This window comes from Microbacterium sp. NPDC055521 (genome assembly GCF_053619695.1).
On sequence record NZ_JBSHJX010000005.1, the window covers coordinates 1 to 57,671 of the forward strand.

Below are 57,671 nucleotides of genomic sequence, written 5' to 3' on the forward strand. Positions count from 1 at the left end.
CCCCACCCACAAATACACTTATAATTTGGCGGGCTGCTTATTTTTTTTATATGCGCCCGGGGGGGCGGTGGTCGCGGGCCCGGCGGTGGTGGGGGCGGACGCCGCGGCATCCGCCCCCGTGATCAACGCGGTCACTGAACCGCCACGGCCCACTTCTCGCCGAGCAGCGTGCCGGCGTCCGTCGACTGCTTCTCAGCAGGGACGACCGTCTCGGCGGGGACCTCGGGCAGCGCGGCCGCGAGCTTCTCGTCGATCGTGCCCGCTGCGGTCATGGCCTCCATGCGGGCCGGACGCGCGCCGCCCTTCAGCCACAGGTTCTGCACGTCGTCGCTGTAGAGGAACTCCTGCCACAGGCGCGCCGCAGCCGGGTGCGGGGCATCCTTGTTGATGGCCTGGTTGTAGTACGAGGCATAGCCGACGCCGTCGAGCACGACGACCTCCCAGTCGGGGTTGTCCTTGCCCGCCGCGGCGTTCAGGTAGTCCCAGTCGAAGACGACCGGGGTCTCGCCGCTGGTGATGGTCGCGGGGGTCACATCGACCTTGAGGAAGTTGCCCGCCTTCTGCAGCTCCCCGAAGAACTCGATTCCGGGCGTGTAGTCGTCCAGGTCCCCGCCGGACTGCACGGTGGCGAGGCCCACGGCGCCGAAGGCGGAGCCGGCCTGGGTCGGGTCGCCGTTGATGGCGACGGCGCCCCTGAAGTCTGCGCCCTTGAGGTCGTCGAGCGAGGTGGGCTCGGAGAACTTCGAGGAGTCGAAGCCGATCGACATGTACCCGCCGTAGTCGCCGACGAACAGCCCGGTGGGCTCCTTCAGTGCGTCGGGGATCTCGTCGAAGTTCTCGACCTTGTACGGCGCGAAGATGTCTGTGCTCTGCAGCGCGACGGCAAGTCCGAGGTCGAACACGTCGGGGGCGGTGTCCAGACCCTTGTTGGTCTCTGCGGCCTGGATCTCCTCGGCGCTGGAGACGTCGGGCGACGCCTCGTTGATGGTGATCTCGGGGTAGCGCTCGGCGAACAGGTCGAGGATCTCGCCGTAGTTGGCCCAGTCGCGCGGCAGCGCGATCACGTTCAGGGCGCCCTCGGCCTTGGCCGCCGCCTCGAGATCTTCGAGGGTGCCGAAGTCGGCAAGCGACGTTGCGGTCGCCGCGTCGACGGACGAGCCGCCGTCGCTGTCGCCCGCGCTGCTGTCGGCGGCGCAGGAGGTCAGGGCCAGGGCGGCCGTGGCCACGAGGGCGATGCCGGCGACGAGGCGCGCACGGCGGGTGATGCTGGTCATCAGGGTTTCCTCTCGGATTTCCCGCGCTCGCGCGCAGGAGTCGGGTTACGAGAGGAAGCTACGGAGCGCGAGTTACGGGGTGGCGGGAGTCCGGTGAACGCGAGGTGTCCTGAGGGCGAATCGGTGAGAGTCCGGCTGGCCCTGCTCTTACGTCGAGGCCCCCGGCTGCAGAGATCAGCAGCCGGGGGTCTCGACGGTAGGCGGGGCCTCGGTGTCAGGCATCCTCGGGTTCGGCGTCGACGCCGGCCTCGGCCCGCTGCTCGGGCGTGATCGGCGCGGGCGCCTCGGTCAGCGGGTCGAAGCCGCCCCCTGACTTCGGGAAGGCGATGACCTCGCGGATCGACTCCGTCTTCGTCAGGTGCTGCATGACGCGGTCCATGCCCAGCGCGATGCCGCCGTGCGGAGGAGCGCCGAACTTGAACGCTTCGAGCAGGAAGCCGAACTTCTCCTCAGCCTCATCCTCGGTGATCCCCATCACGCCGAAGACGCGCTTCTGCACGTCTTCGCGGTGGATGCGGATCGATCCGCCGCCGAGTTCCGACCCGTTGCAGACGATGTCGTACGCGTACGCGAGTGCGGATGCCGGGTCGGTGTCGAACGTCGCCTCGAACTCGGGCTTCGGCCCGGTGAACGCGTGGTGCACCGCCGTCCAGGCGCCGGAGCCGACGGCGACGTCGCCGGATGCCACGGCGTCGCCTGCGGGCTCGAACATCGGCGCGTCGACGACCCACGTGAACGCGAACACGTCCGGGTCGAGCAGCTCGAGGCGGCGGCCGATCTCGACGCGTGCGGCGCCGAGCAGCGCGCGGCTGGCCTTCGTCTCGCCCGCGGCGAAGAACGCGCAGTCGCCGGGCTTCGCTCCCACGAGCTCCGCGAGGCCCGCCTGCTCGGCCTCGGACAGGTTCTTGGCGACGGGGCCGCCCAGCGTTCCGTCCTCGTTGAAGAGCACGTAGGCGAGGCCGCGGGCACCGCGCTGCTTGGCCCAGTCCTGCCAGGCGTCCAGCGTCTTGCGGGGCTGCGACGCGCCGCCGGGCATCAGCACGGCGCCGACGTACTCCGACTGGAACACCCGGAACGGCGTGTTCACGAAGTAGTCGGTCGCCTCGACCAGCTCGAGTCCGAAGCGCAGGTCGGGCTTGTCGGAGCCGTACTTGGCCATCGCCTCGGCGTAGGTGATGCGCGGCAGCGGGGTCTGCACGTCGACATCGATGGTCTTCCACATCGCGACGATGAGCGACTCCATCATCTCGATGACGTCTTCCTGCTCGACGAAGCTCATCTCGATGTCGAGCTGGGTGAACTCCGGCTGCCGGTCGGCGCGGAAGTCCTCGTCGCGGTAGCAGCGCGCGATCTGGAAGTACTTCTCGACACCGCCGACCATCAGCAGCTGCTTGAAGAGCTGCGGCGACTGCGGCAGCGCGTACCAGCTGCCCGGGTGCAGGCGCGCCGGCACGAGGAAGTCGCGGGCGCCCTCGGGTGTCGAACGCGTCAGGGTCGGCGTCTCGACCTCGACGAAGTCGCGCATGTGCAGCTCGTCGCGGATCGCTTTGTAGACATCCGAGCGCAGGCGCATCGCGGCCGCGGGGCTCGGGCGACGCAGGTCGAGGTAGCGGTGCTTCAGACGCACCTCCTCGCCGATCGGGTCGGACTCGGCCAGGCCGCTCGAGACCTGAAAGGGGAGGGGGGCCGACTCGTTGAGCACGACCACGTCGCCCGCGATCAGCTCGATCTCGCCGGTCGGCAGGTTCGGGTTCTCGTTGCCCTCGGGGCGGCGCGAGACCTCGCCGGTCACCTGCAGCACGAACTCCGAGCGCAGCGGGTGCGCCACCTCTTCGTCGCGGATGACGACCTGCGCAATGCCCGACGCATCGCGAAGATCGATGAACGCGACGCCTCCGTGATCGCGGCGACGATCGACCCAGCCCGAGAGGGTGACGGTCTGACCGATGTGCTCGGCTCTCAATGAGCCTGCCGTGTGTGTGCGAAGCACGGAGATTCCTTCTGATCGGGGAAATACGAACCCGCCCAGTCTACGTGGCGGGTCGCGACGGCCGATCCGGCGGGCTGCCCGCCCGCGATACGGTGGGCGGGTGACGGCACGACGACTCCACCTGGTGCGCCATGGCGAAGTGCACAACCCCAAGCGGGTGCTCTACGGGCGCCTCCCCGACTATCACCTGAGCAAGGCCGGGCGTGCGATGGCGCGTGATGCGGCCGAGCATCTGGCATCCACAGGCCGACCCGTGAGCGAGCTGCGCTGCTCGCCGCTCGAGCGCACCCAGGAATCCGCCGAGCCGTTCGCCGAGCTGTTCGGCCTCGACGCGACGCACGACGCGCGCATCATCGAACCCGCGAACGTGTTCGAAGGGCAGCGGATGTCGCGCGCCCTGCGCAACCCGTTCAACTGGCGCCACCTGCGCCGCCCGTCGGTGCCCAGCTGGGGCGAGCCGTACACGTCGATCGCGACGCGCATGCGCGCGGCGATGGATGAGGCGTGGGATGCCGCCGAGCGGGCCACCGCGACACATGACGGCGACATCGTGTTCGTCTCGCACCAGGCGCCGATCTGGATCACGCACCTCTCGGTCGCCGGCATCACCCTGCAGCACGATCCGCGCACTCGGCGCTGCGCGCTGTCGAGCGTCACCTCGTTCGAGCGCGTCGGCGACGTGTGGCGCGAGGTCGCCTACGCCGAGCCTGCGGCCGAGGGCGTCGACCTCGGCGCGGTCTGAGGCCGCCACCGCACGAGATTCCCCCGTCCGGGCCACGATCGCGCGTCCGCTTGGTCACCCCATCGCGAGCTCCTGCACGATTCCGATTGCCGCCAGCTGACCGGCCGCCGCGGCGAGGGTGACCGCCGCCATGATGCCGGGGAGGCTCGCCCTGTGCGCGAGGTCGCCTGCTGCCGAGACGCCGGCCAGCGACGTGCGACCGAACTCATCGATCTCGATGGCGCCGCTGGGGAGCATCCGCAGACCGAGCTGTTCCGCGAAGGGAGAGCGCTGCCGTGCGGTGGCGCTCGTCACGAAGAGTCCGTCGACCCGGACGGCATCGCCCGCGACGACCAGCACGCCGTGCTCATCCGCTGCGACGGACTCCACGGCAGCGCGGTGCACCCTGGCACCCAGCTCTTCGAGCGCCAAGAGCTGCCCATCGTCCATCTCGTCATCGAAGACGACGATGTCGGCGCCGATGGGACGCAGCATCCGCACGATGTGCTCTGCTCGGTTCCCGCCGAGCACGCCGACCGTACGGCCCGCGAACTCGTGACCATCGCAGAACGGGCAGTTGAACGCGTGCACGCCCCACAGTGCAGCCAGGCCGGGGATGCCGGGCAGATCGTCCGTCACGCCCGTCGCGAGCATGACCCGCGGTGCCTGCTCGACGGTGTCGTCATCGAACTGCACCTCGAATCCTGCCGCGACGCGCGACACCGCGGTGACCCTTTTCTCGCGAAGGTCGATGGTCTCGTACTCGTCGAGCTCCGACCGTGCGATCGCGCGAAACTCCGCTGGGGGAGTGCCGTCATTGGTCAGGACGTTGTGCATGTGCAGCACCGCGCCGTTGCGGTACTCGCCGGAATCGACGATGAGGGCCGAGCGGTGCATCCGACCCAGCGTCAGTGCCGCCTGCAGGCCGGCGGGGCCCGCTCCGATGATGATGACGTCGCGCATATGCGTCCTCCTGATGGGTCTCGGTCTTGCGATTCCTGTCAGTCTGTGACTTCATGTCAACATGAAGTCAAGCACCGAAGGGTCCTGGTCGGTGGGTGAGGTCGCTGCCCGCTTCTCCCTGCCGACGAACGTGCTGCGACACTGGGAGTCGGTCGGCCTTCTCTCTCCAGGGCGCGACACTGCAGGACGACGTCGCTACGGCCGCGACGACGCGGTGCGCGTTGCGGTCATCCTGCGCAGCAAGGCCGCCGGGATGAGCCTGGATCAGATCGAGCATCTGCTGAAGCGAGACATGGCGGGCAGGCACCGTGTGCTGCAGCAGCACATCGACGATCTCGACCGGCGCATGGCCGAGATGCGGCACTCCAAGGCGATGGCCGAGCATGCGCTGAGATGCTCGGCGCATGACATCTCCACATGCCCGCGCTTCCGCGCGGAGCTGTCCGATCTGATCGCCGAACTCCCTGAGCCGCGGTTCGGCTCAGAGCGCGCATAGGAACCGCGCGTACGATTCCCAGCGTGTCCGTGCCTGCTCGTTCCTTTCGCGGCGCCTGGCGCATCGGCGCCGCTGCGCTCGCCGCGACGCTCGCCATCGGTCTGAGCGCGTGCGCGCCCGACCCCATGGTCGAGGCGTACAAGAACGGCGATCAGAAGGCGTACACCTCCGCTGATTTCCGCGTCGAGTCGATCCCCGCAGCCGAGCGCAAGACGCCGGTCGATTTCGGCGGAGTCACCGAAGACGGCGAGAAGTTCTCGAGCGACGACATCCGCGGCGAGGTCGCCGTCGTCAACTTCTGGTACGCGGGATGCGGCCCGTGCCGCGTCGAAGCCGAAGACCTCGAGGCCACCTGGCAGAAGCACAAGGCCGACGGCGTGCAGTTCATCGGCGTGAACATCTACGACCAGGCCGACACCGCGAAGGCCTTCGCGAAGACCTACGGCGTGACCTACCCGAGCCTCATGGACGCCACCACCGGCGACGCCAAGCTCGCCTTCGCCCGGGTGACGCCGATCCAGGCGCCGCCCACCACACTCGTGCTCGACAGACAGGGCCGGGTCGCCGCGCGCATCATCGGGCCGATCGACGGCACCTCGATCCTGTCGACGCTCATCAAGGACGCCCTCGAGGAGAAGGCGTGACTCCGGATGCCGTGATCGGAGCCGGAGCGCTCTGGATCGCCATCCCGCTCGCCCTTCTCGCGGGACTCGTGTCGTTCCTGTCGCCGTGCATCCTGCCGCTCGTGCCGGGTTACCTCGGATTCCTCGGGGGAGCGGCGGGCGCCGCGTCCTCGGCACAGGTCACACCGCCCGCCGCTCAGCGCCGCCGGATGCTTCTCGGCGTCCTGCTCTTCATCGCGGGGTTCACGGTGGTGTTCGTCGCCTACACGGTGATCGGCGGCGCGGCATCCGTCTTCTTCCTCGAGTGGGGCGACCTGATCACCCGCGTCCTCGGCGGCGTGGTCGTGCTGATGGGACTGATCTTCCTCGGGCTGTTCGGCTTCGCGCAGCGTGAGTACAAGATGCAGGTCGACTCGACCGCTGGTCTCATCGGCGCGCCGCTGCTCGGCTTCACCCTCGCGATCGGCTGGGCGCCGTGCACCGGCCCGACGCTCGGTGCGATCATCAGCGTCGGCTGGACCCTGGGCGACCCGTGGCGTGCCGGGCTGCTCGGCGTCGCGTACTCGCTCGGCCTCGGCATCCCGTTCCTGCTCGTCGCGCTCGGCTTCGGCTGGGCGACCAGCGCGACCGCCTTCATGCGTCGCCACATCCGCATCGTCAACATCGTCGGCGGCGCGCTGCTGATCGTGCTCGGTCTGCTGATGGTCACCGGCGTGTGGTCCCAGATCATGTCTCGACTCACGGCGGTGATGAGCAGTGTCATCCTCCCCCTCTGATCGCTCCGAGGGCACGGCGGCGGCATCCGACCCGCTGCGTCCCTCCGATCACATCGACTCGGCAGCGGTCGACGACGAGATCACCCAGCCCAGGCTGGGTGCCGTCGGCTGGCTGCGGTGGGGCTGGCGCCAGCTGACGTCCATGCGCGTCGCGCTGGTGCTTCTGCTCCTGCTCGCCATCGCGGCGATCCCCGGATCGGTGTTCCCGCAGCGCACCGCCGACCCCAACGGCGTGGTGCAGTACAAGCAGAACAACCCCGAGATCTTCCCGGCGCTCGATGCCCTCAGCATGTTCGACGTGTACTCGTCGCCGTGGTTCTCGGCCATCTACCTGCTGCTGTTCATCTCGCTGATCGGCTGCATCATCCCGCGCATCAAGCACCACGCCAAGGCGCTGCGCGCTCTGCCGCCACGCACCCCGGCGCGGCTCGGCCGGCTCGAGCACCACCGGTCGGCGACGCGCGAGAACGGCGACGCGGCCGCCGCGATCGATGTCGCCGAGAAGCAGCTGAAGTCCCTCGGCTACCGCGTCGCACGCTACGACCGCGGCCGGACGTGGTCGGTCTCGGCCGAGCGCGGCTACTGGCGCGAGACCGGCAACCTGCTCTTCCACATCGCCCTCGTGGGCGTGCTCGTCACCGTCGGCCTCGGCGGCGGGTTCGCGTACACCGGTCAGCGCGTGGTCATCGAGGGCGCCAGCTACGTCAACACCCTGATCGACTACAACTCGATCAACCGGGGCCGTTTCGTCGCCGACGACTCGCTCCAGCCGTACGCGCTGACCCTCGACTCGTTCGACGTCACCTACGAGGACTTCGGCACGCCCGGTGCCGGTCAGGCCGGCAACTTCGCCGCCAACCTCTCGGTGCGAAACGTCGACGGCTCGACCAGCAAGGGCACCGTGCGCGTCAACCACCCGTTGCACGTGGGCGGCGACAGCATCTATCTGCTCGGAAACGGCTATGCGCCCACCATCACCGTGCGCAATGCCGAAGGCGAGAAGGTGTTCAGCGGCCCGGTGGAGTTCCTGCCGCAGGACAGTGCGATGACCTCGCTGGGCGTGGTCAAGATCACCGACGGCATGCCCGAGCAGCTCGGCATGATCGGGTTCCTGTACCCGACGCCGCTGAAGATGAAGAGCGGGGCGTACACCTCGGTGCACGGCGCACTGAACCTGCCGCTGCTGACTCTCGACGTCTACCAGGGAGACCTCGGCGTCGACGGCGGCAAGGCGGTCTCGGTGTTCGAGCTGAACACCGACGGCCTCGAGAAGCTCAACGGCCGCACCACCGACACGAAGTCGATCGAGCTGCAGCCCGGCGAGACGGCTGACCTGCCCGACGGTCTCGGTACGGTCACGTTCGAGAACATGTCGCCGGAGGGCGCGAAAGGCACCCTGCAGTCGGTCAAGCGCTATGTCTCGCTGCAGATCCATCACGACGCCTCGGCGCCGTGGGTGCTGGCGTTCGCGCTGCTCGCCCTCGGCGGCCTGGGGGTCGCCCTCTTCGTGCCGCGTCGGCGCATGTGGGTGAAGGCCACCGCCGCCGACGACGAAATCCACCTCGAGTACGCCGCGCTCGCGCGCGGTGACGATCCCACCCTCGCCGCCGCCGTGGACGACCTCGTCCGCGGACACGAGCGGCTTCTCGAAGCGGCCGTGCCCGAAGGCGCGACCCCCGCACAGGGAGACTGACACATGCCCGACCTCGATTCGATCTCGATCCTCACGCTGTGGACGGCCATCGCCGTCTACGCCGGCTCGTTCATCGCCTACGCCTTCGACCTCGCTCGTCGCTCCTCGGCGACGACCGCCGAGGTCGAGACGCCGGTGCTGGTCGCGGCCGGCGGAGCGGATGCCCGTGGCGCCGGCTCACCGGCATCCGGAACCGCCGCACGCGGCGCAGGGAAGAGCGGCGCGCCACGCTACATCTTCGCCCGCATCGGCACGGCGCTGGCCATCCTCGGCTGGCTGTTCCACCTCGTCTCGACGCTGACTCGCGGCTTCGCCGCCGGACGCGTGCCCTGGGCGAACCTGTACGAGTTCGCGATGGTCGGCACGCTGCTGATCATGGCCGTCTACCTGGTGGTGCTCACCCGCATCGACCTGCGCTACCTCGGCACATTCATCTCGGGCCTCGTCGTCGTGCTGCTCGGAGCCGCCGCCGCGAACTTCTACGTCTCGGTCACGCCGCTGGTCGACCCGCTGAAGTCGGTCTGGCTCGTGATCCATGTGTTCGTGGCCTCGCTGTCGACCGCGCTGTTCGCCCTCGCGTTCGCCCTGTCGGTCATGCAGCTCATGCAGTCGCGGCGCGAGCGTCGCATCGCCGAAGGAGTCGAGAGCGCCGGCCCGGGGTTCCTGCGCACGCTGCCGAACACGGTGCGCCTCGAGAACATGGCCTACCACTTCACCGTCGTCGGCTTCATCTTCTGGACCTTCACCCTGATCGCCGGCTCCATCTGGGCCCAGGACGCCTGGGGTCGCTACTGGGGCTTCGACGTCAAGGAGACCTGGACCTTCATCATCTGGGTGCTCTACGCCGGGTACATCCACGCCCGCGCGACGCGCGGCTGGCGCGGCAACCCCTCGGCCTGGCTGTCGATCACCGGCTTCACCGCCGTGATCTTCAACTTCGCGATCGTGAACGTCTTCTTCAAGGGCCTGCACGCGTACTCCGGCCTGAGCTGAGCTGAGCTGAGCTGAGCTGAGCACTTGGCCTGGGCCTTTGGCCCTTGCGCCGCGCGGAGGTAGGGGAACGCGCGGAGGTAGGAAGATATCCGCTGATTCGTCCTACCTGGGCGCGTTGGCCTACCTCGGGCGAGTGATCAGGTCGGGCAGTGAGCTTGTGCGGATGCTGGGGACCCGGGGTGCCCCGGCGGGCGGACCTTCCCCGGTCCGGTGCCTCGCTCGCGGCGGTGCCTCTTGCGCCCGCGCGGAGGTAGGGGAACGCGCGGAGGTAGGAAGATACCCGCTGATTCGTCCTACCTGGGCGCGTTGGCCTACCTCGGATGAGTGCGGCTCCGCGAACGGGCATTCCCACGAGGCGAGAGCCCGAGAGCGAGACCGCACGGACGCAGGCGAACAAGCGAGGGTAGGACGCGGATGGTCGGATCCGTCCTACCCTCGTGTGTTCGCCTGAGCCCGAAGAGTCAGGCGGCAGAACCCGGATGCTACGCGGCGGCCAGCACGGCCTTCGCGGAAGTCGTGCGCCGGGTCGCCACGGCGATGGTCGCCATACCGAGCGAGAGCACCGCCCAGACGACCAGGCCGGCGAAGGCGGCGCCGCTCGGCTCGATCAGTCCGCTCAGCGCGGGTGCCGTAGGCATCGCGGCTCCGAGACTCGCGAGCCAGTCGGGAACCGTCGAGATGAGACTTGTCGCGAATGCCAGCACGCCGACCAGCGCGCTGATCCAGCGACCGATGCCGCCGAGCACGGCGACGAGCGCCTGGTTGACCGCCGCGAACGCGATGCCGGCGACCACAGCGAAGCCCGCGAAGCCCCACCATGTTGCGGCGTCGTACTGCACGACGAGCTGCACCACCAGCGAGACCAGCAGACCCTGAGCCGCGCCGATCACCGCGGCAGGCCAGTAGCCGCGCAGCACCATGCCGGCCGACGAGCGGCGCGACGTGAGCGCGCGGCCCGGAACAGCCCGCAGCACGACGAACGACGCCAGCGCGCCGAACCACAGCACGACCGCCGACAGCAGGGGAATCGTCGCCGGTCCGAAGAAGTCGTTCGAGTCGGAACTCGAGGTGACCGGGTCGGCGATCACCGAGGCGAGCGACGTCGACTGCTCGTCGTCGAACGAGGGCAGCGAGGTCGAGGCGGTGTGCAGGCCCTCGGCGAGATCGCCGGTGCCGGATGCCAGCTGGTCGAGTCCGCCGCTGAGCTCACGAGCCCCGCCACCGAGGGCGGTGATGCCGTCCCCGAGCTGCGAGGCGCCCGAGGCGAGGCCGGATGCCCCGGTCGCCGACTGCCCGACGCCGTCGGCGAGCTGCCCGAGTCCGCCGCCGAGCTGGGATGCCGCCGTGCCGGCCGTCCGCAGCTGCCCGGCGATGGCCTTCGGTGCTTCGGCGCTCAGCTGTGTGAGTCCGTCCGCTGTTCCCGCGGCGGCCTGAGCGGCACCAGCCGCGCCGGCTTGCAGAGCAGGGAGACCCTCCTGCTGATCGGTTTGGAGCATCTGCAGCGCACCACAGACCTGGTCCCCGGAAGGGTCGACTCCGGGTGCCCGGGTCGAGCACAGCGCGACGAGGTCGTCGATGCCACCCGAGAGCTTCGCGACTCCGCTGTTCACCCCTGCGGTGGCCTGCTTCGCTCCGTTTGCGGCGTCCAGCAGCTGACCCGGCACCAGCCCACCGTTCTCCAGCTCCGCCGCACCCGAGATCAGACCCTGCCCGAGCTGCGTGGCACCCGAACCCGCCTCGCGTGCCTTGCCTGCGATCGTGTTCAGGCCACCGGCCAATTCACCCGCGCCGTCCGCGAGCTTGTTCGCCCCGTCGGCCAGCTGCGCCGCACCACCGGGGATCTCGGCGGCGCCGTCCGCTGCCGAACGTGCACCGTCGGCGAGCTGGTCGGCGCCGTCGGCGGCATCGCCGATCTGGTCGCCGATGGTCTTGAAGCCGATCAGCACGTTGCCGACCGTCGCCTCGCTCACCATCGTGCCGAGGGTCGACGCGGCGACGGAGGCGATCTGCTGGCTGATCAGCCCGTCAGCCACGCGGCCGTCGGGCGGTGTCGTCACGCTGATCTCGGCCTGCTCTGCCGAACCGTCGCCGTCCTGCAAGGCGACGCCCGCCGAGGTCGCGTCCTTCGAGAACGACTTCGGGATCGTCACGACCGCCTGATACCGGCCATCGGCCATGCCCTCGGCCGCGTCATCCTCGTTCGAGATGACCCACGTCAGGTTCGAGTCGAGCTCATCCGAGCCCTCCACGAGACCGGCGGCGAGCTGGCGGCCGAGCGGGGTGTACTGCCCGTCGATCGTGACCGGCTTGTCGAGGTTGACGACCGCGGCGGTCATCTCCTCGAGCCGGTCGGTCGGGTTGTGCAGGGCCGCTACGAGGATCCCGCCGATCATCGCGGGCAGCAGCAGCACGCCGATCAGGGTCAGCCAGGTGATCGGCCGGCGCGAGCGTGCGCGTTCGATGGGGAGAGTCATGCGGTCACCTCGGTCGAGTCGGAGGTCGGGATGTCTGTGCTCTCGCGCAGATCGGAGACGGATGCCACGGATCGGCCGGCATCGGCGAGGAGGCGCTGCGCGGCATCCGGGTCGGTCGTGGTGAAGATGACCGCGAGGTCGTCGCCGGCGTCGCGCAGCCGCGCGGTCAGCTGATCGCGATCGGATGCCGAGATGCGCTCGACTCCGTCGAGGACCACGAGGCCGGTCCGTCCGCGCAGCGCTTCGCCGAGCTGGGCGCGGGCGTCCTGCCCGTCGAGCAGGGCCACGCCGACGTGCGCGCGCACCCACGCCGAGCGGCCGGGCAGCAGATGCCCGGTGACGCGCAGCTTTCCGGCATCCGGCTTCACCCGTCCTGCCAGCACGAGAGCGAGGGTGCGCAGGGCGTGACGCGTCGTGCCGGTGACGACCAGCGCACCTCCCGGCGCAAGCCGCAGATGCGCGCCGTGGATGCCGGCGTCGTCGACGACCAGATCGTCGGCGGCGAGGATGCTGTCGTCACCCGGCCACGCGTCGAGCGCGCGCTCGCGCTCGACCGCCTCGCCCTCGATGTCGACGTGCGGCAGGATGCGCTGCATCCACCGCGGGATGCTCCATGCGCGGTCGCCGAGGATCGCCATCACCGCGGGAATCAGCGTCATGCGTACGACGAAGGCGTCGATCGCGATGCCCGCCGCGAGCCCCAGCGCGATCGGCTTGAGCGACGAGTCCCCCTCCGGCACGAACGCGACGAAGACAGCGAACATGATGAGTGCCGCGGCAGTCACGACTCGGGCCGTGCCCGAGAAGCCTGAGCGCACGGCCTCGACAGCCTGGGCGCGGCCCGAGCCCTTCGAGTGCACGAAGTCCTCGCGCATTCGCGAGACGAGGAACACCTGGTAGTCCATCGCCAGACCGAACAGCACGCCCATGAGCACGATCGGCATGAAGCTGATGATCGGGCCGGTTCGCGCCACGTGCAGGGCGTCGGCGAACCACCCCCACTCGAACACGGCGGCGACGACCCCGAAGGCGGCGAGGATCGAGAGCAGGTAGCCGATCGCGGCGGTGATCGGGACCCAGATCGAGCGGAACACGATGGCGAGCAGGATCAGCGACAGGCCGATCACGAAGACTCCGAACGGCAGCAGTGCGGCGCCGAGCTGGTCGGAGATGTCGATCGCGACGGCGGTGAACCCGGTGACCTTCAGGTCGATGCCGTACTCGTTGAGCCACTCGTCGTGGTGGGAGCGCAGCTCGCGCACGAGGTCGCTGGTCGCGGCGTCGTCCGGCGCCGTCTTGGGGATGATCTGCACGATGCCGGTGTCGGCCGTCTCGTTCGGCGTGGCGAGAGCGACCTCGCGCACACCGGGGAGCTTCTCGACCTCGTCGCCGAGCTCCTGCATGAGGTTCAGCGGGTCGGTGGAGGTGACGATCGTGCCGGTGAGGATCAGCGGGCCGTTGAAACCGGGACCGAACTCCTCGGCGGTGAGGTCGTAGCTGACCCGTGCCTCCGACCCCTTGGGCAGCACGCCGGCGTTGGGCAGGGCGAGATTGAGGCTGAGAGCCGGGATCGCCACGATGCCGAGGCCGACGATCACGGCCGAGGCGACGATGATCGGACGCTTCGTGATGGCATCCACCCAGCGGCGCGAGAAGGTGGGGCGCGGTGCGGCATCCGCCTTCCGGTGCGCACGACGCGGCCGACCCGCGACGCGGCCTTTCAGGAGCCCGAGCATCGCGGGTGTGAGCGTGACCGAGATCGCGACGGCGATCGCGACGGCGACGGAGGCGGCGATGCCCATCGTGGTCAGGAACGGGATGCCCGCGAAGCCGAGCCCGATCAGGGCGATGAGCACGGTGACGCCGGCGAACACGACGGCGGAGCCCGCCGTGCCCACGGCGCGGGCCGCCGACTCCTCCGGGTGGATGCCGTCGCGCACCTGGTCCTGGTGGCGCGCGACGATGAACAGCGCATAGTCGATTCCGACCGCGAGGCCGAGCATGAGCGCGAGCAGGGGAGTGGTCGACGAGACGGTCGCGAAGGCCGTGGCGGCGAAGATGCCGGCCATCGAGATGCCGACGCCGAGCACGGCGGTCAGCAGCGGCAGACCCGCGACGACGAACGAGCGGAAGGTGACGATCAGCACGAGCAGGGCGATGAGCAATCCGATCGCCTCGGTGATCGTCACGGTGGGGATCGACGAGGCGAACAGGTCGCCGCCGAGAGCCGTCTGCGATCCGTCCGGCAGCGCCGCGCCGAGGTCGTCGACCTGCTGCTGCAGCTCGTCTTTGACGCTGTCGGGCACATCGGTCGACTGCCCGTCGAACTGCAGGCGCACGATGGCGGCGGTCTTCTCGGCGTTGATCATGCCGGAGATGTTCTCGTCGTAGGGCGAGGTCACGGCGAGCACGCCGTCGATGCGCTCGAGATCCCGGACGGTGCTCTCGATGCCGTCGCGGTAGCCGGCATCGGTGATGTCATCGCCGTCCGCTGCCACCACGATGAACTGGGCGTTTGTGCCGCTCACCTGCGGGAAGGTGCGCTGCAGCTGCTCGAGTCCGGCCTGCGACTCGGTGCCGGGGATCGAGAACGTGTTGTCGGTGCCCGCGCCGAGCCCCAGGGCGCCGCCGCCGGCCACGCCGAGCACGATCAGCCAGGCGACGAGCACACGCCAGGGGTGGCGGAACGACCAGCGGCCGAGCGAGGAGAGAAGGGTGGACACGCGGCCTCCGCAGAATCTCGATACACAGATGTATTGAATACGTAGATGTATCGTAAGGGCATCGGGGTGCCGGATGCTGTGCGCCCGATGTGAAGGAGGAGTCGATGTCGACGACGCGGAGCCGTGAGAACACCCGCGCGCGCCTGCTCGAGGCGGCTGCGCAGGTGTTCGCCGAGGTCGGTCTCGAGGGTGCCACCGTCGAGGCGGTCTGCGAGCGGGCGGGCTTCACCCGCGGCGCGTTCTATTCGAACTTCGACTCGAAGGACGCCCTGTTCCTCGAGCTCGCCGCCTCGGTCGGTGAGGCCCGCCTGCAGGCCGTGCGCGAGCGCGTCTCGGCCCTCGTCGGCGAGAACGCCATCGACGACTGCGACCCGGCCGACCTCGTGCAGCAGATCATGGACTCCGGGGCCGACGACCGCATGGGCGTGATGATGATGAGCGAGATCCGCATCCGCGCGCTGCGCGACCCGTCGTTCGCCGCGGCCTACCTCGCGCAGGAGAACGAGATGATGCACAGCATCGTCGCGATCATCCAGGAGATCGTCGAGTCCGGGCAGATCGCCCTGCGCATCGACGCGGAGGAGGCGGCCCGGCTGCTGATGATCGTGTGGGAGGGGATGAGCGTGCGCAGCGCTATGAACGGCGACGATTCCCACCGCCTGCGCCGCGCGGGCAGCGAGGCCCTCGGCCGGATGGTCGAGCTGATCCGGGCCTAGTCGTCGCCGCGGGCATCCAGCACGGCGTGGCAGCGTTCCAGTCGCGCCAGCCACCACTCGCGCCGGTCGGTCGGCGCTTCCAGGCGCGCCAGCGCCGTGGCATCCGGAATCACCCGCGCGGCCGACACCGACCCGCCCACCGGGCGCGCGTCGGCGACGTCGTCGGCGAACAGCGACGCGGTGCCGAGTCCGCAGTCGAACTCGAGTGCCGGGAGGGATGCCGCCAGCGCCGCGCCCTGTGACAGACCGACCGCGGTGTCGAGCGCGCTCGAGACGACCGCCGGCAGGCCGGCGTGGGCGACGATGTCGAGCGCGCGCCGGATGCCGCCGAGCGGCTGCGCCTTGATGACGATCAGGTCCGCGGCACGGGCCCGCGCGACGGCCAGCGGGTCGTCGTCCTTGCGGATGCTCTCGTCGGCCGCGATCGGGATGCCCATGTGCTTCACGCGGCGACGCAGATCCGCGAGCTCGCCGACCGACGCGCAGGGCTGCTCGGCGTACTCCAGATCGAACTCCGCCAGGGCGTGGATCGCGCGCTCGGCCTCGTCGACGTTCCAGCCGGCGTTCGCGTCGATGCGGATCCGGCCCTCGGGCCCCATCTGCTCGCGCACGGCGCACACGCGGGCGATGTCGTCGGCGAGCACCTGGCCGTGTTCGGCCACCTTGACCTTGGCGGTGCGGCATCCGTCGAACCGGGCGAGCACCTCCGGCACGCGCGCCGCCTCGACGGCGGGCACGGTGGCGTTGACGGGGACCCGGTCGCGAAGAGGCGCGGGCTGCTCGTGCCAGGCGAAGTCGATGGCCGCGGAGAGCCAGGTCGTGGCCTCGGCATCCGCGTACTCGACGAAGGGGGAGAACTCCGCCCAGCCCTGCGGGCCCTCGAACAGCACCGCCTCGCGCACGTCGACGCCGCGGAAGCGGGTGTTCATTGGCAGGGCGACCACCCGGGCGGTGGCGAGCAGGTCGGCGAGCGGCGGTGTCATGCGTCCATCATGCCTGCACGGGGTCCCGCCCGGACGCTCTCTACTCGAGGCGTTGGGCATCAATATGTCATTGACAATGGTGTGTATTACACAATATAGTGATCGACATGAGCGAGAACGAGTTCGACGGTCATCTGCAGGAGCTGCGGCGCGGCACGATCGTGCTCGCCAGCCTGCAGCTGCTGCGCACCCCGGGCTATGGGTACGGGCTGCTCGAGCAGCTGGCATCCGCCTGTTTCCCCACCGACGCGAACACGCTCTACCCGCTGCTGCGCCGACTCGAGAAGCAGGGCTATCTCGACAGCGAGTGGAACACCGACGAGGCGAGGCCTCGCAAGTTCTACCGCACCTCCGAGGCGGGCGTCCGCCTCGCCACGACCTTGACTCAGGAGGTCGCGGCCATCGCCGCCGCGACCGCCGCGCTCCGCGACGAGGAGAACTGACATGACCGCCACACTGACCGACCGGTACATCGCCGCCACCGTGCGCAGCCTTCCCGCGGGACTGCAGACGGAGGTGCGCGACGAACTGCGCGCCTCGATCGCGGATGCCGTCGATGCGCGTACTGAGAACGGCGAGCCGCTCGAGCACGCCGAGCATGCCGTGCTCACCGAGCTGGGTGACCCCGCGGCGCTCGCCGCCGGGTACGCCGACCGGCCGCTGCACCTGATCGGGCCGAAGTACTACCTGACCTGGTGGCGGCTGCTGAAGATCCTGCTCGCCGTCGTGCCCGCCTGCTCCTTCGGCGGGGTCGCGATCGCGCAGGCGCTGGCGGGTGCGGGAATCGGCGAGATCATCGGCGAGGCGATCGTCGTCGTGCTCTCGGTGATCGTGCACGTGTCGTTCTGGACCACTCTGGTCTTCTTCGTGCTCGAGCGCACCGGCGCCGACGCCGGCGCGAAGTGGAGCCTCGACCAGCTGCCCGAAGACCCGCACGACGGCACCGGTCGCGCCGACCTGATCGTCTCGCTGGTCATGCTCGCGCTGTTCGCCGGGGCGGTGCTGTGGGACCAGCTGCGCGGCTGGGCGCCCTCCGCGGGCGAGCCGCTGTCGATTCTCAACCCCGCTCTGTGGCCCTGGGGCATCGGCGCTCTGCTCGCCCTGCTGGTCGCCGAGGCGGCGCTTGCGATCGCCGTCCACGCCCGCGGACATTGGACTATGACTTTCGCGTGGATCAACGCGGCGCTGGCCGCAGTCGTGATGGTGCTCGGGCTGACCGCTCTCGTGCGGGGTGCGCTGTACAACCCGCGCTTCGTCGACGAGGTGTTCGCGGGCAACGGCGTGAATGACGACGCGTTGATCGTGCTCGCGGTTCTCACCGGCTTCGCGATCGTGGGCATCACGCTCGGCGACATGATCGACGGCTGGCGCAAGGCCGCCCGCGCCCGCCTGGCCCGCTGATCCGCGGCCGCCCTCCCGCCGGCGTTCGCCCCCACGCGTTCGCACCCACCCGCGAGCGTCGAGACCCCCAGATGTCGAGACCTCCGGATAACGCCGAGACCCCCACCTGCGGACGTTCCGAAGTGGGGGTCTCGGCGCAGAAGTGGGGGTCTCGGCGCAGAAGAAAGCGCCGGGGCGGCGGCGGATGCCGGGGTCAGCCCGTCGTGACGCTCTCGATCACGACGGGGGTCTTCGGAGCTCCGTCGGATCCGCCGTCGGCGGTTCCGGCGGCGGCGACGTCGGCCACGACCGCGGTGGATGCCTCGTCGAGGTGACCGAACACGGCGTAGTTCGGCGGCAGCTGGCTGTCGGCGTAGACGATGAAGAACTGGGAGCCATTCGTGTCGGGCCCGGCGTTCGCCATCGCGAGCGTGCCGGCCTCATACGTCTCCGACCCGTCGAGCTCGTCGGCGAACGAGTAGCCCGGGCCACCCGTTCCCTTGGCGCTCGGGTCGCCGCACTGCAGCACGAAGATGCCGTCGGTGGTGAGGCGGTGGCAGGTCGTGCCGTCGAAATAGCCCTGCTCGGCGAGTGAGAGGAAGCTGTTCACGGTGCACGGCGTCTTCGCCGCGTCGAGCGTCATCTTCAGCTGGCCGACACCCGTCGCGACCGTGATGGGCACCTCGGCGGTCTCGGAAGGCTCAGCAGCGGGCGCGTCGACCTTCTTCGACGCCGGGCGCCCGTCTTCTGGATAGGAGCAGGTTCCGGATGCCTCGGTCGCGGACGACGACGGCGCGGGGCCCGATGAGCCCGAATCTGCGGCATCCGGATTCGACGCGCAGCCCGTCAGGGCGAGCGCCGCAGCGGCGGTGAGAGCGAGCACGGAACGGCGGAGGTGAGTTGTCAGGCGCACGCCACGATCGTACGCGAGCCGACCATGGGGGTCCGGTCGCACCTGTCCGGCGGTTGATTAGGCTGAGAGCCGTGACCGCCGACTTCGTCTCCGACATCTTCGACCCGTCCGAGTGGCAGCTCGCGCCCGGTGCCGAGGACTACACCGACATCACCGCGCACGTGTCGCGCGACGGGGGAGTCGCGCGCATCGCGTTCGACCGGCCCGAGGTGCGCAACGCGTTTCGCCCGCACACGGTCGACGAGCTCTACCGGGCCCTCGACATCGCTCGGCAGGCTCCCCGCATCGGCGCCGTGCTGCTCACCGGCAACGGCCCGAGCCCGAAGGACGGCGGCTGGGCGTTCTGCTCGGGCGGCGACCAGCGCATCCGCGGCCGCGACGGATACAAGTACAGCGAGTCCACGACCGAGGTGCACGACACTGCGCGCGCCGGGCGTCTGCACATCCTCGAGGTGCAGCGGCTGATCCGGTTCATGCCCAAGGTCGTCATCGCCGTCGTCCCGGGGTGGGCCGCCGGTGGCGGACACTCGCTGCACGTCGTGTGCGATCTCACCATTGCGAGCGCCGAGCACGGCCGGTTCAAGCAGACGGATGCCGACGTGGGCAGCTTCGACGCCGGCTACGGCTCGGCGTACATGGCGCGCCAGACGGGGCAGAAGATCGCCCGCGAGGTGTTCTTCCTCGCCGAGGAGTACTCAGCGCAGCGCGCCTACGAGATGGGTGCGGTGAACCGCGTCGTGCCGCATGCCGACCTCGAGCGGGAGGCGCTGGCGATGGCCCGCACGATCCTGACCAAGTCGCCCACCGCGATCCGGATGCTGAAGTTCGCCTTCAACGCCGTCGACGATGGGCTCGTCGGGCAGCAGGTGTTCGCCGGCGAGGCCACCCGCCTCGCATACGGCACCGATGAGGCCGTCGAAGGCCGCGACTCGTTCCTGCAGAAGCGCGACCCGGACTGGTCGCCCTTCCCGTATCACTTCTGAGCTCATGGCCGGCGTGAGTCTGCGGGTGACCGACGGCACGGACGCCGCCGCGGTGCGGCATGCTCTGCCGGCCACGCTCGACGGATCGAGCCCGCTGGCCCTCGGCTTCGAGCCGTCGCCCGGCGACCTCGTGCCCGACGGAACCGCCGTCGTCATCGCGACCTCCGGCTCGAGTGGGATCCCGAAACGGGTCGTGCTCAGTGCCGCTGCACTGAGCGCGAGCGCGACTGCGACCGCCGCACGGATCGGCTCGGGGCAGTGGATGCTCGCGCTGCCCGCTGCGTACATCGCCGGCGTGCAGGTGCTCGCGCGTTCGCTGCTCGCCGGCCACGAGCCGGTGCTGCTCGACGGTCGGTTCACGGTCGACTCGTTCGTCGACGCGACGGAGCGGATGCGCGACGACGTGCACCGCTTCACTTCGTTCGTGCCGGCCCAGCTGGCCACGCTGCTCGACGCGACGGAGTCACGACCCGAGGTGCGCGCCGCGCTCGGGTCGTATCGGGCGATCCTCGTCGGAGGCCAGGCGCTGCCCGAGCCGCTGCGCGCGCGTGCCGTCGCGGCGGGCGCGCGGATCGTGCGCACCTACGGCTCGAGTGAGACCGCAGGCGGATGCGTGTACGACGGCATCCCGCTCGACGGCGTGCGACTGGCCGAGGTCGGCGGCGAGGTGCGCATCAGCGGACCCATGCTCGCCGACGGATACCTCGGCGACGCCGAGCGCACAGAGCAGGTGTTCATCACCGCCCTCGACGGCGACCGGTGGTACCGCACCGGGGACGCGGGCACGATCGGGGAGGACGGACGTCTCGCCGTCACCGGCCGGATCGACAACGTGATTGTGTCGGGCGGCATCAACGTGTCACTCGACCGCGTCGAGCGGATCGTCCGCGGCATCCCAGGCCTGGAGCAGGCGGTCGTCGTCGGCATGCCGGATGAGCGCTGGGGAGAGGCATCCGTCATCTTCCTCGCCGCCGGCATCGGCGATGTCGAGGAGATGTTCGAGGAGGCCCGTGCTCTCGTCTCGGCCGAGATCGGCCCGCACGCGCGTCCCGCCCAGCTCGAAGTCTCTCCCGAGCTGCCCACCCTGGCATCCGGCAAGCCCGACCGCGAGATTCTGCGCCGGATGGCCCGCGACTGAGCTCGAGGTCCCCCTCCGCAGGTCCCATTTGGCTGCCTCTGGACGCTCGGAGGCGGCCGTTCGGGCCCAGTCCCGCGGCGAGGGATGAGGGGACGCGACGCACCGGGATACATCTGCAGGCGGACGCGCCACGCCTCGCGCTCCCGTAGCGTGAAGGGGTGATCCGCCGCATCCCGACGACCTGGCTCGCACTCGACATCGTCGGGGCGATCGTCGGCCTGCTGATCACGCTGCCGCTCTCGCTGACCTTCAGCGCCGGACAGATGAGCTTCTGGCTGTCAGACACTCGCGCGACAGTCGCGCTCGTCGTCGTGTCGCTGCTGGTCTGGGGCGCCGTGGCGATCAGCCGCCTGACGCCGCCGATCGCCCTGATCCTGGCCTGGGCAGGGGCGCTCCTGCAGATGGCCGCGGGGCTGCCACCGGGGCCGGTCGACGTGGCGATCTTCGGGGTGCTCTTCGCCACATCCGCCTGGGGCACGAAGCAGATGCTCTGGCTCGGCGGAGCCTCGGCCGTCGGTGGGGGAGTGCTCGGCGGTCTCTACATCGGCCTCCTGCAGTACGACTTCGGCACGATCACGGCCCCCGCGCCCATCGAGATGCGCCTGCTTCTGCTCAGTGTGACCATGGGCCTGACAATCGTGCTGTCGCTGGCCTTGGCCTGGGGTGCCGGCCTGCTGTGGCGGCTGGTGCGGCAGAGCAGCGCGAACCGCGAGGCGCAGCAGCGCGCCGAGAGAGCCGCTGCCGAAGAGCAGGAGCGGGTGCGCATCGCCCGCGACATGCATGACATCGTGGCGCACTCCCTCGCCGTGGTCATCGCGCAGTCCGACGGTGCGCGCTACGCCGCGGCAGCGAAGCCCGAGCTCGCTCAGGAGGCGCTGGTCACGATCGCGCAGACCGCACGTGGCGCGCTGTCGGATGTGCGGATGCTGCTCACCCAGCTGCGTCATCGGCAGGGAGACGGCCCGCAGCCCACGCTCGCCGACCTCGAAGCCCTGTTCGCCCAGGTGCGGCAGGCCGGCGTCGAGCCGCGGGTGACGGTCGACCCGATGCCGCCGGCTGAGCCACCGGGGGCGATCCAGCTCGCCGTCTACCGCATCCTGCAGGAGGCGCTCACCAACGCGATCCGCCACGGCGGGGGCGATGTCGATGTGCGTCTGTCGTGGTTCGCGGATCGGGTCGAGGTCGCCGTGCGCAACCGCATCCCGCCGTCGAAGCAGGCCATGCCGGGCGGGCCACCCGCCAACACCGGCGGGCATGGACTCATCGGCATGCGCGAGCGTGCGCAGCTGGCCGGCGGATCGCTTACGGTGCAACATGAACCGGCCTGGTTCACGGTGCGCGCTACGCTTCCGATCGGCCCCTCGGCGAACTGAGTGGCCGAAGACGACCAGGAGGTCCAGATGATCAGGGTCGTGCTCGTCGACGATCAGGCGCTGTTCCGCGCGGGCGTGCGGATGCTCGTCTCGTCGCAGCCCGACATGGATGTCGTCGGCGAAGCCGGTGACGGCAGGGAGGCGCTCGAGGTCATCGCCCGCACTCGCCCCGACGTGGTGCTGATGGACATCCGGATGCCTGTGATGGACGGCCTGACGGCCGCCGCCGAGCTGCTCGCCCAGCCCGACCCGCCGCGGGTCGTCATGCTCACCACCTTCGACCTCGACGAAGCGGCGGCGCGGGCGATCCAGCGCGGAGCCAGCGGGTTCCTGCTCAAGGACGCCGACCCCGAGTTCCTGCTCGCAGCCATCCGCACAGTCAAGTCCGGATCGAGTGTGATCGCGGCATCCGCCACCCGCGAGCTGTTCGCGCACTTCACCGCCGAGACGAAACCGGTGCCTCCGGAGTACGCCGATCTCACCGACCGCGAGCGCGAGATCTTCGCCCTTGCCGCGCGGGGACTGTCGAACTCCGAGATCGCGGCGCGCGAATTCCTCAGCGAAGCGACCGTGAAGACCCACATCAGCCGCATCCTCGGCAAGCTGCGCCTCCGCGACCGCGTGCAGCTGGTCGTCTTCGCCTTCGAGCACGGCCTCGCCTGACACGACGTACGCCGACGGCCGCCGCGGATCATCCTCGCGATGTATCCGGATGCCACCCCGGGGCCGATGTGCCGAGGCAGGCCCGGAAAATAGCGTCGAAGCATGGAGATCACCACCTCGGACCTCGGCCTCGCCGCTCGCGTCCAGCACCTCACCAAGACCTACGGAGCCGGAGCCGCCGGCGTCCGCGCGCTCGATGACGTCAGCGTCGGCATCCGTCGCGGTCAGTTCACTGCGATCATGGGCCCGTCCGGATCGGGCAAGTCCACCCTCATGCACATCATGGCCGGCCTCGACGCCCCCACCGAGGGACGCGCATGGATCGGAGACACCGAGATCACCGGCCTCGGCGACCTGGAGATGACCGTTCTGCGCCGTCGTCGCGTCGGGTTCATCTTCCAGGCGTTCAACCTCGTACCCACCCTCGACGCGCTCGGCAACATCCTGCTGCCCTTCGAGCTCGACGGGCGCCGGCCGACAGTCATCGAGCGGGCGCGCATCGACGGTCTCGTGGAGCGCCTCGGCTTGGCATCCCGACTCACGCACCGGCCGCACGAGCTCTCGGGCGGACAGCAGCAGCGCGTCGCGATCGCCCGCGCGCTCGCCACCGCTCCCGACCTCGTCTTCGCCGACGAGCCGACCGGGAACCTCGACTCCCGCAGCGGACGAGAGGTGCTCGGGCTGCTCGCGAGCGCGAGCCGCGAGCACGGACAGTCGATCGCGATGGTGACGCACGACGCGATCGCCGCGAGTCACGCCGACCGCGTGCTGTTCCTCGGTGACGGCCGCATCACCGCCGACCACCCGAAGCAGACCGCCGAGCAGATCGCCGCGCACATGCTCGCCGCGGAGGTGGCGGCGTGAGCGCGTCTGCAGCGACGATGTCGCGTCTCGAGCAGAACCGCCCGGCCGCGGGTCGCCTCGGCTGGCTGCGCGAGCGGGGGATGGGAGCCACCGTTCTCGTGTCGGCGCTCGCCGCCGCCTTCGGCGTGATCCTCGTCGAGGTGACCGCCTACATCGGCGCGGTGCTGCAGTCCGATCCGTTCATCGGCGACAGCGAGGTGCTCGCGATCGTCGTGGCCATCCTGTCGGTGCTGCTGGTCGGGGTCGCGATGTACGTGGCGGCGATCGTCACCGCGAACACCTTTTCGACGATCATCGCCGGGCGCACGCGGCGCATCGCTCTGCTGCGCCTGATCGGCGCTTCGGCTCGCTCGCAGCGTGCCGAGGTCACCGGGCAGGGGTTCGTGGTCGGCCTGATCGGCGCGGGAATCGGTCTGGTGATCGGCGTCGGCTTCTCGGCACTCGGGATGATGGTCGGCGATGCCGTGCTCGACGGCGCCTCCGACGACTTCACCCTTGTGCAGCTCGGGGTGCTCTTCCCTGTGGTGGGCGTGGCGCTGACGACATGGCTCGCCGCCTGGATCGGTTCGCGGCGCGTGCTCACCGTCACCCCGCTGCAGGCGCTCGGCGGTTCGGTCGAGCGCACGCACGACGAAGAGGTGAGCCGTCGCGGCAAGCACGTCGGAGCCCTGGTGCTGATCGTGGCCGGAGTGGCGCTCCTCGTCGCGGGTGTGCTGCTCGGTCTCGTCACACCGCTCGGTGTGGTCGTGGCGTTCTTCGGCGGACTGTTCTCGTTCACCGGCTTGGCGACCGCGTCGCCGCTGTTCATGCCGCCGGTGCTGCGCCTGGTCGGGCGGCTGTTCGGCGCAGGGCCGACCGCCCGACTCGCGGCGGAGAACGCGCTGCGGCATCCCGAGCGGTCGAGCCGCATGGCCATCGGCGTGGTCATGGGGGTGGCGCTGGTGACGATGTTCGCCGTCGCTCTCGAGTCGGTCAAGGCGCTGCTGCTGCGCCAGAGCGAGGGGGAGTTCGTCGAGGGCTTCTTCGCTCCGATGGACGCGTTCGCGAGCATCATGATGGTGCTGGTCGCCGTGTCTGCGGTGATCGCTGCCGTCGGCCTGGTCAACCTGCTCACCATCGGGGTGGTGCAGCGCCGCCGCGAACTGGGGCTGCTGCGCGCGATCGGCCTGACCTCGACCCAGGTGCGCCGGATGGTGCTGCTCGAGGCGGTGCACATCACGGTCGCCGCGACCCTGACCGGTCTCGTCCTCGGCATCGCCTACGGCTGGATCGCCGCGCAGTCGCTGCTCGGATCGGTGCCCGTGCTGCCCGACTTCGAGCCGGCCGGGCTCGTGTACCCCGCGGTGCCGTGGATCCCCGTGGCGATCATCGTCGGCGCGACCGCCGTGCTGACCGTCGTCGCTGCCGTGACCCCGACTCGGCTGGCGACCCGGGTCGCTCCGGTCGAGGCGCTCGCCGCCGACTGAGTTCGGTTCCCGGATTAGGCTTGGTGGATGCCCTCCCCGTTCGATCAGTCCTCGTACCAGGTGCGCCTCGACTGGGGAACGCAGGGGCTCGCGCGCCTCGCGCCCGCCGACGTCGTGATCGTCGTCGACGTGCTCCGCTTCTCGTCCACACTCGCCGACGCGGTGGCCGCCGGGCAGCGGATCGCGCTGACGGATGCCGTGTCGTGGTCGACGAACGGCGCGGCGGTCGCCACGGCCGCGTCGGCTCCGGCCGGCCCGGATGCCCGTCCCGCGACCGTCCTGGTCGGCGGCACCCGCAATGCGGCCGCGACCGCCCGCGCGGTGGTGACCGTGCAGGAGCGCCAGGGCGCCCGCGCCTCGGTGTCGATCATCGCGGCGGGCGAGCTCGCACCCACCGGTGAGCTGCGCTTCGCGGTGGAGGACCAGCTCGGCGCAGGGGCGATCATCGCCGCACTGTGCGACCTCGGCATCGACCACTCGTCGCCCGAGGCGGCTGCGGCGGCCGAGGCGTTCCGCGCGCTGAGACCAGGACTGCGGCACATGCTCATCGGCAGCGCCTCCGGTCGCGAGCTGGTCGACGGCGTGGCATCCACCGCCCGCATGCAGGCTGCCGGTGTGCGTCCGGCGACCACCGCCGAGGCGGCGGAACTGGATGCGGTCGACACTGTCCCGGTGCTGCGCGAGGGCGTGTTCGAGCGGTTCAGCTGACGGCACCCTCGGAAGTCTCAGGCCGTTCGGTCGTGGCTCGCATGTCGCGAGGGCGGCGCGCCGCGGGCATCCGGTTCGGTCTGGGATTCCCGACACAGGGCGATGACGCCGCGCGGCATCGGCAGCGCCGGCATGCGGCGGCATAGGGTCGGAACATGAGGTTTCTCCCCGCGGTCATCGTCGACGCCGTGTTCGTGCTCGTGTTCGCGGCGATCGGCCGCGCATCGCATGATGAGAATCCGCTCGGATTCCTGCTCACGGCCTGGCCGTTCCTCATCGCGCTCCTCATCGGGCACGGCCTCGCCGCGTTCGTTCCCGCCCGCCCGCGACGACCGTGGACGCTGGGCTGGGGCGTGATCGTCTGGATCGTGACGGTGGCCGGAGGGATGCTGCTGCGCATCGCCACCGGCGACACCGCCGAGACCCCGTTCATCATCGTCGCCTCGCTGGTGCTCGCCGCCCTGCTGCTCGGCTGGCGGCTGATCGCCCTTCTCGCGCGACGCTATCGCTCATCGCGCGCCGCAGACTGACTCCCGTAGCCGCCTGAAAATCAGGGGATCACCTGAAACGCAGGATGGATGCCGCGAGGCGATCCTGCGTTCCGGGCGAAGTCCTGCGTTTCGCGCGGCTCAGCGGGGCAGCTGCGCGGCGAGCCGATCGGCGGCGGTGATCTCGCGACGGCGCCACTCGAACAGGAAGCGCCGGTCGAAGCGGCGAGAGCACTTCGCGCACGACGTCTCGCGCGCCGGGCGGCGATGACGATATGCGACGTGACCCGAGGGGCACTGCCCGATCCACGGGGCGAGCTCGGTCGCCGTCTCGCCGTGATGGGTGGCTCCGCCGACGTATCCCAGCGACCGGGCGATGCGCTTCCATACCGGGCCGTGGCCCGCCGCGTGACCCGCCAGCGCGTGGGCGACCTCGTGCAGCAGGGTCTGATGGATCTCGTCGTCGTCGAACCGGGCGGCGAGATAGCGCGACACCGAGATGCGTCGCCGCTGGTAGTCGCACAGCCCCGCACGGCGCTTGGCGTTGTCGAAGTCGAACGACCACGATTCGTCGAGGTGCATCCGGATCAGCGCGTCTCCCCAGACGCGGACGCGATTCAGATCGGCCATGTGATCAGAGTAAGACCAGGCGCCGACATCGGCTCTAGACGAACGCGTCGGCTTCCATCGCGCTACGACGCTCGGCGGCCTCGATGGCGCGCAGCGCCTTCTCGAGATCCGAGTCGTCGGCGCCTGCCTCGCGGCGCAGGAACAGCGAGCGCTTGAAGCTCTCACGCGCCTGCTCGAAGTCCCGCACCTCGTACGCGTTCTTGCCGTGGTGCTGATGCGCGAAGGCGGCGATTCCCGCCCAGCCCTGCCCCTCGGCCTCGTTGGCGCACGTCGCGAGCTCCTGCGCCGCCGCCGCGTTCGCGCCCCGGTTCTGCAGCACTGTGGCATGCAGCACGCGGGCGCGCAGCAGGTCTTTGCGAGTTCCGGCCATGCGAGCCTGACGCACCGTCTCAGCGGCGAGCTCGAGCGCCTCGTCGAGCCGGTCGAGCACCTTCAGCAGCCACACGCGCTCGAGCAGCACAGGCAGGCTGCGCTGATTCTCGATCTCGGTCAGGCGGGCCAGGCACTCGCGCGGATCCACCAGCTCCCGGAGGGTTTCTGGGTCGTAACCCTGGATCAAATTCACGACTGCTGGCTCCCTTCTGCGACCGTCGTCCCAGTCTGCCTCGCCGACCTGAGAACCGGGTCGAGGCTCGCCCTGAGACGGCGGGATCGACCCGCTCGCCGAGCCTCAGCGCAGGAAGATGCTCGCGTCGGGGCGGGGGGATGCCACGGCATCCGCGTCGGTGACGATCGCCGCGCCCTGCGCGAACGCCGCGACCTCGGCATCCTGGGCGATCTTCGCCGGATGCGGGCCCGCGGCCAGCAGCCGGGGCAGCCACTCGGTCGGCAGCGGAGCGCGAGACGCGGCCAGCACGAGGTTGCCGAACCGCCGGCCCTTCAGCACCTGTGTGTCGGCGAGCAGCGCGACCTCGTCGAACACGCTCGTCGCCGTCGCCACCTGACGGCGGGCGAACGCGAGCCCCGGCCCGTCGGCGACGTTCACCAGCAGCACGCCCGACGGCGCGAGCAGGTCGGCGATCTCGCGGTAGAACTCGACGCTGGTCAGGTGCGCGGGCGTCTGCGCGCCCGAGAACACGTCCGAGACGACGAGATCGCAGCGTCCGGTGAGCGCGGGCGGCAGCCGCTGCAGCCCTTCGCGCGCGTCGCCGATCCGGATGCGGATCGCCGCCGACCGCGGCAGAGGCAGGTGCTCGCGCACGAGCGTCACCAGCGGGCCCTCCAGCTCGATCACCTGCTGGCGCGACCCCGGCCGGGTCGCCTCGATGTAGCGGGGGATGGTCAGGGCTCCCGCGCCGAGGTGCACGACGCTGAGCGGGGCGGATGCCGACGAGCCGAGCTGATCGATCACCGCGCCCATCCGCACGATGTACTCGAAGTGCAGGTGGGTCGGATCATCGAGGTCGACATGCGACTGCGGCGTGCCGTCGACGATCAGCTCGAATCCGCTGGCGAACTCGCTCGGCGCCACCTCGGCGATCCCGCCGTGCTCGAGGCGCACCTGCGGGTTCGCCGCATCCCGCGCGCGTGCTCGTCCCATGCTCATCTCCTATGTCGTGCGGTCTGTGGGGTGCAGGTCGCTTGGTCGTGTTCGCGGCGGAGGATAACCGTCAGCGCCGTTTGCCCCCCGAACAGGTCTGCTGGTTCAGATCTATGCCGCTGATCTGCTCCGACAGCACGACGCCCTCCGTCGCAGACGGTGCGGGGCTCGGCGCCTCGGATGCAGGGGCTGACGCCTCCGGCGCCGCGGGCGACGCCGTCGCGTCCTCGGCGACCACACCGCCGTGATTGCTGGCCTCGCCGGTGATCTGCATCGACTCGCCGGTGCGGATCGCCGCCCACATCGGCTCCGCGGCGCTCTCATCGGTCACGACCCGGTCCGGGTCGGACGGGGCCTCGACGGTGGGCAGCTGCAGGAACTTGAACTCGTCGAACGGGACGTCCTTCAGCGCGAGCCCGAGCTGTGCGAGCCGCACCGGGTTGGCGAGCTCCCTGCTGGGCTCGACGTTGTCGGCGACGACATTCGCGAGGCGCAGCACCTTGGGCACGTCGGTGAGGGTCTCGCTGCTGAGGATCTTCTTGGCCAGACGCGACATGTACTGCTGCTGGTTGGAGATGCGGGCGAGGTCGCTGCCGTCGCCGATCCCCTTGCGCACCCGGATGAACTGCAGCGCGTCGTAACCCGACACGGTGCGCAGCCCCGGAGGCCAGTCGATCCCGGTGTCGCGGTCGCGGATGCCCGTGCCGCCGATGCAGATCTCGACGCCGCCGATCGCGTCGGTGATCTTCATGACGCCGTCGAAGCTGAGCTTCGCGGCGAAGCCGATGTCGATTCCGCTCAACGCGGCGACCGACTTCACCACGCACGACAGCCCGGCCCGCTCGAAGACGGTGTTGATCGCCGCGGAGGATGACGCGGATGCCACCGAGCCGTCCTCACGGGTGCACTCGGGCACCTCGAGCATCAGGTCGCGCGGCAACGAGACGACGCTCACCTTGCGCGGTTCGGCTGAGACGTGCACGAGCAGGTTGACATCGTTGCGGACGCCGTCTTCGCCGACGCACCGGGGACCGAGCTTCTGCGTCGACACCTCACCGCACTCGTCCGTTCCGACGAGGAGGATCGCGAATTCGCCCGGGTACGCCGCCAGCGACGGGGGAGCGACCTCCGGCGCGTCCTCCAGATCGACCGCACCCTGATTCACCCGAAGAGTGAGATCCGCGGCGAGGAACCCGCCGATCCCGAGCGCCGAGACCGACACGACGGCGAGGCCGATGCCCAGCATCCGCAGCGCCGACCCCCATGCCGAGGGTGTGCGGTGCGGGGCGTGCTGAGCGACGGGGGTGCGCGTCATGGCATCCGACCCTACAGCGCCCGCCCCGGGCCGACCCGATACCGGATCGCAACATGCAAAAGTTTGGCGATCGCCGAGGCGCTGAGTAGCGTCAAGACATCATGTGCGGATGCGATGGGGCATCCGATTCATGCGAGGAAGCATTCACAGAGAGGCACACCATGCTCCACAGCACCCGCAGGCGAGGTATCGCACTCGCCGCCGGCACCGCCGTCGCAGCAATGCTGCTGACCGGCTGCGTCGCCAGCCAGCGCGACGACGACAACGGCTCGAAGTCCTCCGGTGACGTCGACAGCACCTTCGTCTTCGCCGCGTCATCCGACCCGCAGGGCCTCGACCCCGCGCTCGCGCAGGACGGCGAGACCTTCCGCGTCTCGCGTCAGATCTTCGAGGGACTGGTCGGCACCGAGCCCGGCACCGCAGACCCGGCACCGCTGCTCGCCGAGTCGTGGGAGTCGTCCGAAGACGGCATGACCCACACGTTCGACCTGAAGACCGGGGTGAAGTTCCACGACGGCACGCCGTTCAACGCCGAAGCGGTGTGCTTCAACTTCGACCGCTGGTACAACTGGACCGATCTGCTCGCCTCCGAAGCGCTCGGCTACTACTACAACAAGCTCTTCCGCGGCTACGCGTCGAACGCGGCCGACGCCGTCTACAAGTCGTGCACGCCCGACGGTGACGACAAGGTCACCATCGAGCTGAACAAGCCGTTCGCCGGTTTCATCGCCTCACTGTCGCTGCCGGCGTTCAGCATGCAGAGCCCGTCGGCGCTCGAGGAGTTCAAGGCCGACGAGGTCGGCGGCACGGCTGCGGCGCCGACGCTGTCGGAGTACGCCAAGGCGCACCCCGCCGGCACCGGGCCGTTCCAGTTCGATTCGTGGGCTCCGGGCGAGAACGTCACGCTCAAGGCCTTCGGCGACTACTGGGGTGAGCAGGGGCAGATCGACGAGGTCATCTTCCGCGTGATCGACGACCCGACCGCTCGGCGCCAGGCGCTCGAAGCGGGCGACATCGACGGCTACGACCTGGTCGGCCCGGCCGACACCAAGGCCCTCGAGGAGAAGGGCTTCACCATGGTGTCGCGCAAGCCGTTCACCGTCCTCTACCTCGGCTTCAACCAGGCTGTGCCCGAGCTGCAGGACATCAAGGTGCGCGAGGCACTCTCGTACGCGATCGACAAGGACGCGCTCATCAAGCAGGTGCTGCCCGAGGGTACCGAGAAGGCCACGCAGTTCGTGCCGCCGGTGGTCACCGGCTACAACAAGGACGTCACGACCTTCGAGTACGACCCCGCCAAGGCGAAGTCGATGCTCGAGGAGGCCGGCTACACGGCTGACAAGCCGCTCACGCTGACCTTCAACTACCCGGTCAACGTGTCGCGTCCGTACATGCCCAACCCTGAGCAGATCTTCACGGTGCTGGCGAAGCAGCTCGAGGAGGCAGGTGTGAAGGTCAACCCGCAGACCGACGCCTGGAGCCCGGACTACCTGGAGAAGATCTCCAGCACGCCCGACCACGGCATCCACCTGCTGGGCTGGACCGGCGACTACAACGACACCGACAACTTCGTCGGCGTGTTCTTCGGACAGAAGAGCGCGGAGTGGGGCTTCGACAACCCGGAGCTGTTCTCGGAGCTGGCGGATGCCCGCGGCATCTCGAACCTCGACGACCAGACGAAGGCGTACGAGAAGATCAACGAGGACGTCGCGGAGTTCATCCCGGGCGTCCCGCTGGCGCACCCGGCACCGACGCTCGCGTTCGACAAGCGGGTGAAGAGCTACCCGGCCAGCCCGGTGAACGACGAGGTCTTCTCGGAGATCGTCCTCACCAAGTGATGCCCGCCGCGTCGTCCGCCTCGGACCTGTGAGGTCCGGGGCGGACGACGCGCACCGACGGAGAACTTCGTGCTGCGAACTATCGGCAAGCGGCTGCTGCTGCTCATCCCCACGCTCTTCGGCCTCAGCATCCTGCTGTTCGCCTGGGTCCGCGCCCTTCCCGGCGGACCCGCGGTCGCCCTGCTCGGCGAGAAGGCCACACCTTCCGCGATCGAGCAGGTCAACCAGCTGTACGGCTTCGACCGGCCGCTCATCGAGCAGTACGTCACCTGGATCGGCAGACTGCTGCAGGGTGACTTCGGCTCATCGATCGTCACCTCCAGGCCCGTCGTGGAGGAGTTCTTCCGCCGCTTCCCGGCCACGATCGAGCTCAGCGTCGCGGCGCTCATCTTCGCGGTCGGCGTGGGCATCCCGCTCGGCTACTGGGCGGCTCGCCGCCACGGCAAGTGGACCGACCACAGCGCGGTGATCTTCAGCCTGATCGGAATCACCATCCCGGTGTTCTTCCTGGCCTTCATCCTGAAATACATCTTCGCCGTGCAACTCGGCTGGCTGCCCTCGGACGGCCGCCAGAGCCCGCGGATCAACGCCACGCACGTGACCGGCTTCTACGTCTGGGACGGCATCATCACCGGCGAGTTCGACGCGTCGTGGGATGCCATCCTGCATCTGCTGCTGCCGGCGCTCGCGCTGGGCACCATCCCGCTGGCGATCATCGTGCGCATCACCCGGGCCAGTGTGCTCGAGGTGCAGAACGCCGACTACGTCCGCACCGGCAAGGCGAAGGGCGTGGCACCCTCGACCCTGCGCAACCGGTTCATCCTGCGCAACGCGATGCTTCCCGTGATCACCACGATCGGCCTGCAGACCGGCCTGCTGATCTCGGGCGCGGTGCTCACCGAGACGGTGTTCGCCTATCCCGGCATCGGGTCGTTCCTCGCGCAGTCGATCTTCGCGCGCGACTTCCCCGTGCTGCAGGGCTTCATCATCTTCATCGCGATCGCGTACGCGCTGATCAACCTGGCCGTCGACGTGTCGTACAGCCTGATCGATCCGAGAGTGAGGGTTCAGTGATGAGCGCAGTGCTCCCACCCGCACAGGGCGGCGCGGTGCTCGACACCGTCGCCGTCGCACAGGCCGATCTGACGTCGGGCGGCGGCTTCTGGCGCGACGTGTTCCGACGCCTGCGCCGCAACCCGGCCGCGTGGTTCGGGGCCGTGATCGTGCTGCTGTTCCTGCTGGTCGCGGCGCTGGCGCCGCTGCTCGCGCCCTATCCGGAGCGTGCGCTGCCGGGCACCGAGTACATCACACCCACCGGCATCCCCGGGATCGGAGAGATCGACGGGTTCCCGCTCGGCCTCGACCGCTTCGGCGGCGACGTGCTGTCGAAGCTCATCTGGGGCGCGCAGGCGTCGCTGCTCGTCGGTGTGGTCTCGACCGCCCTCGGACTGGTCGGGGGCATGGTGCTCGGACTTCTGGCCGGCACCTTCGGCGGCTGGGTCGACACGCTGATCATGCGCATCGTCGACATCATCCTCTCGGTGCCCAACCTGCTGCTGGCGGTGTCGATCGCCGCGATCCTCGGGCAGACTCCGTCGGCGGTGATGATCGCCATCGGAGCATCCCAGGTGCCGATCTTCGCCCGCCTGCTGCGTGCGTCGATGCTGCAGCAGCGCTCGGCGGAGTACGTGCTCTCGGCGCAGACCCTCGGTCTCGGCCGCGGCCGCATCACCATGTCGCACGTGCTGCCGAACGCCATCGGCCCGGTCATCGTGCAGGGCACTCTGACGCTCGCCACCGCAGTCATCGACGCGGCGGCGCTGTCGTTCCTCGGTCTCGGCGGCGGACGACCCGAGACGGCCGAGTGGGGCCGGATGCTGACCTACGCGCAGAACGAGCTCGCGATCGCACCGCAGCTGGCCTTCCTGCCCGGCATCTGCATCGCCGTGACCGCGCTGGGCTTCACACTGTTCGGCGAGGCGCTGCGCGAGGCCATGGATCCCCGGACGCGTGCGCGATGAGGAACGACAAGATGAACACGAATCCGGATGCCGTGCGACAGCCGCTGCTGCAGGTGTCGAACCTGGCCGTCGACTTCAGCACCATGGACGGCGTCGTGCACGCCGTCGAAGGTGTCGACCTCGAGATCGCCCCGGGCGAGACCGTCGCGATCGTCGGCGAGTCCGGCTCAGGCAAGTCCACCACGGCCATGGCCGTGATCGACCTGCTCGCCTCGGGCGGGCGTGTCACCGGCGGCAGCATCGCCCTCGACGGGCGGGAGCTGGTCGGCATCTCGGAGAGCGAGATGCGGAAGATCCGCGGACGCGACATCGGCATGGTGCCGCAGGATCCGATGTCGAACCTCAACCCCGTCGCCAAGATCGGCACGCAGGTCGCCGAGACGCTGCTCGCGCACAGCCTCGCCAACCGCGGCAACGTGCACGAGAAGGTCATCGAGGCACTCTCGGCCGCCGGCCTTCCCGACCCCGAACGTCGTGCCAAGCAGTACCCGCACGAGCTGTCGGGGGGTCTCCGCCAGCGAGCCCTCATCGCCATCGGGCTGGCCTGCCGGCCGCGCCTGCTCATCGCCGATGAGCCCACCAGTGCGCTCGACGTGACGGTGCAGCAGACGATCCTCGACCAGCTCGACGAGATGACGCGCGAGCTCGGCACCGCCGTGCTGCTGATCACGCACGACCTCGGCCTCGCCGCCGAACGCGCACAGCGCGTGGTCGTGATGCATCGCGGACGGGCGGTCGAGCAGGGCCCGGCGCGGCAGATCCTCGAGGCGCCGCAGCACCCGTACACGCAGAGTCTGGTGGAGGCGGCGCCGTCGATCGCCGCTGCCCGGCTGCAGCCGGAGGTGTATGACGCTTCGGCAGGCGCAGCGGCCCAGGATGGAAAGTATGGCTCGGCAGGCTCGGCAGGCTCGGCAGCCGAGCAGCCAGCCGACAACATCGTCGAGATCGAGGGGCTGCGCAAGGTCTACCCGATCCGCGGGCAGGCGGAGGACTTCGTCGCCGTCGACGACGTCTCGCTCGCGATCCCGCGCGGCAGGACGGTGGCGATCGTGGGGGAGTCCGGCTCGGGCAAGACGACCACCGCGCGCATGCTGCTCAAGCTCATCGAGCCGACCGCCGGCACGATCCGCTTCGAGGGCAACGACATCGCCAGGCTCGACCGCGCGCAGTCGCGCGAGTTCCGCCAGCGCGTGCAGCCGGTCTTCCAGGATCCGTACTCGAGCCTGAACCCGATGTTCACGATCGAGCGGCTGATCGCCGAGCCGCTGGACTTCTACAAGCGCGGCAACCGGGCCGAACGTCGTGCGCGCGTGCGGACGCTGCTCGATGACGTCGCGCTGCCGCACTCGATGCTGCAGCGCTACCCGTCGGAGCTGTCCGGCGGTCAGCGTCAGCGCGTCGCCATCGCCCGGGCCCTCGCGCTCTCACCCGACCTCATCGTCTGCGATGAGCCGGTCTCGGCGCTCGACGTGCTCGTGCAGGATCAGATCCTCACGCTGCTCGGCGACCTGCAGAAGGAGTACGGACTCAGCTATCTGTTCATCTCGCACGACCTCGCGGTGGTGCGTCTGATCAGCGACTACGTGTGCGTCATGAAGGACGGCGCGCTCGTCGAGGCGGCGAGCTCGGAGGAGATCTTCACGAACCCCCGCCATCCGTACACGCGCCGGCTGCTGGCATCCATCCCCGGCAACGAGCTGGGCATCGCGTCCTGACGCGGCGGATTCAGTCTCGCAGCCCGGGGTCGCTCGCCCAGCGCCGCGCCAGCGCGCGCACGCGCAGAGCGCGCGCCTGCCATGAGAGCCACAGCACCGGCCACAGCAGCGCTGCGGTCGGTCCGCCGAAGGTGAGTCGGTCACGCCACAGCGTGCGGTCGGGCCGGCCGGGCTGAGCGGAGACCGCCATCTGGTGGTCCCACACGTCGAGTCCGGCGAGCGGGCCGGTGAGCGGGATGCCGCTGTCGCGGAGGATGCGCACCGCGCCGTCCGGTCGATCGACCGTGCGGTCGCTGATGTGGATCAGCTGCGTGCCGACCGGGATGCGGCCGAACGCGGCCAGTCGCACGGGCACCTCGTCGCCGGGCATCCACCGCTCGGGCAGCGCCTGCGGCAGCAGCGGCCGCATCTGCAGCAGGGGAGCGTACAGCTCGCCGACGACGCGGGGTGAATGCAGTGCGCGCCAGGCGCTTTCGACGTCGCAGTCGATGGTGAACTTCAGCACGATGCGCATACTGCAGTGTCGCTCATACCCCAGCATCCGGCATTGGTCAAGGATTCCGCTTGCCATGTCGCGAAATCGTGCGTATAGTTGGTAGTTGCGCTCGCTTCTCCGTGCCCTCATATGGTGGTCGGCATTCGTTGAGCTCTCGAGCGCGTTCTCCACCGACGTCTAGGAATCGACCAGCCCCTGCCCGGGCTCACGGAGGTTACTCCCTTGGCTGCTGCTCGCAACGCATCCACATCCACCACCAACAAGAACGGCCGCGGAGTCTCCCGCCTCTCGTTCGCCAAGATCTCCGACACGCTGACGGTCCCCGACCTGCTCGCGCTGCAGACCGAGTCGTTCGGCTGGCTCGTCGGAAACGACGACTGGAAGGCACGCGTCGCCGAGGCCAAGAAGGCCGGCCGCAGCGATGTCTCCGAGGTCTCGGGTCTCGGTGAGATCTTCGAAGAGATCTCCCCGATCGAGGACCTCGGCGAGACCATGCAGCTCTCGTTCACGAACCCGTACCTCGAGCCCGAGAAGTACTCGATCGACGAGTGCAAGGAGCGCGGCAAGACCTACGCCGCCCCACTGTACGTCGAGGCCGAGTTCATGAACCACCTCACCGGTGAGATCAAGACCCAGACGGTCTTCATGGGCGACTTCCCGCTGCAGACCGGCAAGGGCACGTTCATCATCAACGGCTCCGAGCGCGTCGTCGTCTCGCAGCTCGTCCGCTCGCCCGGCGTCTACTTCGACAAGACCCCCGACAAGACCAGTGACAAGGACATCGTCACCGCTCGCGTCATCCCCAGCCGCGGCGCGTGGCTCGAGTTCGAGATCGACAAGCGCGACCAGGTCGGCGTGCGCATCGACCGCAAGCGCAAGCAGTCCGTCACCGTCTTCCTGAAGGCGCTGGGCATGTCGAGCGAGCAGATCCTCGCCGAGTTCGCCGGCTTCCCCTCGATCGAGGAGACGCTGGCGAAGGACACGATCCTCACCCAGGAAGACGCGCTGCGCGACATCTACCGCAAGCTGCGTCCGGGCGAGCAGGTCGCCGCCGAGGCCGCGCGCTCGCTGCTCGACAACTTCTACTTCAACCCGAAGCGCTACGACCTCGCCAAGGTGGGTCGCTACAAGATCAACCAGAAGCTCGGTCTCGCAGCTCCCCTCACCGACTCGGTGCTGACCGTCGACGACATCGTCGCGACCATCAAGTACCTGGTGCGCGTGCACCGCGGCGACGAGACCTTCTCTGGGCTCCGCGGCGGCAAGAAGGCCGAGATCCGCATCGCGACCGACGACATCGACAACTTCGGCAACCGCCGCATCCGCGCCGTCGGCGAGCTGATCCAGAACCAGGTCCGCACCGGTCTGTCGCGCATGGAGCGCGTCGTCCGCGAGCGCATGACCACGCAGGACATCGAGGCGATCACCCCGCAGACCCTGATCAACGTGCGTCCCGTCGTGGCTGCGATCAAGGAGTTCTTCGGCACCTCGCAGCTGTCGCAGTTCATGGATCAGAACAACCCGCTCGCGGGTCTGACCAACAAGCGCCGTCTGTCGGCCCTCGGCCCCGGCGGTCTCTCGCGCGACCGCGCCGGCGTCGAGGTGCGCGACGTGCACCCCTCCCACTACGGCCGCATGTGCCCGATCGAGACCCCGGAAGGCCCGAACATCGGCCTGATCGGTGCGCTGGCGACCTTCGCTCGCATCAACTCGTTCGGCTTCATCGAGACCCCGTACCGTCGCGTCGTCGACGGTGTCGTCACCGACCAGATCGACTACCTCACGGCAGCCGAGGAGGTCGATTTCAACATCGCTCAGGCGAACGCGCCGCTCGACGCGAAGAACAAGTTCCGCGAGAGCCACGTGCTGGCACGCCCCCGCGGCGGAAGCGGTGAGGTCGACCTGTTCCTGCCCGAGGAGATCGGCTACATGGACGTCTCGCCGCGCCAGATGGTGTCGGTCGCGACCTCGCTCGTGCCGTTCCTCGAGCACGACGACGCTCAGCGCGCCCTGATGGGCGCCAACATGCAGCGTCAGGCCGTGCCGCTGCTGCGCTCGGACTCGCCGCTCGTCGGCACCGGCATGGAGGGCTACACCGCCATCGACGCCGGCGACGTGATCACCGCCGCCAAGGCCGGTGTCGTCAGCGAGGTCTCGGCAGACCGCGTGGTCGTCATGCTCGACGAGGGCGGCACGCAGGAGTACCACCTGCGCAAGTTCGACCGCTCCAACCAGGGCACCTCGTACAACCAGCGCGTGATCGTCAGCGCCGGTGAGCGCGTCGAGGTCGGCGAGGTCATCGCCGACGGACCAGCCACCGAGAACGGCGAGCTCGCGCTCGGCAAGAACCTGCTCGTCGCGTTCATGCCGTGGGAGGGTCACAACTTCGAGGACGCCATCATCCTCAGCCAGGAGCTGGTGAAGGACGACACTCTCTCGTCGATCCACATCGAGGAGTACGAGGTCGACGCCCGCGACACCAAGCTGGGCAAGGAGGAGATCACCCGTGACCTCCCCAACGTCAGCCCTGAGCTGCTGAAGGACCTCGACGAGCGCGGCATCATCCGCATCGGCGCAGAGGTCCGCCCCGGCGACATCCTCGTCGGCAAGGTCACGCCGAAGGGCGAGACCGAGCTGAGCGCCGAGGAGCGCCTGCTGCGCGCCATCTTCAACGAGAAGAGCCGTGAGGTTCGCGACACCTCCCTGAAGGTTCCGCACGGTGAGCAGGGCACCATCATCGCCGTCAAGGAGTTCGACGCCGAGGAGGGCGACGACGAGCTGGGCTCGGGCGTCAACCGCCGCGTCGTGGTCTACATCGCTCAGAAGCGCAAGATCACCGAAGGTGACAAGCTCGCCGGCCGCCACGGCAACAAGGGCGTCATCGCGAAGATCCTGCCCGTCGAGGACATGCCGTTCATGTCGGACGGCACGCCGGTCGACGTCGTGCTGAACCCGCTCGGCATCCCGGGTCGAATGAACTTCGGCCAGGTGCTCGAGACCCACCTCGGCTGGATCGCCAAGACCGGATGGAAGGTGGAGGGCAACCCCGAGTGGGCCGCCCAGCTGCCGGAGAACGGTCGCGACGTCGCCCCGAACACCAAGGTCGCGACCCCGGTGTTCGACGGTGCCAGCGAGTCCGAGATCTCGGGCCTGCTCGACTCGACCCTGCCGACCCGCGACGGCGTGCGCCTGATCGACTCGTCGGGCAAGACGCTGCTGTTCGACGGCCGCTCCGGCGAGCCGTTCCCGGCACCCGTCTCGGTCGGCTACATGTACATCCTGAAGCTGCACCACCTCGTCGACGACAAGATCCACGCTCGCTCGACGGGCCCCTACTCGATGATCACCCAGCAGCCGCTCGGCGGTAAGGCGCAGTTCGGTGGACAGCGCTTCGGTGAGATGGAGGTGTGGGCTCTCGAGGCCTACGGTGCGGCGTACGCACTGCAGGAGCTGCTCACGATCAAGTCCGACGACATCCTCGGTCGCGTCAAGGTGTACGAGGCGATCGTCAAGGGCGAGAACATCCAGGAGCCCGGCATCCCCGAGTCCTTCAAGGTGCTCATGAAGGAGATGCAGTCGCTCTGCCTGAACGTCGAGGTGCTCTCGGCTGACGGCACCGCCGTCAACCTGCGGGACACCGACGACGAGGCCTTCCGCGCAGCGGAGGAGCTCGGCATCAACATCTCCAGCCGTTTCGAAGCCGCGTCGATCGACGAGATCTGATCTCGGCAATCGACAAGCGACAGATTTTTTCTACACAGGAGAACTAGTGCTCGAATCAACCACTTTCGATGAGCTTCGAATCGGCCTGGCCACCGCTGACGACATCCGCGGATGGTCCTTCGGTGAGGTCAAGAAGCCCGAGACGATCAACTACCGCACGCTGAAGCCCGAGAAGGACGGCCTCTTCGGCGAGCAGATCTTCGGACCCTCCCGCGACTGGGAGTGCGCCTGCGGCAAGTACAAGCGTGTCCGCTTCAAGGGCATCGTCTGCGAGCGCTGCGGCGTGGAGGTCACCAAGAGCTCCGTCCGTCGTGAGCGCATGGGTCACATCGAGCTCGCCGCTCCCGTGACGCACATCTGGTACTTCAAGGGTGTTCCCTCGCGCCTCGGCTACCTGCTCGACATGGCGCCGAAGGACCTCGAGAAGGTCATCTACTTCGCCGCCTACATGGTGATCTCGGTCGACGAGGATGCTCGTCACCGCGACCTCGCCACGCAGGAGAACAACATCCGGCTCGAGCTGAAGACGCTCGGCGACCGCCGCGACGCGAAGATCGCGGAGCGGATGGCGAAGCTGGAGGAGGAGCTCGCTGCTCTCGAGGCAGAAGGCGCCAAGGCCGACGCCAAGAAGAAGGTCAAGGACGCCGCCGAGAAGGAGATGACTCTCACCCGCAAGGGTGCCGACGAGGCGATCGCCAAGCTCGAGCGCGTCTGGGAGGACTTCCGCACCCTCGAGGTCGGCGTGCTGCGTCCCGAGGACGACGTGTTCCACGAGCTGCAGGACCGTTTCGGCCAGTACTTCGAGGCGCACATGGGTGCCGAGGCGATCAAGCGTCGCCTCGAGACCTTCGACCTGAAGGCCGAGTCCGAGAGCCTGCACCTGCAGATCTCGGAGGGCAAGGGTCAGCGCAAGATCCGTGCGATCAAGCGCCTGACCGTCGTCAACTCGTTCCTCGAGACCGGCATGAGCCCGGCCGCGATGGTGCTCGACGTCGTGCCGGTGATCCCGCCGGAGCTGCGTCCGATGGTTCAGCTCGACGGTGGCCGCTTCGCGACCAGCGACCTGAACGACCTGTACCGCCGCGTCATCAACCGCAACAACCGTCTTCGTCGTCTGATCGACCTCGGCGCCCCCGAGATCATCGTCAACAACGAGAAGCGGATGCTGCAGGAGGCCGTCGACGCGCTGTTCGACAACGGCCGCCGCGGTCGCCCCGTCACCGGAACCGGAAACCGCGCCCTGAAGTCCCTCAGCGACATGCTGAAGGGCAAGCAGGGTCGCTTCCGTCAGAACCTGCTCGGCAAGCGCGTGGACTACTCGGGCCGTTCGGTCATCGTCGTCGGTCCGCAGCTGAAGCTGCACCAGTGCGGTCTGCCCAAGCAGATGGCTCTGGAGCTGTTCAAGCCGTTCGTGATCAAGCGTCTGATCGACCTCGGTCACTCGCAGAACATCAAGGCTGCCAAGCGCGCCGTCGAGCGCACCCGTCCCGAGGTCTGGGACGTGCTCGAGGAGATCATCCGCGAGCGTCCGGTGCTGCTCAACCGCGCACCCACGCTGCACCGTCTCGGCATCCAGGCGTTCGAGCCGCAGCTCGTCGAGGGCAAGGCCATCCAGCTGCACCCGCTCGTCTGCGCGGCGTTCAACGCCGACTTCGACGGTGACCAGATGGCTGTGCACCTGCCGCTGTCGGTCGAGGCTCAGGCCGAGGCCCGCGTGCTGATGCTCGCCTCGAACAACATCCTCAAGCCGTCGGACGGCCGTCCGGTCACCCTGCCCTCGCAGGACATGATCATCGGTCTGCACCACCTGACCACGGTCAAGGCGGGCGCTGCCGGTGAGGGTCGCGCGTTCGGCTCGGTCTCCGAGGCGATCCTGGCGAAGGACGAGGGAACCCTCGACCTGCAGGCGAAGATCCGCATCCGCATCCCGGGGCTGACCTTCCTCGAGGGCGAGGCCCCCGAGGGCTACGAGCGTCACGGTCTCGTCGATGCGTCGCTCGGTCAGGCGATCTTCAACGACGCGCTGCCGAAGGGCTACCCCTTCGTGCGCGGTGTCGCCGACAAGGGCAAGCTGTCGCAGATCGTGAACAAGCTGGCCGAGGAGTACCCGAAGGTCGAGACGGCCGCCACGCTGGACCGCATCAAGGATGCCGGTTTCCACTGGGCGACCCGCTCTGGTGTCACCGTCGCGCTCAGCGACATCCTCACCCCGCCGAACAAGGCCGAGATCGTCGCCACCTACGAGAAGCAGGCTGCGAAGGTCCAGTCCCAGTACGACAAGGGTCTGACCACCGACGCCGAGCGCCGTCAGGAGCTCATCAAGATCTGGACCGAGGCGACCGACGAGGTCCAGGCCGCGATGCGCGAGAACTTCCCCGAGGACAACACCATCAACCGCATGGTGTCGTCGGGTGCTCGTGGTAACTGGCTGCAGATCCGCAACATCGCGGGTATGCGCGGTCTGGTGAACAACCCCAAGGGTGAGATCATCCCCCGTCCGATCATCTCCTCGTACCGCGAGGGCCTGTCGGTGGCGGAGTACTTCATCGCGACGCACGGTACCCGCAAGGGTCTGGCCGACACCGCTCTGCGCACCGCCGACTCGGGTTACCTGACCCGTCGTCTGGTGGACGTCTCGCAGGACGTCATCATCCGCGAGCAGGACTGCGGCACGTCGAAGGGCCTCGAGCTCCCGATCGCCGCGCCGAACTCGCAGGGTGTGCTGACGCGCGACGCGAACGTCGAGAACTCGGTGTTCGCCCGCACCCTGGCATCCGACGTCGTCACCGAGGCCGGCGAGGTCGTCGCCACCGCCGGTGAGGACGTGGGTGACGTGCTGATCGACAAGCTCGTCGAGGCCGGCATCGAGACCATCAAGGTCCGCTCGGTGCTGACCTGCGACTCGGCCGTCGGCGTCTGCGCGCAGTGCTACGGCCGTTCGCTCGCGACCGGCAAGACCGTCGACATCGGCGAGGCCGTCGGCATCATCGCCGCTCAGTCGATCGGTGAGCCCGGTACCCAGCTGACGATGCGTACCTTCCACACGGGTGGTTCGGCCTCGGCCGACGACATCACCCAGGGTCTGCCGCGTGTGCAGGAGCTCTTCGAGGCGCGTACCCCGAAGGGGGCATCCCCGATCGCCGAGGCCGACGGCCGCATCACGATCGAGGAGACCGAGAAGGCCAAGAAGGTCATCCTCACGCCCGACAACGGTGACGAGGAGGTGGTCTACCCGGTGCTGAAGCGTGCGACGCTTCTCGTCGAAGACGGCCAGCACGTCACCGTCGGTCAGCCCCTGCAGGTCGGCACGCTCGACCCGAAGGAGGTCATGCGAGTCATGGGTGCCCGCGAGGTGCAGAAGTACCTCGTCGGCGGCGTGCAGGGCGTGTACCGCTCGCAGGGTGTGCCGATCCACGACAAGCACATCGAGGTCATCGTTCGCCAGATGCTGCGCAAGGTCACCGTGGTCGACCACGCTGACACGACGCTGCTTCCGGGTGAGATGGTCGACCTGAAGCGCTACCAGCAGATCAACCGCGAGGCCGTGGCAGAGGGCAAGCGCCCCGCGTCGGGTCGCCCGGAGCTGATGGGTATCACGAAGGCGTCGCTCGCGACCGAGTCGTGGCTGTCGGCGGCATCCTTCCAGGAGACGACCCGCGTGCTCACGCAGGCCGCCATGGAGGGCAAGCGCGACCCGCTGGTCGGTCTCAAGGAGAACGTCATCATCGGCAAGCTCATTCCGGCCGGAACCGGTCTGTCGAAGTACCGTGACATCACGGTCGAGGCGACGGAAGAGGCCAAGAGCGAGCGCTACCCGAACCGGATCTTCGCATCCGACGGGGCGTACGCCGATGGCGACTTCGGCTACGTCGACTTCGACGCGTTCTCGACGGACGACATCACCCCCGGCACCTACAACTGATTGCTGGAGTGAGTTGAAGGCCCCGGCCCCTCTTCGGAGGGCCGGGGCCTTTCCCGTCCCCCGGCTCCCGTCGGCCGACCGCCCGCGGTACCCTCGCAGGATGACTGCTGTGGTGATCGGGGATGCCCTGATCGATGAGATCCGGGATGCTGCGGGTGTGCGCGAACTGGTCGGCGGGGCCGCCCTGAACGTGGCCGTCGGCCTGCGTCGGCTGGGCGTCGAGACGACGCTGATCGCGATGGTCGGCGACGACGAGGCGGGGGAGCACATCCGCGAGTACCTGCGCGATCACGGCGTGAGGCTGATCGACAGCACGGCCCCTCTCGGGTCGTCGAGGGCGGTGGTGACGTGGTCGCCCGCCGGTGAACCGCAGTACGCGTTCAACGATGCGGCTCGTGGCCGCAGCATCCGGTACGGCCACGAGGCGCGCGAGGCGATCTCGACGGCCGATGTGGTCGCGATCAGCTGCTTCCCGTTCGACCGGCCCGATGAGGTGGATGCCTTGGTCGACGCGCTGGCGGATGCCCGCATCGCCCTCGACCCGAACCCTCGCAGCGGCATGATGGGCGACGTGGCGGAGTTCGTGCGCGGGTTCGAGCGCCTGGCCGCCAGGGCGGCGCTGGTGAAGGTGGGCGCCGACGATGCGACCCTGCTCTACGACGGGAACCTCGACGCGCTGCGCGCTCGTCTCCGCCGACTCGGCGCAGGCGCCGTGCTCGCCACCGCGGGCGCCGACGGAGCGGTGCTCGAGTCGGACGCCGGAGTATTCCGGGCGCCGATCGCGACGCTTTCCGGCCCGGTGGTCGACACCGTCGGCGCGGGGGATGCGACCCTCGCGGCGGTCGCTGCTGGGCTGTCGAACGCCGAGCCGAAGACGGATGCCGAGTGGCAGCAGCTGCTCGATGACGCCATGCTCATCGCCGCGGCGACCTGCCGCGCCCAGGGGGGCCTGCTGCGCACTCCGGAGTCGCTGCGCGAGTCGGAACGGGGCGTTTTCGGCAGCTGACCGTTCGATTTCTCACCGCCACCGACGACCGGTATGCTTGATCTTCGCGCCCCCGGTTGGCTGAGAAAGCCGGACGGGTGTGCACTGGCAAGTTGCCCGAGCGGCCAAAGGGAGCTGACTGTAAATCAGCCGCGTAAGCTTCGGGGGTTCGAATCCCTCACTTGCCACATCCAGACCGAAGGCCCTCGCGATGCGAGGGCCTTCGTCTTTCCCGGGGTTCTGAACGCACCGCCGCCGAATCAGCCGGCGTTGCGCACCAGGATCCGCCAGCGCTCGGGTCCCTCGTCGAGGTATCGAGTGTGGAACGTGTCGCCGTGCTTGCCGCGCAGCTGCGTCATCAGCGGCACCGGGTCGTGCGTTGCCGAGATCACCAGGGCGCCGCCGGGCTGCAGCGACTCGATCGCGCCGAAGATCGCCGCGTGACGCACCGCGTGCGGGATGGCCTGCGCGTCGAGCTCGGGCAGCTGTTCGTCGTGGCCGCCGCAGGCGCAGCCGGTGCCGCCGGCGGTCTGCGACGTGGCTTCTGAACGCGACCGGTGGATCTCGATGCTTCCCATGGGGTTCTCCGTCTCCGAGGGTGGGGCTACGTGCTCGATTTTACTACACTGGATACCGTGGAAAATACAGAGGTGGCCGGAGCCGAACCCGTTCGCCGCGGCGCGGACGGCCGCCGGCACTCGTCCACGCGCGAGCGCATCCTGCGTGAGGTCGAGTCGCGCACCTCGGCATCCATCTCCGACATCGTCGCCGCCACCGGACTGCATGAGAACACCGTCCGCGAGCACCTCGATCGGCTCCGCCGCGACGGACGCGTGCGCCGGGTGCGCGCCGAGGTGCAGGGGCGCGGGCGACCGGCGTGGCGCTGGCAGACGCCTCCCGCCGACGCCGTCGATCCGTACGCGGGCCTGGCGCTCGCGCTCGCCGACACCCTCACCCGGGTCTCCGCCGACCCGGTCGCCGAGGCCCGCGCCTCGGGTGAGCAGTGGGGCGATGAGATCGCGACCCGGCATCCGGATGCCGCCGCCGACCCCCGCGCGATGATCCTCGACGTCATGCGCGAGCAGGGCTTCGCGCCGACCGACGACGGCGACGAGATCCGGCTGCACCGGTGCCCGCTGCTCGCCGCGGCCGCCCGCCGCGCCGACGTCGTCTGCGCGGTGCACGAGGGGATGATCGCCGGCATCCTGCGCTCCCGCGACGAGACGGCGGATGCCGAGTTGCTGCCGTTCCGCGCCGACGGCGCCTGCGCCCTGCACCTGCGGAGCGCATCGTGACCGCCGGCTCGCGCCCGCCCGCCCCGGGCCCAGCCGCCCCCGCTCCAGCCGCCCCAGCCGCGAAACCGGATTCTGCGAGAGAAACCCCGCCGCGCGTGGTTTCTCACGCTGAACGTGGTATCTCACGGCGCCCGGCGCGCGGCCGCCGACCTGGGCTTCGGCTGGTGTGGATGCTGCCCGCCGGCCTCGCCCTGCTGGCCGGGCTCGACGCCGGGCTGCTGCTGCTCGGGCTGCCCGCCCCGGTGACGGCCGAGCGGCTGCCCGCGGTGCACGGCATGCTTCTGGTGCTCGGCTTCGTGGGAACGCTGATCAGCCTCGAGCGGGCGACCGCCCTCGCCCGGCCCCTCGGCTACGCCGCGCCCGCACTGCTCGGCGCCGGAGGGATCCTGCTCGTCGTCCCGGTCGTGCCGCTGGTCGCCGCGAAGATCGTGCTCGCTGCGGGCACGGCATGTTTCGTCGGGCTCTACATCCCGCTGTGGCGTCGGCAGTACGACCACGCGCTGCTCACGCAGCTGCTCGCGGCGGGCCTCGCGCTCGCCGGGGCGCTGATCTGGACCGGGCAGGATGCCATGACCCGCGTCGTCCCGTGGCTGGTCGGCTTCCTCGTGCTGACCATCGCCGCCGAGCGTGTCGAGCTCGCCCGCATCACGATGGGACCGCGGGCGGGCATCCGGCTGCTCGTGCACGGCTGGGCGGTGACGGCCGCGCTCGTCATCGGCCTCGTCTTCCCCGATGCCGGGGCGATCCTGCTCGGCGTGGCCCTGCTCTCGCTCACCGGCTGGCTCGTCGTGCACGACGTCGCTCGCCGCACGATCCGCGGCACGGGTGTGACGCGGTACATGGCCGCGTGCATCCTCGCCGGGTACGTCTGGCTCGCGGTCGCGGCTCTGGTGCTGCTGCTCGGGATGCCCGCCGCGCAGCCGGCCTATGACGCGGTGGTGCACGCCGTCTTCCTGGGCTACACGTTCTCGATGATCATGGCGCACGCCACGACGATCCTTCCCGCGGTGCTGCGGGTGCGCCTGCCGTACCGGCCGGCGTTCTGGGTGCCGATCGCCCTGCTGCAGGCCGCGCTCGTCGTGCGGGTGTGGCTGGGCGACGGGCTCGGGATGCCGGTGGCCTGGCGCGTCGGGGGAGTGCTGGGCGTCGTCGCCCTGCTGCTGTTCGTGCTGACGGCCATTTACAGTGCGATGCGCGGGCAGAGCGCGGGCGAGGGGAGCGCGTCATGACGAAGAACCGCGGATTCTGGCCCCTGCGCGACATCCCGACGGTGGTGTGGCTGCTGCTCACGGTGATCGCCGCCCTCGCGCACCGCTCGCTGCCGATGCCCGGCTGGCTGATGATCCACCTTCTGCTGCTGGGCGCCGTCACGCACGCGATCCTCGTGTGGAGTCAGTACTTCTCGTTCGCGCTGCTGCGCAGCGCCGCCACCGACCGTGACCGCCGGCACCAGAGCATCCGGCTGATCCTGTCGAACTCGGCCACGACGCTGGTGATCACCGGCGTGCTCAGCGGCGTCTGGGCGGTGACGGTCGCCGGTGCCGCCGTGCTGATCGTGGCGGTGGCCTGGCACGCCGCGTCGCTCGTGCGGCGCGTGCGCGGCAGCATGCCGGGCCGCTTCGGCGGCACGATCCGGTACTACATCACCTCCGCCGCGCTGCTGACGATGGGTGCCGCGCTCGGTGCGTGGCTCGCTCGCGGCGACTCCGAACCTCACGTCGTCGTCGCGCATGCGCTGATCAACGTGCTCGGCTGGATCGGTCTCACGGTGGCGGGCACCGTGGTGACGCTCTGGCCCACGATCCTGCGCACGCGCGCCGACGAGGGCGCCGCGGCCGGGGCATCCCGGGCCCTGCCCGTCCTCGCCGGCGGCGTGGTCGTCGCGGCGGCCGGCGCCGCGGTCGCGCACCTGCTCGTCGTGGCTGCGGGACTCGCCGCGTACGTCGTCGGTCTGGTGATCATCTTCGTCTCGCTGTTCCGCGCGGCGCGGCAGAAGGCTCCGCGCACCTTCGCCGCACTGTCGGTCGGGGCGGCGCTGATCTGGTGGGCAGGCACGGTCGCCATGATCGCGGTCGGGGCAGTCGCCGCCGCGCTGGACGGCGGCGGCTTCACGGCACTCGACGCCCTTTTCGGCCAGGTCGTGCCGTACCTGGCCGCGGGATTCGCGGCGCAGGTGCTCGTCGGCGCGCTGAGCTACCTCGTGCCCGTGGTGCTGGGCGGAGGCCCGACCCCGGTGCGCGTCGGCACGGCCGCGTTCGACACAGCCGGCGTGCTGCGCGTCACCGTGGCCAACGCCGCGCTCGCCGTCTGCGCGCTGCCGGTGTCGAGCTTGATGCGCGTGGTCGCCTCGGCGCTGTACCTGGTCGCGATGGCATCGTTCCTCATCGTGATGTGGCGCGCGATGCGCGCCCAGCGGCACGCGAAGACAGCCGAGCCCGTCGACGTCGGCGAGGGCCCGCGCCGCCGCGGTCCGATCGTTCCCGAGGGGGAGCAGGCGCCGGGGCGGCGTGCCGGTCAGGCGGTGGCGGGACTGCTCGCCGTGGTGCTCGTCTCGGCCGGTCTCGCCGCGATCGATCCGGTCGGTCTGGGCTGGAGCGCCGCTCCCCCCGGAGCCGCGGATGCACCCGTGCAGACGGTTCGGGTCGAAGCGGCGAACATGCGCTTCACCCCGAATCGCATCGAGGTGCCCGTGGGCACCCGCCTGGTGATCGAGGTCGCGAACACCGACGACGAGCAGGTGCACGATCTCGTCTTCGCCAACGGCGTCGCCGGCCGGCGACTCGCCCCCGGCGAGAAGCAGACGATCGACGTCGGCGTCATCACCGCCGATCTCGACGGGTGGTGCTCGATCCTCGGGCACCGGCAGATGGGCATGACCCTGCAGATCGTCGCCACGGGCGCGGAGGCGGACGGCGGCTCGCACGCGACACCGGATGCCGGTGGGCACGACATGAGTCACATGGACGGCAGCGCGACCGGATCGGCACCCGGGGCGGCGGACCGCACCCGGACCGCGCCCGACCTGATGGCAGAGCCCGGGCCAGGATTCACGCCCTACGATGCCGTGCTGCCCGCGCTTGCGGCATCCGATGCTCCGGTCACCCGCGAGATGACCCTCACCGTCCGCGACGAGAAGCGCGAGGTCGCGCCGGGGGTCACGCAGACGCTGTGGACCTACAACGGCGCCGCTCCCGGGCCGCTGCTGCACGGCCGGGTCGGCGACCGATTCGTGATCACCCTCGAGAACAGGGGCGCGATGGGGCACTCGATCGACTTCCATGCCGGCTCGCTCGCCCCCGACCGGCCGATGCGCACCATCCCTCCCGGTGAGAGCCTCACCTACACCTTCACCGCGACGCGCGCCGGCATCTGGATGTATCACTGCTCGACCATGCCCATGACCGCCCACATCGCGAACGGGATGTACGGTGCGGTGATCATCGAGCCCCACGACCTTCCCGCCGTCGACCGCAGCTACGTGCTCGTGCAGGGCGAGTACTACCTCGGCGACCACGACGGCGGCATGGTCGACCTCGACCGCATCGCCACCGGAGACCCCGACCTCGTCACCTTCAACGGATACGCGAACCAGTACGACCATGCGCCGCTGCCGGCGCGGGTCGGCGAGCGCGTGCGGGTGTGGGTTCTGGATGCCGGGATCGAGCGCCCGAGCAGCTTCCACATCATCGGCGGCCAGTTCGACACGGTGTGGTCGGAGGGCGCCTATCTGCTCGACCGCTCGGCCGACACCGGGTCGCAGGCTCTGGCGCTGCAGCCCGCGCAGGGCGGGTTCGTCGAGCTGATGTTCCCCGAGAAGGGCACCTATCCGTTCGTGTCGCATCTGATGATCGACGCCGAACGGGGAGCGCACGGCCTCTTCGCGGTGGGCGAGTAGCGCCTCGCCCGACGTGGCCCGGACGGCTTGGACGGCCCGGACGGCGGGACGGCTTACGGATCGGGGGCCGACACTCCAGATGACGGACGCTTCACGGCGATCGGGCCGACATCTGGAGTGTCGGCCCCCGAAGTGTGGTCGGCGCAGCCGGATGAGAGGGTGGAAGTTATGGATGCCACAGACCTGACCCACCTGCGCCGCTGCGTCGACCTCGCGCGTGAGGCGCTCGACGCCGGCGACGAGCCGTTCGGTTCGCTGATCGTCTCCGCCGACGGAGAGGTGCTCCTCGAGGAGCGCAACCGGGTCGCCGGTGGCGATCACACCCGGCATCCGGAGTTCGAGATCGCGCGGTGGGCGGCGGCGCATATGTCACCGCAGGAGCGGGCGGATGCCACGGTGTACACCTCGGGAGAGCACTGCCCGATGTGCTCGGCCGCGCACGCCTGGGTGGGCCTCGGGCGCATCGCGTACGCGACGTCGTCTGCGCAGCTGTCGCAGTGGCGCGAGGAGTGGGGGCTCGGACCAGGGCCGGTGGCGGCGCTGCCGGTGCAGACGGTCGCTCCCGGCATCCCGGTCGACGGGCCCGCAGACGATCTCGTCGACGAGGTCAAGGAGCTGCAGCGACGCCTCACCGACCGCCGGTCTTCCTAGACTGGATCGATGCGACCACTCACCGAGGCCCAGGTCCGCGAAGCGATCAAGAACGCCGATGCCGATGAGATCGAGCAGATCGGGATGCCGCACGACTTCGTCCTGACCGACTGGGACTACATCGACTTCCTCGCCTGGCGAGACCCCGAATCGAGCCGGCGCGCGGTCGTGATCGTCGAGCACGACGGGCATCCGATGGGCATCGTGCTGCGCTCGACCGACCCGGCGCGGGTGCGCTCGGGCATGTGCAACATCTGCCGCACCATGCAGCCGGGCAGCCAGGTGGCGCTGCTGACCGCGAGGCGCGGTGGGGCGAAGGGGCGCCGCGGCGACAGCGCGGGCACGTACATCTGCGCCGACCTGTCGTGCCACGACAACGTGCGCCTCGCGCATCCGCTCGCGCCGAGCGAGGTGCGGGCCCCTGGCCAGATCGACCAGCGGCTCGACGGCACGAAGCACCGCATGGAGGACTTCGTCGTTCGCGTCCTGTCAGAGGACTGAGCCCCGGTCGGGGCCTCAGTACCGGCGGTGTGACCCTCAGTACCAGCTAGGCTGAAACCCCGTCCTGCGCATCGAAGGAGAGCCATGTCCGAGCCGCTTCAGCTCACGATCGACGAGGGCCTCGCCCGGCTCACGCTCAACCGCCCGGCGAGCCTGAACGCCTTCGACGCCGATCTGGCGCACGCGTGGCGGGATGCCGCCGCCGAGGCCGTCGCGCGCGACGATGTCGGGGCCATCCTCATCGACGGCAACGGCCGCGCCTTCTGCGCCGGCGGCGACGTGGTCGCGATGTCGGCGAGCATGTCGGGCGGGCACGAGATCACCGCCCTCGCGCAGGTCATCAACGCGGGCATCCTGTCGCTGACCACCTCGGCCCTCCCCGTCGTCGCGGCCGCGCACGGCACCACGGCGGGCGGCGGCCTGGGCATCCTGATGTGCAGCGACTACGCGGTCGTCGGCGCGAGCTCGAAGATCGGCAGCCGCTACGCGAACATCGGACTCACGCCCGACCTGTCAGTCTCGGCGCAGCTCGCACGCGCGGTCGGCGAGCGTCGCGCGCTGCAGCTGCTGCTGCAGGATCGGATGCTGACCGCCGAGGAGGCCGTCGACTGGGGTCTCGTCGCCGAGGCCGTCTCCGGCGCCGATCCGGAGGCGGAGGCGGATGCTGTGCGCGAGCGCGCCGAGCAGGTCGCCCGCTTCTGGCTGGCCGGTGCATCCGCCGCGTACGGGCAGGCGAAGCGCCTGGTGCGCTCGCAGCCGTCGCGCTCGTTCGAGCAGCAGCTGAGCGCCGAGGCCGACTCCATCGGCGCGGCGTTCGACACGGCCGACGCGCAGGCGCGCATCGCCGGATTCGCGGCCGCCTCGCGTAAGCGCTGAGGCTTATCCACAGCATCCGATCGTCCCGACGGGTGCATGCGAGGATGAGACCACCGACCGGGGAGGATCTCACCATGTCCGACGCCACACCGTCAGCCGAGCATCCGGCGAAAGCCGATGCGAACCAGCCCATGTCCTCGAAGCTGCTGCGCGGTGCCATCTGGATCGCGATCGGCGCTCTGATCGCCGCGGCCCTGGTATGTGTGGTCTGGGTTCTGGTCGGCGATCAGGACGGACTGATCGGGCGGGCGTTCCTCACGATCCTGCTGCTCGCCCTGTTCGCAGGCGTCGCGATCGCCGAGGCGCATCTGGCCGAGCGCCGCCCCGACTGGCTCGCCCTCACCAGCATGATCAGCTGGATCATCGTGCTGCTCGTCGGCGCCGTGAAGATCTGGCTGCCGCACGACATCGCCGAGCCCTTCGGCTGGGAGGGCGCGAGGTTCTTCCAGTTCCTGCTCGTGATCGCGGTCCTGCAGCTCGCCTTGGCGCACGTGCGTCTGTTCACGAAGGCCTCCCGCCGCTACGTCACGACGTTCACGCGGGTGATCGTCATGGTCACTTTCGCGATGCTCGCCGGCCTGGTCGCGCTGCTGGTGTTCCACCTCACTTTCCCCGACCAGTTCAGGTACGACGACCTGTACTGGCGCATCGTGGTCGCGCTGGCGATCCTCACCGCCGTCGGCACCACCCTGATCCCGCTGCTGAACGCCCTGTTCGCGCCGCGTGCGCCTCGGCCCGCGCGCCCGGTCGTCGCGGTCGCTCCGCAGCAGATGTGGCCGACCTACGCCGACGGCCGCACGCCGCTGCCGGCGCTTCCCGATGGCAGCCCCGACTTCAACGCGTACTACACCGGCCGTCCGACGTACGCGCCGCAGCAGACGTCGTCGACCTTCCCGCAGCTCGAGGATCCGCATCACGCGTACGGGCAGGCTGCTCACCCCGGCGCGCCGACCGGGTCGCCGACCGTAGCGCCGCGGGTCGAGCCGACGCGGGACGACAGCGCGCCGTTCGCGCATGTTCCCGGGCGGCACGAGGGCGGGCCCGCAGCGGGTGCGCCTTCGGCTCCGCCTGCGCCTCCTGCGCCGGCCGCGTGGCCTGCGCCGGCCGCTCCGGGGATGCCGTCGGGGTCGGGCGCGGCCGGAGTGCCGCCCATGCCGGGCGCTCCGGGTACGCACCCCGCGCCGGGAGCGGCGCACGGCGGACCCGGCGTTCCGACGGTTCCGTCCGCGCCGTCGATGCCCCACCCCACCGCCGCCCCGACCCCTCCGCCGGTGCCGCAGTCTCCGTCTGCGCCGCAGTCTCCGGCGGCGTCGCAGTCTCCGTCTGCGCCGCCGGTTCCGCCCGCGCCCCCGGTCCCGCCGACTGCTGAGCCGCACGCTCCGCAGGGTTCCGAGGATCAGCAGTGACCGCAGCCGATCTGGGGGCACTCGTCGCTGAGGTCGCGCGCGAAGCCGGCGAACTGGCTCGCCGTCGGCGCTCCGAGGGTGTGGCGCTCGCCGCGACCAAATCCACCATCGCCGACATCGTGACCGAGGCCGACCGCGAGGTCGAGCACCTCATCCGCGAGCGAGTGCGGGCCGAGCGTCCGGACGACGGGTTCCTCGGCGAGGAGACGGGTGCCGAGCGCTCTTCGAGCGGATGCACGTGGGTCGTCGACCCGATCGACGGCACGGTCAACTACGCGTACGGCATCCCCGGGTACTCGGTGAGCATCGCCGTCGTCGAGGGCGAGCCCGACCCCGAGCACTGGCAGGGTGTCGCCGCAGCCGTGTGCGCGCCCGCGCTGGGTGAGCTGTTCACCGCAGTCCGCGGCGAGGGTGCATGGCTCGACGGCACGCGTCTGGCCGTCACCACCGAGACGCCCGCCGGAGCCCTGCTCGGCACCGGCTTCGGGTACGACCCGTCGACCCATGACGGCGACCTGGCCACGGTCAGGCGCGCGATGGCCATGGCCCGCGACGTGCGACGCATGGGATCCGCGGCGATCGACCTCGCCTACCTTGCGGCCGGACGCCTCGACGGCTTCTTCGAGCGCGGGTTGAAGCCCTGGGACTTCGCCGCCGGAGCGCTCCTCGTCGAGGAGGCCGGGGGACTCGTCACCCGCCTCGATCCCTCCGCCGCCAGGCCGATGCTGGTCGCCGGCGGCCCCGACATCCACCGTCGACTGTGCGAGCTGATCTCCGACCCGCGCGGCTGAACGGTATGTTCGGACTCATGGCTTTTTCAGCCTGAGCACGATAGCGTTTATCCGATCGTTACTTTCGTCGCCCGAATGGCGAGAGTGACCAAGCCCTTCCCCAGCTTGACCAGAAACCCGAAAGATCCGTTTTGCCCCCTGAGCACACAGAGAACGCCGCTGCCCCGACGCGTCGTTCGAATCGACTTCGCGCCGCTTCAGTGGTCCCCGCGGATTCGACGACTCCGAATGCAGACCAGGTCGTCCCTTCTTCGGCATCCGCTGTCGCCGCCGCTGCGGCCGTGACCGCCGCCGCCGTCTCGGCTGCCGCGACCAGCCGCCGCGCACGCCGGATGTCCGCAGGCGGAAGTTCCGAGGCGCAGACCATCGCCGAGCCCGAGGCCGTCATCGCCGCGCCCGCGGCGGTCATCGCCGAGATCGTCGCATCTATGGCATCCGCCGCAGCACCCGCCCCCGCGCCCGCTGTGCGCGAGGAGCCGGCCGCGATCGTCGATCCCGTCGCAGTCTCGGCATCCACCGACTCTTCCGCGACGGCGCCCGCCGGCGCAGCCCCGACCGGCTCCGATCCGTTCGCGGCCGCATCGGAGGCCTTCGGCTTCCGTCCCGTCGATGACCAGCCCGTCGACGAGGTTCCCGTCGCCGACCAGCCCGTGTCTGCGGGCGTCGTGGTCTCGCACGTCGCTCCGCGGCGGCCGCGCGTCGCGCGGTTCGTCGCCGCGGGCGCGAGCCTCGGCATCATGGGCGTCGCCGGCCTCATCGCCGTGTCGATGACTCTGCCCGTCTCTGCCGTCGCCGCCACGCAGGGTGGCGCAAAGGCATCCCTCGTCGCCGGCACATCTGCCGCCTCTTCCTCGGCGAAGAAGGGCGATGGCGAGATTCAGGCGTTCGTCGCCCCCGCCGACGTGCAGGGCGAGTCGCTCGCCCGCTCCGACTCGTACTCGACGATCTCGCTCGCGCAGGTCGCCGCCGAAGAGGGCATCAAGTTCTCCGAGAGCCTGTACACGAACGACCCCGAGGCGGCCATCCAGTGGCCGTTCAAGGTCGGCGTGGCGATGAGCTCGCCCTACGGACAGCGCTGGGGCCGACTGCACGCCGGCATCGACCTCGTTCCGGGAGAGGGCGCGCCCATCCAGGCGATCGCCGACGGCACGGTGCGCACCGCCACCGAATCCGGCGGCGCATACGGCGTGACGATCTACATCGACCACGTCATCGACGGTCAGGTCGTGACGAGCCACTACGCGCACATGCAGCACGGCTCGATGCAGGTCAAGGCCGGCGACAAGGTCAAGGTGGGCGACGTCATCGGTCACGTCGGCAACACCGGTCGTTCGTACGGCGCGCACCTGCATTTCGAGATCATCATCAACGGCTCGACCGTCGATCCGCTGCCGTGGATGCAGCGAAACGCCGGGCGTTACGAGTACTAGGCCTCGATTTCGCGCGAGACACCGCGAGGTGATAATCTCATCTGGTTGCCCGGAGACGGGCAGCACGCCCCGATAGCTCAGTGGCAGAGCACTTCCATGGTAAGGAAGGGGTCGTCAGTTCAATCCTGACTCGGGGCTCGCAGCATTCGCATTTCGATCGGATGCCCTGCGGCAGGGTAGCTCAGTTGGTGAGAGCGCACGACTCATAATCGTGAGGTCGCGGGTTCAAGCCCCGCTCCTGCTACAGATGAAGACCCCCGGTTCGCCGGGGGTTTCGTCGTCTCCGGGCACGCTTCGCGGGGGCCGGGGGCGTCTACGACGACGAGACGTGTGTTCCAGCACGGGACCTGCCTGCCGAAGGTCGGTTTCATGCTGCAACGCAAGTCTCGCGGGGGCCGGCAGGGCCGGCGGGGCCGGCGGGAGACTGCAGCGTCCGACCTGCCCGATAAACTGGAGCCGATGACTGGCGCGCGTGCCGAGGCGGCATACTCTCGCTCCCTCGCGGCGTTCCGAACGCCGACGCTGGGGCTGCTTCACGGTCGCCAGGCGCCGTTCGTCATCGCCGCGCTGTCGATGCTGTTCTCGGCCGAACGTCCCGCCGTTCCCGTCGCGGATGCCCATGCCGAGGTCGCCGAGGCTCTCGACGAGCTGCGTGCCGCCGGCCACGACGATGACGACCGCCGCATCCCCTCCGGCAGTGGCCGCGAGGTGTGCCGCACCTGGGCGAAGCAGGGCTGGCTCGTGCAGCAGATCGACGAAGACGTCGAGGTGTACCGGCTCTCGGCGCATGCTGTCGAGGCGCTCGAGATCACCGGCCGCACCGGCGGCGGGCGCACCCGCGTGTCGAACTCGCGCGTGCGCACCCTGCTCGACGCGGTCGAACGGCTGGCCGACGAGGCCGAAGCCGACCCGGTGAAGCGGATCGCGCGCCTCACCGCCGAACGGGATGCGCTCGACGCCGAGATCCTGCGGGTGCAGGCGAACGGCACGGTTCTCGTCGACGACGAGGAGCTGTACGAAGAGGCCGAGAACATCCTGCATCTGGCGCGCGAGCTGCCCGCCGACTTCACCCGCGTGGCCGAGTCGCTCAAGGCGATGCAGCGCGATGTCGTCGCGCACCTGCGCCGTGATGAGCGACCGACCGGCGAGGTGCTGCGCGAATACCTGCAGCGCGCCAAGGACGTCATGCAGTCGACTCCCGAAGGGCGGGCCTTCGCCGGAGCCCTGCGGCTGATCGGCGACCCGGACCGCATCGACGCCCTCACCGAGCAGCTGCACGACCTGCTCGCGCATCCCTTCGCCCGGCACCTCGACCAGACGCAGCGGGCGGAGTTCGACGCGATCGGCCGCCGGGTCGAGCTGGGGGTCGAAGAGGTGCTGGCCGCTCAGCGCCGCGCCTCGCACGTGATCACCGGACAGGTGAAGACGCACGACCCGCTGCGTGATCGGCAGATCGACGACCTGCTGCGCGATGTCATCTCCGGGCTGCACCACTGGGCGCAGACCGCGCCGGCGAGTGCGACGGTCGAGCCGGTGCGCAGCCTGCCGCTGATCGACCTCGGTCGGCTGCGTCAGACGGTGGGCGACGTACGCCCGCCCGGCGCTCCCGCCCCGCTGACGGATGCCGACGACGTCGAGTACCTCGAAGCCGACTCACGCTCGTGGGGCGGCCCGAGGTATGCCGAGCTCGAGGCGTACGTGGCGGGTCTCGGCGAGGGATTCGACCTGGGGGATGCCTTCGCGCACGCTCCCGACGACACGCGCCGCCCGGTCGACCTGGTCGGTCTGCTCGAGATCGCGCACCGCAACGGCATGAACGAGACCGACGGTCTGTCGACCGTCGAGACGCTGCGCCCCGACGGCACCACGAGGCGCTTCGCGTTCGTCTCGGCGACCGCTCGCGCAGCCGAGGAGGACGACGATGACTGACGAGACTGCCGCTTCCGGCCCGGCCACCCGCCAGGCATCCGCGCCGGAGATGGACAACGCGGGTGGGGATGCCGTGGGACCGGCGTTCTCCATCCCTGAGTCGATGGCCCGGGGTCGGACATCCGGGTCCGGGATGGAGAACGCGGGTGGGGATGCCGTGGGACCGGCGTTCTCCATCCCTGGGCGATCCGACGACCGCGCGGACGCCCACACCGAGGCGCCGTTCATCGCGCCCGTCGCGATGGAGGACGACCCCGATGAGCTCTTCCCCGGAGACCGCGGCACGCTCGACCCGGAGGTGCGACGCGTGC

At 69.6% G+C, this 57,671-nt stretch carries 48 protein-coding genes and 3 tRNA genes (1 of these 51 running past the window's edge); 38 read left to right on the forward strand and 13 right to left on the reverse strand.

All coding sequences use genetic code 11. The features are described 5' to 3' along the window. Window positions 1-131 precede the first annotated feature (131 nt). Window positions 132-1,274, reverse strand: a complete 1,143-nt coding sequence (locus tag ACWGSM_RS06670) for an ABC transporter substrate-binding protein (protein ID WP_452322147.1) — start codon at window positions 1,272-1,274, stop codon at window positions 132-134. 214 nt (window positions 1,275-1,488) lie between these two features. Then, the gene (gene aspS, locus ACWGSM_RS06675; protein ID WP_452322148.1) at window positions 1,489-3,264 is read right to left on the reverse strand and encodes an aspartate--tRNA ligase; all 1,776 of its coding nucleotides are present in this window, start codon (window positions 3,262-3,264) and stop codon (window positions 1,489-1,491) included. A gap of 100 nt (window positions 3,265-3,364) precedes the next feature. Between aspS and ACWGSM_RS06680 the strand changes: the two genes are divergently transcribed. Continuing rightward, window positions 3,365-4,006: a histidine phosphatase family protein gene (locus ACWGSM_RS06680; RefSeq protein WP_452322149.1), complete on the forward strand. Its 642-nt coding sequence runs from the start codon at window positions 3,365-3,367 to the stop codon at window positions 4,004-4,006. 54 nt (window positions 4,007-4,060) lie between these two features. Here the strand turns inward: ACWGSM_RS06680 and ACWGSM_RS06685 are convergent, their stop codons facing one another. Next, a complete protein-coding gene (locus ACWGSM_RS06685) occupies window positions 4,061-4,948 on the reverse strand; it encodes an NAD(P)/FAD-dependent oxidoreductase (protein ID WP_452322150.1) in 888 nt (295 codons plus the stop codon). A 91-nt stretch (window positions 4,949-5,039) separates the two neighbouring features. Between ACWGSM_RS06685 and ACWGSM_RS06690 the strand changes: the two genes are divergently transcribed. From ACWGSM_RS06690 to ccsB, 5 genes are read left to right on the forward strand one after another with little or no spacing between them, the layout of a single operon-like run. After that, window positions 5,040-5,444 (forward strand): MerR family transcriptional regulator, encoded by a 405-nt coding sequence (locus tag ACWGSM_RS06690; RefSeq protein ID WP_452322151.1) that lies wholly within the window; start codon window positions 5,040-5,042, stop codon window positions 5,442-5,444. Window positions 5,445-5,467: 23 nt separating this feature from the next. Beyond that, the gene (locus tag ACWGSM_RS06695) at window positions 5,468-6,088 is read left to right on the forward strand and encodes a TlpA family protein disulfide reductase (RefSeq protein ID WP_452322152.1); all 621 of its coding nucleotides are present in this window, start codon (window positions 5,468-5,470) and stop codon (window positions 6,086-6,088) included. Beyond that, a complete protein-coding gene (locus ACWGSM_RS06700) occupies window positions 6,085-6,843 on the forward strand; it encodes a cytochrome c biogenesis CcdA family protein (protein ID WP_452322153.1) in 759 nt (252 codons plus the stop codon). The genes ACWGSM_RS06695 and ACWGSM_RS06700 overlap by 4 nt, the downstream gene beginning before the upstream one ends. After that, the gene (gene resB, locus ACWGSM_RS06705) at window positions 6,824-8,536 is read left to right on the forward strand and encodes a cytochrome c biogenesis protein ResB (protein ID WP_452322154.1); all 1,713 of its coding nucleotides are present in this window, start codon (window positions 6,824-6,826) and stop codon (window positions 8,534-8,536) included. Before ACWGSM_RS06700 ends, resB begins: the two co-directional genes overlap by 20 nt. A 3-nt stretch (window positions 8,537-8,539) precedes the next feature. Next, entirely contained in the window at window positions 8,540-9,529 is a 990-nt protein-coding gene (ccsB, locus tag ACWGSM_RS06710) for a c-type cytochrome biogenesis protein CcsB (RefSeq protein WP_452322155.1), read from the forward strand. Window positions 9,530-10,011: 482 nt separating this feature from the next. On the opposite strand, the gene ACWGSM_RS06715 is transcribed toward ccsB, so the two are convergent. Then, window positions 10,012-12,003, reverse strand: coding sequence for a YhgE/Pip domain-containing protein (locus tag ACWGSM_RS06715; RefSeq protein WP_452322156.1), 1,992 nt, complete (start codon window positions 12,001-12,003; stop codon window positions 10,012-10,014). Beyond that, a complete protein-coding gene (locus ACWGSM_RS06720) occupies window positions 12,000-14,726 on the reverse strand; it encodes an efflux RND transporter permease subunit (protein WP_452322157.1) in 2,727 nt (908 codons plus the stop codon). Before ACWGSM_RS06720 ends, ACWGSM_RS06715 begins: the two co-directional genes overlap by 4 nt. Window positions 14,727-14,830: 104 nt before the next feature. On the opposite strand from ACWGSM_RS06720, the gene ACWGSM_RS06725 reads away from it, so the two are divergent. Further along, on the forward strand, window positions 14,831-15,442 hold the full coding sequence (locus ACWGSM_RS06725; protein WP_452322158.1) for a TetR/AcrR family transcriptional regulator: 612 nt from the start codon (window positions 14,831-14,833) through the stop codon (window positions 15,440-15,442). On the opposite strand, the gene ACWGSM_RS06730 is transcribed toward ACWGSM_RS06725, so the two are convergent. Continuing rightward, window positions 15,439-16,425: an o-succinylbenzoate synthase gene (locus tag ACWGSM_RS06730; RefSeq protein WP_452322159.1), complete on the reverse strand. Its 987-nt coding sequence runs from the start codon at window positions 16,423-16,425 to the stop codon at window positions 15,439-15,441. The two genes, ACWGSM_RS06725 and ACWGSM_RS06730, sit on opposite strands and share 4 nt — an antisense overlap. A 107-nt stretch (window positions 16,426-16,532) precedes the next feature. On the opposite strand from ACWGSM_RS06730, the gene ACWGSM_RS06735 reads away from it, so the two are divergent. Both ACWGSM_RS06735 and ACWGSM_RS06740 read left to right on the forward strand, forming a co-directional pair. Further along, window positions 16,533-16,868, forward strand: a complete 336-nt coding sequence (locus ACWGSM_RS06735; RefSeq protein ID WP_452322160.1) for a PadR family transcriptional regulator — start codon at window positions 16,533-16,535, stop codon at window positions 16,866-16,868. Window position 16,869: 1 nt separating this feature from the next. Beyond that, the gene (locus tag ACWGSM_RS06740) at window positions 16,870-17,826 is read left to right on the forward strand and encodes a permease prefix domain 1-containing protein (protein WP_452322161.1); all 957 of its coding nucleotides are present in this window, start codon (window positions 16,870-16,872) and stop codon (window positions 17,824-17,826) included. Between the two features lie 193 nt (window positions 17,827-18,019). Here the strand turns inward: ACWGSM_RS06740 and ACWGSM_RS06745 are convergent, their stop codons facing one another. After that, window positions 18,020-18,718: a peptidylprolyl isomerase gene (locus ACWGSM_RS06745; protein ID WP_452322162.1), complete on the reverse strand. Its 699-nt coding sequence runs from the start codon at window positions 18,716-18,718 to the stop codon at window positions 18,020-18,022. A 71-nt stretch (window positions 18,719-18,789) separates the two neighbouring features. Here ACWGSM_RS06745 and ACWGSM_RS06750 point away from each other — a divergent pair, with 71 nt between their 5' ends. The 8 genes from ACWGSM_RS06750 (at window position 18,790) to ACWGSM_RS06785 (ending at window position 26,443) form a co-directional block, all read left to right on the forward strand. After that, window positions 18,790-19,701, forward strand: coding sequence for a 1,4-dihydroxy-2-naphthoyl-CoA synthase (locus ACWGSM_RS06750; RefSeq protein WP_452322163.1), 912 nt, complete (start codon window positions 18,790-18,792; stop codon window positions 19,699-19,701). Window positions 19,702-19,714: 13 nt separating this feature from the next. Further along, entirely contained in the window at window positions 19,715-20,839 is a 1,125-nt protein-coding gene (locus ACWGSM_RS06755) for an AMP-binding protein (protein WP_452322319.1), read from the forward strand. Between the two features lie 158 nt (window positions 20,840-20,997). After that, a complete protein-coding gene (locus ACWGSM_RS06760) occupies window positions 20,998-22,212 on the forward strand; it encodes a sensor histidine kinase (protein WP_452322164.1) in 1,215 nt (404 codons plus the stop codon). A gap of 27 nt (window positions 22,213-22,239) precedes the next feature. Next, the gene (locus ACWGSM_RS06765) at window positions 22,240-22,875 is read left to right on the forward strand and encodes a response regulator (RefSeq protein ID WP_452322165.1); all 636 of its coding nucleotides are present in this window, start codon (window positions 22,240-22,242) and stop codon (window positions 22,873-22,875) included. Between the two features lie 102 nt (window positions 22,876-22,977). Next, window positions 22,978-23,739, forward strand: a complete 762-nt coding sequence (locus ACWGSM_RS06770) for an ABC transporter ATP-binding protein (protein WP_452322166.1) — start codon at window positions 22,978-22,980, stop codon at window positions 23,737-23,739. A gap of 17 nt (window positions 23,740-23,756) precedes the next feature. Then, window positions 23,757-25,205, forward strand: coding sequence for an FtsX-like permease family protein (locus tag ACWGSM_RS06775; protein ID WP_452322320.1), 1,449 nt, complete (start codon window positions 23,757-23,759; stop codon window positions 25,203-25,205). Between the two features lie 27 nt (window positions 25,206-25,232). Next, window positions 25,233-25,913: a 2-phosphosulfolactate phosphatase gene (locus tag ACWGSM_RS06780; RefSeq protein WP_452322167.1), complete on the forward strand. Its 681-nt coding sequence runs from the start codon at window positions 25,233-25,235 to the stop codon at window positions 25,911-25,913. 155 nt (window positions 25,914-26,068) lie between these two features. Beyond that, window positions 26,069-26,443, forward strand: a complete 375-nt coding sequence (locus ACWGSM_RS06785) for a DUF3054 domain-containing protein (protein WP_452322168.1) — start codon at window positions 26,069-26,071, stop codon at window positions 26,441-26,443. A 99-nt stretch (window positions 26,444-26,542) separates the two neighbouring features. On the opposite strand, the gene ACWGSM_RS06790 is transcribed toward ACWGSM_RS06785, so the two are convergent. The 4 genes from ACWGSM_RS06790 to ACWGSM_RS06805 all read right to left on the reverse strand — a co-directional run bounded on the left by ACWGSM_RS06790 (window position 26,543) and on the right by ACWGSM_RS06805 (window position 29,886). After that, a complete protein-coding gene (locus ACWGSM_RS06790) occupies window positions 26,543-27,031 on the reverse strand; it encodes a SprT-like domain-containing protein (RefSeq protein WP_452322169.1) in 489 nt (162 codons plus the stop codon). A gap of 34 nt (window positions 27,032-27,065) precedes the next feature. After that, window positions 27,066-27,596 (reverse strand): hypothetical protein, encoded by a 531-nt coding sequence (locus ACWGSM_RS06795; RefSeq protein ID WP_452322170.1) that lies wholly within the window; start codon window positions 27,594-27,596, stop codon window positions 27,066-27,068. 105 nt (window positions 27,597-27,701) lie between these two features. Further along, the gene (locus ACWGSM_RS06800; protein WP_452322171.1) at window positions 27,702-28,571 is read right to left on the reverse strand and encodes a spermidine synthase; all 870 of its coding nucleotides are present in this window, start codon (window positions 28,569-28,571) and stop codon (window positions 27,702-27,704) included. A 70-nt stretch (window positions 28,572-28,641) separates the two neighbouring features. Beyond that, window positions 28,642-29,886 carry an LCP family protein gene (locus ACWGSM_RS06805; protein ID WP_452322172.1) on the reverse strand — a complete coding sequence of 415 codons (1,245 nt, stop codon included), beginning with the start codon at window positions 29,884-29,886 and terminating at the stop codon, window positions 28,642-28,644. A 161-nt stretch (window positions 29,887-30,047) separates the two neighbouring features. Here ACWGSM_RS06805 and ACWGSM_RS06810 point away from each other — a divergent pair, with 161 nt between their 5' ends. The 4 genes from ACWGSM_RS06810 to ACWGSM_RS06825 all read left to right on the forward strand — a co-directional run bounded on the left by ACWGSM_RS06810 (window position 30,048) and on the right by ACWGSM_RS06825 (window position 35,460). After that, a complete protein-coding gene (locus ACWGSM_RS06810; RefSeq protein WP_452322173.1) occupies window positions 30,048-31,724 on the forward strand; it encodes an ABC transporter substrate-binding protein in 1,677 nt (558 codons plus the stop codon). Between the two features lie 69 nt (window positions 31,725-31,793). After that, on the forward strand, window positions 31,794-32,798 hold the full coding sequence (locus tag ACWGSM_RS06815) for an ABC transporter permease (RefSeq protein ID WP_452322174.1): 1,005 nt from the start codon (window positions 31,794-31,796) through the stop codon (window positions 32,796-32,798). Continuing rightward, window positions 32,798-33,745: an ABC transporter permease gene (locus ACWGSM_RS06820; RefSeq protein WP_452322175.1), complete on the forward strand. Its 948-nt coding sequence runs from the start codon at window positions 32,798-32,800 to the stop codon at window positions 33,743-33,745. Before ACWGSM_RS06815 ends, ACWGSM_RS06820 begins: the two co-directional genes overlap by 1 nt. Next, the gene (locus ACWGSM_RS06825) at window positions 33,742-35,460 is read left to right on the forward strand and encodes an ABC transporter ATP-binding protein (protein ID WP_452322176.1); all 1,719 of its coding nucleotides are present in this window, start codon (window positions 33,742-33,744) and stop codon (window positions 35,458-35,460) included. The genes ACWGSM_RS06820 and ACWGSM_RS06825 overlap by 4 nt, the downstream gene beginning before the upstream one ends. Before the next feature lie 10 nt (window positions 35,461-35,470). On the opposite strand, the gene ACWGSM_RS06830 is transcribed toward ACWGSM_RS06825, so the two are convergent. Further along, entirely contained in the window at window positions 35,471-35,974 is a 504-nt protein-coding gene (locus ACWGSM_RS06830) for a hypothetical protein (RefSeq protein WP_452322177.1), read from the reverse strand. Window positions 35,975-36,178: 204 nt separating this feature from the next. On the opposite strand from ACWGSM_RS06830, the gene rpoB reads away from it, so the two are divergent. From rpoB to ACWGSM_RS06850, 4 genes are all read left to right on the forward strand, one after another. Then, window positions 36,179-39,679, forward strand: a complete 3,501-nt coding sequence (gene rpoB, locus ACWGSM_RS06835; protein ID WP_452322178.1) for a DNA-directed RNA polymerase subunit beta — start codon at window positions 36,179-36,181, stop codon at window positions 39,677-39,679. A 46-nt stretch (window positions 39,680-39,725) separates the two neighbouring features. Continuing rightward, window positions 39,726-43,601, forward strand: a complete 3,876-nt coding sequence (rpoC, locus tag ACWGSM_RS06840; RefSeq protein WP_452322179.1) for a DNA-directed RNA polymerase subunit beta' — start codon at window positions 39,726-39,728, stop codon at window positions 43,599-43,601. A gap of 100 nt (window positions 43,602-43,701) precedes the next feature. Continuing rightward, complete coding sequence (locus ACWGSM_RS06845; protein WP_452322180.1) at window positions 43,702-44,607, forward strand: PfkB family carbohydrate kinase; 906 nt, start codon at window positions 43,702-43,704, stop codon at window positions 44,605-44,607. A gap of 86 nt (window positions 44,608-44,693) precedes the next feature. Then, window positions 44,694-44,774, forward strand: a tRNA-Tyr gene (locus tag ACWGSM_RS06850). Between the two features lie 72 nt (window positions 44,775-44,846). Here the strand turns inward: ACWGSM_RS06850 and ACWGSM_RS06855 are convergent. Then, a complete protein-coding gene (locus ACWGSM_RS06855; RefSeq protein WP_313357669.1) occupies window positions 44,847-45,164 on the reverse strand; it encodes a DUF2249 domain-containing protein in 318 nt (105 codons plus the stop codon). Between the two features lie 57 nt (window positions 45,165-45,221). On the opposite strand from ACWGSM_RS06855, the gene ACWGSM_RS06860 reads away from it, so the two are divergent. The 13 genes from ACWGSM_RS06860 to ACWGSM_RS06920 all read left to right on the forward strand — a co-directional run. After that, window positions 45,222-45,881 (forward strand): helix-turn-helix transcriptional regulator, encoded by a 660-nt coding sequence (locus ACWGSM_RS06860; RefSeq protein WP_452322181.1) that lies wholly within the window; start codon window positions 45,222-45,224, stop codon window positions 45,879-45,881. Window positions 45,882-46,051: 170 nt separating this feature from the next. Then, complete coding sequence (locus ACWGSM_RS06865; protein ID WP_452322321.1) at window positions 46,052-47,110, forward strand: hypothetical protein; 1,059 nt, start codon at window positions 46,052-46,054, stop codon at window positions 47,108-47,110. Continuing rightward, window positions 47,107-49,776 (forward strand): multicopper oxidase domain-containing protein, encoded by a 2,670-nt coding sequence (locus tag ACWGSM_RS06870; protein WP_452322182.1) that lies wholly within the window; start codon window positions 47,107-47,109, stop codon window positions 49,774-49,776. The genes ACWGSM_RS06865 and ACWGSM_RS06870 overlap by 4 nt, the downstream gene beginning before the upstream one ends. Before the next feature lie 168 nt (window positions 49,777-49,944). After that, window positions 49,945-50,427, forward strand: coding sequence for a nucleoside deaminase (locus ACWGSM_RS06875; protein WP_452322183.1), 483 nt, complete (start codon window positions 49,945-49,947; stop codon window positions 50,425-50,427). Between the two features lie 9 nt (window positions 50,428-50,436). Further along, window positions 50,437-50,928 carry an FBP domain-containing protein gene (locus ACWGSM_RS06880; RefSeq protein ID WP_452322184.1) on the forward strand — a complete coding sequence of 164 codons (492 nt, stop codon included), beginning with the start codon at window positions 50,437-50,439 and terminating at the stop codon, window positions 50,926-50,928. 84 nt (window positions 50,929-51,012) lie between these two features. Next, entirely contained in the window at window positions 51,013-51,804 is a 792-nt protein-coding gene (locus ACWGSM_RS06885; protein ID WP_452322185.1) for an enoyl-CoA hydratase/isomerase family protein, read from the forward strand. A gap of 74 nt (window positions 51,805-51,878) precedes the next feature. Beyond that, window positions 51,879-53,210 carry a hypothetical protein gene (locus tag ACWGSM_RS06890; RefSeq protein WP_452322186.1) on the forward strand — a complete coding sequence of 444 codons (1,332 nt, stop codon included), beginning with the start codon at window positions 51,879-51,881 and terminating at the stop codon, window positions 53,208-53,210. Beyond that, complete coding sequence (locus ACWGSM_RS06895) at window positions 53,207-54,001, forward strand: inositol monophosphatase family protein (RefSeq protein ID WP_452322187.1); 795 nt, start codon at window positions 53,207-53,209, stop codon at window positions 53,999-54,001. Before ACWGSM_RS06890 ends, ACWGSM_RS06895 begins: the two co-directional genes overlap by 4 nt. 281 nt (window positions 54,002-54,282) lie before the next feature. After that, window positions 54,283-55,431, forward strand: a complete 1,149-nt coding sequence (locus ACWGSM_RS06900) for a M23 family metallopeptidase (protein ID WP_452322188.1) — start codon at window positions 54,283-54,285, stop codon at window positions 55,429-55,431. Between the two features lie 66 nt (window positions 55,432-55,497). After that, a tRNA-Thr gene (locus ACWGSM_RS06905) sits at window positions 55,498-55,569 on the forward strand. A 32-nt stretch (window positions 55,570-55,601) separates the two neighbouring features. Further along, window positions 55,602-55,675: transfer RNA gene (locus tag ACWGSM_RS06910), tRNA-Met, on the forward strand. A gap of 215 nt (window positions 55,676-55,890) precedes the next feature. Beyond that, window positions 55,891-57,360 carry a DUF3375 domain-containing protein gene (locus tag ACWGSM_RS06915; protein ID WP_452322189.1) on the forward strand — a complete coding sequence of 490 codons (1,470 nt, stop codon included), beginning with the start codon at window positions 55,891-55,893 and terminating at the stop codon, window positions 57,358-57,360. Further along, a protein-coding gene (locus ACWGSM_RS06920) for a DUF4194 domain-containing protein (RefSeq protein WP_452322190.1) crosses the window boundary here: on the forward strand, window positions 57,353-57,671 show its 5' portion. Its footprint extends 563 nt past the window's final position; the window shows 319 of its 882 coding nt (coding positions 1-319); it begins with the start codon at window positions 57,353-57,355; its stop codon lies off the right edge, out of view. Before ACWGSM_RS06915 ends, ACWGSM_RS06920 begins: the two co-directional genes overlap by 8 nt.

Bases quoted from the DNA above. Each gene is read 5' to 3' on its own strand.
- ACWGSM_RS06670 (WP_452322147.1), bottom strand. From the start codon at position 1,274: ATGACCAGCATCACCCGCCGTGCGCGCCTCGTCGCCGGCATCGCCCTC.
- ACWGSM_RS06685 (WP_452322150.1), bottom strand. From the start codon at position 4,948: ATGCGCGACGTCATCATCATCGGAGCGGGCCCCGCCGGCCTGCAGGCG.
- ccsB (WP_452322155.1), top strand. From the start codon at position 8,540: ATGCCCGACCTCGATTCGATCTCGATCCTCACGCTGTGGACGGCCATC.
- ACWGSM_RS06715 (WP_452322156.1), bottom strand. From the start codon at position 12,003: ATGACTCTCCCCATCGAACGCGCACGCTCGCGCCGGCCGATCACCTGG.
- ACWGSM_RS06725 (WP_452322158.1), top strand. From the start codon at position 14,831: ATGTCGACGACGCGGAGCCGTGAGAACACCCGCGCGCGCCTGCTCGAG.
- ACWGSM_RS06730 (WP_452322159.1), bottom strand. From the start codon at position 16,425: ATGACACCGCCGCTCGCCGACCTGCTCGCCACCGCCCGGGTGGTCGCC.
- ACWGSM_RS06735 (WP_452322160.1), top strand. From the start codon at position 16,533: ATGAGCGAGAACGAGTTCGACGGTCATCTGCAGGAGCTGCGGCGCGGC.
- ACWGSM_RS06740 (WP_452322161.1), top strand. From the start codon at position 16,870: ATGACCGCCACACTGACCGACCGGTACATCGCCGCCACCGTGCGCAGC.
- ACWGSM_RS06765 (WP_452322165.1), top strand. From the start codon at position 22,240: ATGATCAGGGTCGTGCTCGTCGACGATCAGGCGCTGTTCCGCGCGGGC.
- ACWGSM_RS06770 (WP_452322166.1), top strand. From the start codon at position 22,978: ATGGAGATCACCACCTCGGACCTCGGCCTCGCCGCTCGCGTCCAGCAC.
- ACWGSM_RS06775 (WP_452322320.1), top strand. From the start codon at position 23,757: ATGTCGCGTCTCGAGCAGAACCGCCCGGCCGCGGGTCGCCTCGGCTGG.
- ACWGSM_RS06780 (WP_452322167.1), top strand. From the start codon at position 25,233: ATGCCCTCCCCGTTCGATCAGTCCTCGTACCAGGTGCGCCTCGACTGG.
- ACWGSM_RS06785 (WP_452322168.1), top strand. From the start codon at position 26,069: ATGAGGTTTCTCCCCGCGGTCATCGTCGACGCCGTGTTCGTGCTCGTG.
- ACWGSM_RS06790 (WP_452322169.1), bottom strand. From the start codon at position 27,031: ATGGCCGATCTGAATCGCGTCCGCGTCTGGGGAGACGCGCTGATCCGG.
- ACWGSM_RS06800 (WP_452322171.1), bottom strand. From the start codon at position 28,571: ATGGGACGAGCACGCGCGCGGGATGCGGCGAACCCGCAGGTGCGCCTC.
- ACWGSM_RS06805 (WP_452322172.1), bottom strand. From the start codon at position 29,886: ATGACGCGCACCCCCGTCGCTCAGCACGCCCCGCACCGCACACCCTCG.
- ACWGSM_RS06810 (WP_452322173.1), top strand. From the start codon at position 30,048: ATGCTCCACAGCACCCGCAGGCGAGGTATCGCACTCGCCGCCGGCACC.
- ACWGSM_RS06820 (WP_452322175.1), top strand. From the start codon at position 32,798: ATGAGCGCAGTGCTCCCACCCGCACAGGGCGGCGCGGTGCTCGACACC.
- ACWGSM_RS06825 (WP_452322176.1), top strand. From the start codon at position 33,742: ATGAGGAACGACAAGATGAACACGAATCCGGATGCCGTGCGACAGCCG.
- ACWGSM_RS06830 (WP_452322177.1), bottom strand. From the start codon at position 35,974: ATGCGCATCGTGCTGAAGTTCACCATCGACTGCGACGTCGAAAGCGCC.
- ACWGSM_RS06845 (WP_452322180.1), top strand. From the start codon at position 43,702: ATGACTGCTGTGGTGATCGGGGATGCCCTGATCGATGAGATCCGGGAT.
- ACWGSM_RS06855 (WP_313357669.1), bottom strand. From the start codon at position 45,164: ATGGGAAGCATCGAGATCCACCGGTCGCGTTCAGAAGCCACGTCGCAG.
- ACWGSM_RS06865 (WP_452322321.1), top strand. From the start codon at position 46,052: ATGCTGCCCGCCGGCCTCGCCCTGCTGGCCGGGCTCGACGCCGGGCTG.
- ACWGSM_RS06870 (WP_452322182.1), top strand. From the start codon at position 47,107: ATGACGAAGAACCGCGGATTCTGGCCCCTGCGCGACATCCCGACGGTG.
- ACWGSM_RS06875 (WP_452322183.1), top strand. From the start codon at position 49,945: ATGGATGCCACAGACCTGACCCACCTGCGCCGCTGCGTCGACCTCGCG.
- ACWGSM_RS06880 (WP_452322184.1), top strand. From the start codon at position 50,437: ATGCGACCACTCACCGAGGCCCAGGTCCGCGAAGCGATCAAGAACGCC.
- ACWGSM_RS06885 (WP_452322185.1), top strand. From the start codon at position 51,013: ATGTCCGAGCCGCTTCAGCTCACGATCGACGAGGGCCTCGCCCGGCTC.
- ACWGSM_RS06890 (WP_452322186.1), top strand. From the start codon at position 51,879: ATGTCCGACGCCACACCGTCAGCCGAGCATCCGGCGAAAGCCGATGCG.
- ACWGSM_RS06915 (WP_452322189.1), top strand. From the start codon at position 55,891: ATGACTGGCGCGCGTGCCGAGGCGGCATACTCTCGCTCCCTCGCGGCG.